A 57,671-nucleotide genomic window follows, 5' to 3' on the forward strand; every position below is an offset into this window, starting at 1 on the left:
CGACGAAGATAAGCATCGTTGGAAAACAAAAGCGATGCATGATGAATACATCGATGCTTGAGGCGGTATTAAAGGCTGGTTTTGGTGCTTAGGTTAAAAGTTAAGCACTCATGCGGTGGCCCTGACTAGATTAGCCACTAAGCCTGCCATAGCGCCTGCCATAGCCGTTAACCAAAAACAGATATGAAATTAGCTTCATAATTCAATTAGGCAAGTCATCCAACCCAATTTACAATCTAGGTTTTCGATCCTACCGTGTTGATAATCCGGTTATTCGGCTTATGACTGTATAGTCATTATCTTTCTTTAATGGTTGTACTTTAACGCTATCGGACAAGCCTACACTTTAAACGCTAAATCAACATAGCAAGTTTATGACTAAGATTTTATCTTTTCTAGAAAATAGGCAACAACGATTTTATCTTTTCTAGAAAATAGGCAACAACAAATAAAACCACAACATATTGATAACATTATGTTTTAAAGATGAAAAAATTACAATTCAATCAGAAAAAAATACCGTTTTACATTATTACTGGCTCATTGAGCGGGTGAAAAAATAAGCCATTTCGCTTGAGATATCATCACCTACACCTTCCCTTACCAAAAACACTAAACATAAGCTGTTGATATTAATTGTTAAATTTAAATATCGATAATTAACTCTCTGTTACTTTTATAAAGTTGGCATCTGTTTTGTATTTAGTTAGATGTATTTACGTAATTAACTAGGAGTACCTTATGAAAAATACGATTCTTACTTTAGCCGGACTTATTTCGTTAGCCTCTTTTAGTACTTATTCTCACGCTGATGACTTCAAGAAAGACGTAGCAGAAAATGGCGTTTATGTCGGCGCTAATTATGGTTACCTAAAAGTCGATGGCGAAGATGACTTTGACGACGACAATGATGTACTCCAGGGCCTAGTAGGTTATCGCTTCAACAAATACTTAGCTCTAGAAGGTAGCTATATTGATTTTGGTAGTTACGGCAACAACTTATCTAGCGCTGAAACAGATGGTTATACCGCTGGTCTAAAAGTGACATTGCCAATTGCTGAGCGAATAGAGTTGTATGCCAAAGGTGGTCAGTTATGGTACTCAACAGATTATGACGTGGTCGGGTTTTCTGGCAATAAAGATGATGAAGGTGTATTTGCCGGTGCTGGTGTCGCGTTTAAAGTAACAGATCGTTTTTTAATTAATGCGGAGTACACTTGGTATGATGCAGAAATTAACTTAGATAATGTCTCTAACGGTTCTGACACAGAAACAGACTTTAAGCAGGCTAGTATCGGTGTTGAATATCGTTTCTAGTGATTCTAGTGATTCTAGTGATTCTAGTGATTAAGTAGAGTGCTTAAATTAACTACTTAATAATAAAATTCAGAAGGGTGTAATGCAAATTGTGTTACACCTTTATTTTATACCTATCATTCTAAGATCCGCATTAAAGCGATTAACCTTCTACCCAAACAAGTTATATGAGCATCGCTCTTGTGTCTGCGATTTACGTCAATAAAACAATTGATGATTTAGGTTGCTTATCTTTAACTCTGTTTATTCACTGCGATGCAAAATTTACATACTGAGCTTGGGGCTCAAAACAACAAGCGCTGTATTTTTATCGCCACGGAGTATTGCGATCCTGCAGCATAAAAAAGTAAGAATCACACGTTGAAATAATCAAAAATCGACTTTAAAACGAGCCACTCGCGCCTCAGTTAACGTACATTGGGTAAGCTGCATAAGTTCCCCCAAGGTGATACCTGGAGTTTGTTTAATTAAGCGGACAAGTTTTGCATCTAATGGCTCTAACTTATCTGCATGGCCAAGAAGCGCGGTCTCAATCTTTTGAATAAGATAACGAAAATTATCATCATTTTGTGCTTTTAACTGTTCAGTAAACGACTGAATATTAACCGCCTCACCGATAACGCCCCAATTCCGAGACCGACGTACACGCTTCAGCTCGCAGTTAAATTGCAGCGCAATGACTTTGGCTTGCTTGGTTTTCTCCCCACCAATTCGATGAATAAGCGATGGAAGTGGGATGGTAATATCTTCAATCATAATATTTTGTGGCAAACCTACTTTGTTGAAATGAGTTCTGGCTAAAACACTTTTATCGGTAAAAACTACTAACTTCAACGTTATCTATAACTTACTAGCATATCTTTAAAATCAACATAGTAATAAAAATCAGAATTATGTAGTAACCAATCTCTTGTCACGATTGATGACGTTTTAGCGTTCGCATTTTAACGCTATAATGCCACTCGAAATAATCACCTGCTATCAATATTAACCGCTTACCAGCGCATTTAGCGCCCTTTCTGTTGAAAGCTAATGTTAAAATATGTTGAATAAAATTAAGTAAAAATACCTCATGAGTCCAGAACGTTTTGCCCGAATAAATCAAATGCTTGATAACCGCCAAGTCGACTTAACGGTTTGCCTTGATAAAGTGCATATGACCAATAATATTGCTGCGGTTCTTCGCTCTGCTGACTGTGTGGGCATACATCAAATTCATGCAGTGTGGCCCGATGATGATATGCGGGTATCGGGTAATACCGCTTCTGGCAGCCAGCAATGGGTTGATACCGTTAAACATTACACTTTTGAAGAAGCTCACCAGGCCTTTAAAAAACAGAAAATGCAGATATTAACCACTACGTTTTCGGACTCTGCGGTTGATTTTCGTGAGATTGATTATACTCAACCCACTGCCATTATAATGGGTAATGAGCGTGACGGCGTCAGCGCAGAAGCCATTGCGGCAGCAGACCAACATATCATTATTCCCATGCGTGGCATGGTGCAATCGCTTAACGTGTCGGTTGCCGCAGCACTAGTGATGTATGAAGCTCAGCGCCAGCGCGAAGTAGCCAAGATGTACGGTACACGTAGACTGGATCACAGCTACTGCCAGACTATGTTATTTGAACAAGGTCATCCGGTTTATGCCAAAGCGTGTCGCCGCAAACAGATCCCCTACCCCGCCATTGATGATCAAGGCCAAATTGTAGCTGACAAAGAGTGGTGGGATAGAATGCGCGCACCAAATCCACAAACGTTGGTGGATTGATGCATCAACTCAGTACATCTACTAATAACTAATAACTAAGAACTAAGAACTAATAATTGAGGCCAGTAATTGAGGCCAGTATTCGGCCTCAATTATTCTGCACCACTGTTTGATAAGTATTCTGAACGACTTGATAGAGTTTTGATTCATTTGAAATAACCGCTGAGTTATAAGAAAACTACGAGGTTTATCAACCTGCCATCTACACTCCCTTGCCTACCATCAAATGATTGAACACTTACAGCTTACTGTCAGCATATTTCATCAAGTTGATGTATGAATCAACATAATAAGCATCCCGGTTATTGGCTAAAAACGTTAATAATTCAGCGTGTGCCTCAGATGACACCGATAAATAATCTCCTCCAACCCCATGAAATATTACGTTTACCAGTAAAGTATCTGCGGGAATATGGCGAATATAATCGATAAGCTCTTTGCCACTTTGGCCTTCTGGATATAATATCAGTGAAAATCGAGAATCTTTCCCTTGCCCTTTCACCGCTGTAAATAACTCATTGAGCTGACTCAGGTATTGTTGGTGACTCAACACATCAGCGCCAATCACCATATCGCCACAAGGCACCGTATAAGTCCGTTCCGATTGACCATCAATGGCCTTTAAAAAAGTATTGGCTACTTTTAGCTCTTCAATCATCTGCGCCACGCTGTAATGATCAAGATCATGATGCGCCTCTACCCAATATTTGTTCGGCAAAGAGGCTCGACAAGGATGATAAACACTGTGATTGCCAAGCTCATGGCCACGGTTAGCTGCTGCACGCCATTCATCTAACCGGACATTCATAACCGGAGAGTTTACTACCACATAAAAAGACGCCTTGAAATTATGTTTATCCAGCGCGGGTATCACATTGTCTAACTGACTATTAAGCGCATCATCATAAGACAGACTAACGGCTAACTTGCTCCCGCCTGGCCAAGTGAACGTATCACCTAGTGTGTTAACCGTACTTGGCGTTTTTGCATAGCTTGATAATGAAAGTAGTAGTGCAGCAAAAAAACAAATTGGTTTAATCATAATAATCTAGTGTCCATAAAGTCACTTGAACTAATTCCTTGTCATTAATCCACATGCGTTTAATCTACATCAGCATGGTTGAGTGTTATGTAATCAAAAGCTCAATCGTCTATTGGACTTGGCCGACGCCATGCATATTAGTCGCTAGTGTTAATCCTATAGGCAATTGCTTTTATGCGGTAGCCGTTTTTTATACAGTATTGAAAGCTATCGTTTATTCAACGCCTCAGGCAACTTCAGCTCAATTGGTGCAGATTCAATGATTGTATAATACTCATAAACTATTTAGGATCAGCACATCTGACTCGCAAACAAGAATTCACTTAATGACCACTGAGCTTTATTTTATCTACGACTCACATTGCCCTTGGAGCTATGCCACCACACCGTTGGTGAATGCATTGCAGCAAGCCTATCCCGAAATGAATGTACATTTACTGCATAGCGCACATTACATTGGCAAAGACAGTGCTGGCGAAGAGCAAATGGAAGCGGCTGCAAAAATGAGTGGACTGAAATTTGGCCGCGATCATATTCGTTACGTAAACAGTCCTAAAAGCTCAATCAAAACCGCAAACTTTATGGCCTGGTTGCAGGGCAAACAAGCTGACAAGCAATTAGATGTGCTCAATGCGCTACAAAGAGCCCATTTCATTGAAGGCAACCCGCTTAGCAACAAGCACGACTTTAATGACATTGTAGAAAAATTTAAGCTGTCACCATCAAATAAAGTGTTTAAAGATGAGCTCAGTATGGACGCAGAATACGTACTGGAAGGCATAGAGGAGATTCAACAAGTCATTGGTACTACCGGCTTTCCCGCTTTAGTCATGACCGTTAATGATAACGCCATTTTTATCGATCACTCACAATACCTGAGCAGCCCTCATGCTGTGGTTGCTGCGGTTGAAAAAGAGATAACAGCGATTAAACTCGCTAAAACTGAAGCATAACGATAACTCGTCACTCGCCAAATACATCATCGATGTGAATGCGCCAGCAGTAAGATCAAAAAAACCACGGCTAATGACCGTGGTTTTTAGTTAACCGCCTCTTTCAACCTTAAAGGTTAAGCAATGCTTTGAACTTGCGATGCGAGTAACCAAATGGCTAATGCAAAAAATATTACACCCATAAATTTATGTTGATATGTGCGGAATTTTTCGTTTTTGAGCAAAGATTTACCCAAACTACCCACTAATGCTACCAACAGCAAATTGAACGTCAATCCCATCACATTCAGCAACAAACCTAGCGCCAGCATTTGTTCACCTGAACTGGCACTCAACTGAGTAGACACAAACTGAGGCAAAAATAACACAAAAAAGATCAACGCTTTAGGATTCAGTAAATTGCTCAGTACCGCACGACGATAGAGTAATTTTGCAACATTACCTTGTTGGGTAATCTCGGGCGCGTCGCTTGTACCACTGCGCATGCAATCCCAACCCATTTTCAATAAATACGCCCCGCCCAATACCCGTAATAGCTCTAACGCCATTGGATTCATTGCCACAAGTGCAGAAACACCCATAGCAGCAAGCAAGGTTAACACCAGTCCAGAGGTAGCATTACCAAAACAGGCATACACACCCACTTTGCGGCCATAACTCAAGCTGGAACTGGCGATCAACAGCATGTCAGGTCCAGGAATTAATAATAACGCGACAACAGTGGTTAAATATAAAGGAAGTAAAGCCAGATCAATCATCATAAATACACAAACAACAGCTATTAAGACGGGAAAATAAGGCGCGGATTCTACAGCTATTCAACATGAATGAAAGTCATGTTGGCCTTCATGCCATGTTTAAGCACTGCGACCATTGGCAGAGATTGTTTACGGAAGAAGTGATGAAATAAGAGGTGAACAAACTTTACCCTCAAACTAGCTATTCTGGTTACTACAGACTAGTTATTTATAATAACAAAATATCAATAAACTATTATATTTCATATATATAGTTAATAATTATTCAGTTAAGTCAATATCAGTTATAGTATGAGAAATGGTAAGGCAATGATTCAAATAGAATAAATTAAAAGGAATTAAATATGACATCTGGCGATTTGGCGATTACCGCTCAAGAACGAACAAATGTGCTTAATGGCAACTTAGAAGCTTTCTGGAGAAGTCGACTAAACAAAAAAGATCCTGTAGCTCGGATTGGATATGCTCTATGGGTAACCGATACCGCAAAATTAAAACATGTTATTCAAAGCGGTGATACTAATTTTTGGAATAACAAAGGGTTTACTTACTGGGAGTTTATGGCTCGTTCGACTGTTGTTAATTTGGCAACCGGACTTGAACGTGGCGGCTTTCGGGGTACATTTTCACAAATGAGAGCGAAAATTAAAGACGTCGGTATTGAAGTAGCAAATCAACATATATCCTTCGTTACACATGACTATGACAATGGCAATATTGGCGAAGTAAAAGGTTTGCTTAGCCTTAAGCAAATGGCTGACTACCATCACATCGCATTTAAATTGTTCAATATCCCTAACCATTTTTATGGTGGTACTTGGCTTAATAATGTTCCTGATGAAGCGGAATTTACATTGTATGGTGAACTTTACTGCCATGACTGTGATTCTGCTGTTGGATATAAAGGAGCTAACCAATGAATCAATTAATCATATTCACTCCACTATTATTAATCGCGGCATGCAGCCCGAGTACCAGTACAATAAAATGGAATAAATACTGTTTACCGAAGGCATATTTAACGCCAGCGTCACTATCTACCGCACCAAGTAACGATTCAAATTTTGATAAAAATACAGGTTATGGACCTTCAATTTTTTTTGAAGGTAAAGAGCTACACAAACATATTTCTTCTTTTAAAGTAACATCACCTAGCCATTCAACAGGTCATATCTATCACCATATTCAAGTTAACCTTTCTAACAATAAAATTATTAAACATGTTTTGAATATTGAAAATTTAAGACGTTCTGATATGGAAAACATCAAATTTGAAGATCAAAGCCCATATCATTGGGTGGCATATGATAAGGCTGGAAGCGATTACCTATATTGGGGGGATTGTATGTTAGATGGTCATGGCGAAACAGATCCGAGTTATCGATGTACACATCAATTCAACATCGGAGACACTGTTGGAACTTATACTATTAAAGATGAAAATATACTTTTACATCAAAAAATTGATGAATTCATACTCAATAAACTTAATACATGGCAATGCCAGTAAACTCATACCAAATTGGGACTAATAATATGTGCTCACTTAAGCACATGAATTAACATAAATCGTTGAACTTGAACTACCTAATACTTCTGAATTCCGTTGTAGTATCAATTTTAATACAAGACCAGACTAAATAGGATCATAAATAAATGGAATTAACAGAAATAATAGGAAGTTATATATTAATTTTTTTTCTAAGTATTGTCTTTTCTTCATCTAAAGATAATGAGGTAGCATACATCTTAGGACCGGCATTATGCTACATACTCCCTTTTTTTACAGGTGATTTTTGGTCTCAGTTACTCGTGAGTATAATAGTTGCATTCCTAACATCTATATCGATAGGACAAGCAAAACTAGCAGGCGATGTAACAGGTACTGGAGCAGTCATGCTTATCTGCATAATAAGTCATTTTGTTTTATTCGTTATCAGTATCGCCGCATATTTCATTTTGACATTTTCAGGCTTCGTGATCGATTAATAACAAGTCCACAATGGCGAGTGTAGCATTGCTAAGAATTAGTATAATCAATTTATATATATTGTTTTCAATATTATTATGGATTTTTTAACTGCAATAAAACATCACATGCGCTGCCATGAGCGAAACTTAATGAGTAATGCTTGATAAGTAAATTTAGCGTTAATTGTTTATCTAAACTCTCACAAAAGCAAAAGGCCAGCGCTGACGGCTAGCCTTTCGTTTTTTGACGCTAAGAGTCAGCTTACTCAGTTCTACTTGTAGAACGCTTCAACCTTGCCTTTTACTGTCATCGTAAGCGGTTGGCCACGACGATCTAATGCTTTATGTGAGGCGACTTTTACCCAACCTTCACTGATGCAATATTCTTCAACATCAGCACGCTCTTTGCCATTAAACAAAATGCCAATCTCGTGTTCGAAAATTGCAGCCACATGGTGTGGGCTACGTGGATTAACGCTAAGGCGATCTGGTAAAGCGGGTTTAGCAGTAGTGTCGTTCATTGTCGTATGCTGTAGTTAATAAAACGTGCGCTATTGTAGGCAATACCGGCCTGATGCTCAATAGCGGCTGTCATAAATGTGAGTCGCACCGAAAAGATACTGTCAGCCAGGGAAGAAGTACTAATAATAAACGCTAAGCATCAGTGTTAGGCTGAGTGTTAAACTAAGTGTCTGTATTTAAAATCCCGTATGATATTTTCAATGCATTTTAATTGCATATGATTTTTAATTGCATATCGGTAGCGTTAGTTTACATTTAGCGTAGTGAGCGAAAGAGTATTGACTGCCACGGGTTCAATCAAAGGGATAATGGGCAAGGGATGATGACGCAAAAACGATCAACTATATGGCATTGGTTTTTAGACGGCAAGATTGCCCCCGCTAACCTTAAAGCCGCAATGTTAGAGGTCTATCCCCATCCAAACGCAAAAAATTGGCAATTATTAATCGCCAATATCTTACTGTATCTCGGAGTGTTGTTATTTGGCGCTGGGGTGATTTTTTTCATGGCCTTCAACTGGGATGCGCTATCACACCTCAATAAATTTGCCATAGTCGAAACCATATTTGCGTTGTTTATTGGCGGATTCTATCTCACTAACCGCGCGCAAAAAAAGCAATATTTACAGCAAAAATCCCAACATGATCAATATCATTTGCAAGCTCAACACAACCAACAGACTTATGGCTGGAGCTTAGCCAATGCAATGTTACTCGGGGCCAGTATTATGCTCGGGGCATTGCTGGCGTTAGTTGGGCAAACCTATCAAACTGGCGCCGATCCATGGCAACTATTCACCATTTGGGCAGTATTAATTTTACCTTTTGCTTACATCGCAGGTTTTGATCTGTTGTGGTTACTGGTAGTGGTATTACTCAACGTCAGCCTAGGGTTATATCTTCAATCCTTTGCTTCTGTATTTAGTTTTCTACTCGAAGACATGCAACAAATTGCTATTTTTGGCTTAGTTAACTTAGCCATTCACCTACTATTTACCCTTGCGAAAAGCTGTCAGTGGCGCGGACAATTACGCTTTAACTGCCCCATGGTAGAAGCAACCAGTTTACTGGCTAGTCTAAGTGCATTTACCTGGCTAATAGTGTGGATCATTTTTGACTTCAGCTATGACTTCGACTCGAGCGAACATATTACCTATTATGCGCTGCTTTACCTCGCCATCCTGACTAGCTTATTTGTTTGGTACCGTTATCGTTCGCCCGCTTTGTATCCGCTCACACTGGTGTTAACCAGCATAAGTACCGCGATTGTTTCGCTACTTTCAAAGGAGCTATTTGATAGCCACGACACCATTGGAGGCTTTTTTCTGATAGCGATGGTGGTCATAGGCTTAACCAGTGGCAGTTTATATTGGTTAAAAAAATTACAAACAGAGTTTGCTCAAACGGCAATGCTTAACAGTGAGGAAGCCGCTCATGAGTAACATTAAATCATACAACGCATTATGGCTGTCACTGCAAAATAAAGGCTGGGTAAATACTGATACCGCACCAGAATCCTTGTTAGCCAGCCCTTGGTATATCATTGCTGCACAAATGCTTGGTGGTTGGGTTGCTGCGCTATTTTTATTAGCGTTTGTGATGCTGGGGCTGTCATCTGCAAGTGATATAACCGAATCGTTTATCGGCTTTGGTGGCGTACTGAGTCTAGGATGCTTAGCGTATTACCGACTGGGTGAGAATCGCCAAGAATTTATTCTACAAATGGTATTTGCATTTAGTTTATGTGGACAAACAATGCTGCTTTTTGGCACCTTCGAAAGCCTAGAATCTAGCAACGAAACACTCATCGCAGTCATTTATGTGGTCACGTTTGTCATACACTGGATAGCCATACCCCACAAAGCCAACCAATTTGTCGCTGCATTAGCCATGGTTCCCAGCTTATTAGCCATCTTAGTGATTAACCATTTATCGCTACTCATATTGCCATTATTGGTGCTGAGTTTAGTGGTTATATGGACTCAGCTTTACCGATGGCCACAACATTATCAACGTATCAGAATGCTAGGTTACGCCGTTGCTATCAGTTTACTACTCGCCAATTTAATGTTGTCAGAAATTAGCGACACCATGGAACTGCCAAACGTACTCATGGCATTAAGCTCTAGCCTCAGTGACTACTTAGCTATCATAATCAGCCTATTATCTGCGCTATGGCTGATTAATCACATTTTTAACCAGCTCCATTCTAATGCCAATAGCGATGCTAATACTGATAGCAATACCGATAGCAATCAATTTGTTACAGTGCGTCCTCGCAACAAGTTGATGGTGATTCTTGCAGCAATATTAATCGGCCTACTTTCTATCGTCATGAGCGGATTAAGCGCCGCACTACTAATGCTACTGCTAGGCTATTTTTATAACGAGCGTAAATTAGTCATCATTTCGGTATGCGCCCTGCTCGCCTTTATCGGCATGTATTATTACTCACTCCACATCGACTTGTTTGATAAATCACTGTGGTTAATGGCCAGCGGCATAGTGCTACTACTGCTCAGATTTGCCATGAGCATAAATACCAACAAGACAGCTGAAGCAGAAATGACAATGAATACCGCGACAACGGCACACAATAAGGAGCAACCATAATGCAATTAAATACTATGGCGGCGCTCAACTCACGCCAACTCAGTAAGCGGTCGCTTTGGGCTATTATCGCGGCAGTATTGATACTTGCTGGTATTAACTACAAGATTTATCAACAAGAACACTTGTTGGCTAATGGCGAAATCATCCTGTTTGAACTGGCTCCCGTCGACCCTCGCTCGTTAATGCAAGGTGATTACATGGCGTTAAATTACGATATTGCGAGAACAGTTAGCCGGTCAGTCGATGAACTATCAAACACGTCAAATGACCATGATGGCTTTTTTATTGTCACACTCGACCAAAATCGTATTGCCCAATTTGACAGTATCTACAACGGTGCCACGCTAACACCAGCACAACGACTGATCCAGTACCGCGTTCGTGACGGCAGAGTCAAACTGGCCAGCAACGCTTTTTTCTTTCAAGAAGGCCGAGCTGAAGAGTTTGAACACGCAAGATATGGCGAGTTTAGAGTTAACCAGGCAGGACAATTGTTACTCAGTAACATGATAAACAAAGATTTTAAGCGGATCTAAGCAGATTACTGAAGAAATAGATTAATAATGAGGTATGTTAAAAGTTAATACAACCTTAATGGAACGAAACAAATTAACCTACATCTTTAAGTGATTCGATCTGACATTGATCAATTGTTTTATTGACGATATCGATTGCTATGTCAGTGGGTAATCGAGCATATTGATCAGAATTTAGTGCCAACGGTGATACTAGTAATGTAATAGTGAATAATTCTTCATCGGTCGCCATTGACCAAAAACCGACTAAAGCCTGACTATTGGGTACACTTGGAAATTCTGCCGTCCAAAAGGTTAATTTGGTATTATTTTGGTTCCAAGAGCCATTTTGAGCATGTATTAACCTAACATCGTAGAAAAGCTCTTCTTCCCATATTATTCCGTATTCGATATGAGCATTTTCCATAACTTCAGATCTGGAGATTTCTTTTGCAGGTTTATTTAGCAATAGGGAGTTATGTTCGGGTCTAATCACACCAACCGTAGCACTTATAATCTGGTTTTTATGTTCAAATTGAAAATCATACTTAATATCTTGACCGTACTTTGATTGATTACTGATAATTTCAGTCTCTGCAATCGCCGTTATCTGGCAAGTCATCGTAGATAGGTTACTAGCATAAGCATTGGCCGAAACCAATGAGACCATAAAATAAATAAATTTATATTTCAAAATATTATGTACCAAAACCTATCCCTTACCGCTCTTCTGAAAGCGACATTGCAAACAACATTACCATGAATAGAGGTATCCCACTCAAGGTGACTATAGCAACTTTGAATATAGAACCAATATTCAGAAAATCTAAAGATATTATCGAAAAGACTGAAATGGAAAAAAGATTCAAACACAAGGTGAAGCAAAAAATAGATTTATCAAAAAAATTAATTTTCAGTTTCAATTTTAATTTCTTTATTATAGAAATAGAATGAACACAAACTAAAAATAAAGAAAATAAATAAGCTATTATCCAAAATATCAATTAAAGATCCTCAACATTCAGTAAACCTCTACGTAAGAGCTCTTTTTTAGCTAACTTCATATCACTATCACTTAGCATTTTCATTGTACTTGCTAGAATCATTACAATGATTGTGCTTCTGCCAACTGCTCTAACAGAGCTTTTTGTAATATTTAAACCTGTTTTTTTAGATAACGACGATACCATAGATTCAGTAACTGCGCCTCCAGAAGCCTCTAGAGCAAAACCGCTTACACCCAATGCCGCCACGGAAAAAATACTACTAGCTAAAAAGCTCACCTCTAGTTTAGGTTCAACGGTGAAGAACCAATGAACTAGATTATTAAATGCCATGAATGCTTTTCAAAATTTTATCTATTTTATTATTTTTGTTTTTCTTTTTATGATGATTCGTCAGGAGCGGATTCAAATAAATCCCATTTTTATCTACTCTTCATGTTTCTCACAATAACGACTTAGCTGAGTCACAACTTGGTTGAAACATAATTCAAGCTCGATGATAGACTCATTCTTGACAATACGCCTCTCCGCAAGTGTTTCAACTTGCTGACAAATATCGGCTAACGTTAATGCCGAAACCGATTTTGATGACGACTTTAAGCCATGGGCTTGAAACGATAAATCGGCGTAGTTTGCGCTAGTCGCATAAACACTGATTAACTTAACTTGCTCACCTGCCGTTTGTAAAAAGGCATTAAACACCATGCAATGCACCGTGGGATCATCACCTAACATCGCATTTAACAATGCTATATCTAATTGATCGAATGAATCAGTCTCAACCTCTGACACTTTATTACCGTCAATATGAGTATTAACCATGGTTGTTGAGTACTCCATTAAAAGCGATTTAAGCTTAGCCAACTCAACCGGTTTAGTTAAAAAATCATTCATACCGGCATCGTAACAAGCATCGATATTGTCTTTAATAATGTTAGCTGTAATCGCAACAATGGCTAAATCTTTAAAGCGGTTATCTGCTCGAATCCTTTTCGCCAGGCCTAAACCATCTAAAATTGGCATTTGAATATCGGTTAACAGTATATCAAAACGTTTATCTTGCAGAGTTTGCCAGGCTTGCTCGCCATTACTCACAAACGTTGAATGTACCCCAAGCAAGGTTAATTGTTGCTTTAACACTAGCTGATTAGTCACTTGATCTTCAGCAACCAGTACTTCTAATATAGGAAAAGTCTCTGCTGAAACGAGTTGTTCGTTGATGTCTGCTATATCAGATTGAGTTGTAAAGTCTGTTTTAGCCAGTATGTCAGTTTTAGTGGATACATCGGCTTGCTTAAAAGTATTAAAAATTAAACTAAAACACGAACCCTTGTTTAGTTCACTTTGTACTCTTATCTCGCCTTGCATTCGCTCAACTAACTCTCGGGTAATAACCAATCCAATACCCGTGCCATTAATGTTGCTCGTTTCGGCACCTAAGCGATCAAATGGCTTAAACAACCGAGAAACGTCATCAGCAGCAAAGCCATAACCGGTATCTGCTACGCTAATTGTGCATTGGTTATTGCTCGATACGCTGCAGCTAATAAAAATATCGCCATGGGGTTTATTATATTTAATGGCATTAGAGAGTAAATTTAACATTACCTGTTTAAAGCGGCGCTCATCGACATAAAAGCACAGCCCTTCGAGTTCATTAAATCCCTCGATATGAATCGTCATCGACTGTGCATTGATAAGTTCACTTACAAACTCAACTGAATCCTCAACAACATGCTTGATTGGCACATAATCAAAACTGAACTGCATGTTACCTGACTCAATCGCCGTTAAATCAAGCACATCATTTATTAATAACAGTAAATGTTCACCAGCCCGATATATGCCCTTGGCATTGTCTTTTTGGACTTTATTAGCAAGATCATCATATTCATATAACTGTGCTAAGCCTAAAATTGCATTTAATGGCGTACGCAATTCGTGGCTCATGCTGGCCATAAAATCTGACTTTGCTTTACTTGCCGACTCTGCCTGTATTCGCAGGGAGTTTAATTTTTGATGATTACTCGAGACCTCGGTTGCCATGTGATTAAACGCATTAATGACACTGCCCACTTCGTTATTTTGGTGCTTATCGACATGGCAATCAAAATCACCTTTTGCCAGCCGTGCAAATGCAAATTCCAATGAGCGCAATGGTTTGGTTATTCTATAATCGACCAACCAAGCTAGCGCCATAAAAAATAAAACTAAAATCATAAATTGAATGTATATCAGCGTGTAATGCAGCTTTGATGATTCATTAATTTCATTGGTAAAGTTAACCACTAGCGTAATGCTTGCTAATGGTTTTTCTAAAAACATAATTTGTTGGCTAAGCAGCATGTCACCGCTTTGGGTTGCCCCGTTCCACACATCAAGCGGATACAATTGGTTACCGGTTGCCGTATCAACTATTTTAATGGCCTTCCAATTAGGCTGAATGTCTAATTGGTTATCTATTTGCTCGTAAAGCTCAGCGTATTGGCGGGTAAGCAAAGGCGTTGTGACAGAGGTTGAGAGTTGTTGTAATGATCGCTGTGCCGTTTTAGACAATCCATCATTAACCCAACGGGCTTGCTCTGGTAGCGCATAAAAAATAAATAAACAGGCAAGTAAAAAACCAAACGCCATTACGGCAATAAAACTCTGTGCCCGTAAACTACGCCAGCCATTAATTTTCAACATAAAATGAACGTAACCCCCATTGAGTTAATTGCTGATATTCAGCTAAAGTCGCAATACTGGGTTTAATAATGGGAATACCTGCAAGCAAGTGCTTGTGCTCTTCGCTTTGGCCTATATCTAAAATAGCTTGTTGCACTTTTTGCTGAATGGCAGGATCAACTCTTGGATGAGCCACAATAGGATGACGGCTTATTTTACGGGTTTTATAAATAATTTTAAGCTTGTCTTGTAGGTTTTGCGGTTGCTGTTTTAACGTGCCTAACACGCCACCGCCAGCCTTAGTAGAGTTTAATGCCACATTTAAATAAACCGAAGAGTGGGTTTGCACATAAACCGGCTTTATTGTTAGCCCATACAACTGCGCTAAATCAGCACGCATTAATAATGACGCGCCCAATGCATTAGGCGCCGGAAAAGCAATTTCGGCACCTTCTAACTGGCTAACATCGTCTATGCCGCTATTTTTATTCACCACTAACACACCTTGCAGTTGGCGCCCTGCATCTTTTATTAACGGCAAATAACCTTGTTTTTCGTTAGCGATGACACTGTGCCAAGGGTTCATGTAAGCAAAATCATACTCGCCATTAGCAAAGGCTTGTTCAAATACAGGTATAGACTCAACAGTGACTAACTTAATCGTCACCCCCGTCTGTTCACTGACCTGATCAAGTAAAGGCTGCCAAATTGCATTCAACTTTTGCGGCTCGTATTGCGGCACAACCCCAAACGTATACTCCTGGGCCAATAACCACGAGCTTTGAATTAAACATAATATTGCCACTACATACTTCATTAGCGCTCCAGAAAATAGCGTGTCATTTTTACTAGCTTAGTTAAATACTGCTCAAGTCACCATAAAAATATTATTTGAATTCAGGTCTATTGCATAATAAATGCTTTGGCTTGCTACTACTTGCCAATAAATATAATGCGATATAAGTCAGCAAATAATCAGTGTGTCCCCCCCACTTATTTATGATCTTCCCTCTTATTTTTATTCTTCATTAGCATCAGCTTTTCAGATTAGAACAATCGTTTTTATTCGCACCTACCATTTAGATACTTTCCTATACTCTGTTTTCGCTTAGTCATTTAAGCCCTGATTTTAATCCTCGAGTACATCAAGTAGATAGTTAATAGCTTGAGTGGTTAATTAGGTTTTGTATTTTAGCGTAACCATACATCTTCACATGAAGCGAAGATGCGTTAACTTTAAGGAAGCTAACAATGAAACATCCATTATTTAATCAGAAAGTACTCGCGGGTTTTGTCAGCATGCTGCTTATATCCGGCTCAGCTTTCGCCAACAATCACGAAAAGTCAGAAATGACCAAGCCCAAAGGAGCGGTTGGGACTGGGATAGCATTAGAAAACCAGGCTAAAACAAATCAATTTTGGTGGCCTGATCAACTCAATCTATCTGCGCTACGAGATCACGATAAGCGATCTAATCCTTATGGCGAAAACTTTGATTACGCCAAGGCATTTAACAGCCTTGACCTTGATAAAGTAAAACTAGACATTAATGCGTTACTGACCACATCTCAAGATTGGTGGCCGTCAGACTATGGCAACTATGGTCCCTTTTTTATCCGCATGACATGGCACAGCGCAGGTACTTATCGCACCCTTGATGGCCGCGGCGGCGCAGGTGGTGGCCAGCAACGTTTTGAACCACTCAACAGTTGGCCCGATAATGCGAGTTTAGACAAAGCACGACGTTTACTCTGGCCAATCAAAATGAAGTATGGAGAAGCCATTTCTTGGTCTGATTTGATCGTGTTAGCGGGTAATGTGTCACTTGAAAATATGGGCTTTAAAACCTACGGTTTTGCCGGTGGACGTAATGATGATTGGGAACCAGACATGGTGTACTGGGGACCAGAAGTTGAAATGCTTGCTAGCGACCGTGAAGATAGTAGCGGCAAGTTACAGCGCCCGCTTGGTGCCACTCACATGGGCTTAATATACGTAAACCCAGAGGGCCCAAAAGGCGTACCAGACCCATTGGGCTCAGCCAAAAATATTCGTGTGGCCTTTGAACGTATGGCGATGAACGATGAAGAAACCCTAGCCCTAATTGCGGGTGGACACACATTTGGTAAAATGCACGGTGCACACAAGCCTAAAGATTGTTTAGGTGCTGAACCTGCTGCAGCGGGTATCGAAGAGCAAGGCCTTGGCTGGAAAAACAAATGCGGTAAAGGCCACTCAGAAGACACTATCACCAGTGGTTTAGAAGGAGCTTGGACTCAAGCCCCAACACAATGGACCTCTTTGTATCTAAGCAATTTACTTACCTTTGAGTGGAAACAAACTCGTAGCCCTGCTGGCGCTATTCAATGGATCCCAACAGACGAGTCTTTGCATAAAGCCGTTCCTGATGCGCATGTTAAAGGCAAGTTTCACGCTCCTGTCATGACAACAGCAGACTTAGCATTAAAGTATGATCCTGAGTATCGAAAAATTGCTGAACGCTTTTTAGCCGACCCAGAAGAATACCGCTTAGCTTTCGCTAAAGCTTGGTACAAACTGACGCACAGAGATATGGGCCCATCACGTAATTTCTTAGGCAAAGAAGTCCCTAAAGAAAGCCTAATTTGGCAAGATCCTATAGATGATAAAACACAATCAAATATAGATGACGATGGCGTGCAAGCACTTAAAGCACAAATTCTAAAGTCTGACTTAACCGTGTCAGAGTTAGTGCGTGTAGCTTGGGCATCTGCGGCAAGTTACCGTCATTCAGACATGCGCGGTGGTGCAAACGGTGCTCGTATTGCACTAGCACCTCAAAAAGATTGGTCAGTAAATAATCCGGCTGAAACCGCTAAAGTGATTAAAACACTAAAAGCGATTCAAGCGGACTACAACGACAGCTTGTTTAGTAAAAGCAAAGTATCACTGGCCGACTTAATCGTTCTAGGGGGCACGGCTGCAATAGAAAAGGCCGCTAAAGATGCAGGTTTCACTGTGTCGGTGCCATTTAATGCCGGTCGTGGTGATGCCACACAAGCAATGACCGATATCAATGCCTTTAGTTTACTTGAGCTAACTTCTGATGGTTTTAGAAATTACTTTGACGCAGAGCAAAGCTACAAGTCGCCGGTGGACATGTTAGTTGATAAAGCAGACCAACTTGACCTATCGGTGCCAGAAATGACCGTTTTAGTGGGTGGATTACGCGCACTTGATGCTAACTACAAAGGGCTAAAACATGGGGTACTCACAAGCACACCGGGCACCTTAAGCAATGACTTTTTCGTCAATTTACTTGATATGTCTACGGTTTGGAAAAAATCGTCAACCGATGGTATTTATGAAGGATTTGATCGTCAGTCAGGTCACAAAAAATGGACTGCCACCTCAGTCGATTTAGTCTTTGGTTCAAACTCGGAGCTGCGTGCAGTGTCTGAAGTGTATGCGTTTGATACATCGAAGCAAAAGTTTGTGAATGACTTTGCTGCAGCCTGGACTAAGGTAATGAACTTAGACCGTTAAGATTAAGCTTCGTGACCAAGCGCAGCAACACTTAACAGCTGAAGCGCAACAGACACAACAGGACTTGAATCTTTAACATTCAAAAGCGAATCAATCGATTCGCTTTTTTTTATCTATAACACTCAAATAACCTTCGCTAAGCACACGACTATCAGATAATCACGTCTCATTCCAAGTGTGTAAGTAGAAGCTTTAGCCAACACGTTGGCTACTAAAAACGGTTAATGTCGAGCTGTACGAAAGTGCATGCAGTCATTTATACGGTGACGTTTCAGACGATATTTATAACTGAATTATTTTGCCACTATTACAGACACAATATGGATACACAGACAAAAAAGGAGCCTGGTTAAGGCTCCTTTTTTTGGGGTAAATGATCGATATCAATAAGCTTTTATTGATAAGCTATTATTAATAGCCTTTTAGCTTAGAAACGGCCAACAACACCAATTGCAGCACCGAAACCGTCTACGTCTGAATCAAGATCTTTAGACAATTCAAATGTTGCAGAAAAAGCGTCAGAGATGCGTAACCAGTAAGCCGTTTTAGCAATGAAAAAATCATCAGAACCGATGTCTGCGTAACCTAAACCCACAGACCATGCTTTAGTCACATACCAGTCAGCGTTTACATTAAAGAGATCGTCAGCATCAGTATGAGTCCACATAGCGCCTAAATCGATACCAGTAGTGCTTTTAAGATCGATAAAGCTGCGAGCTTCAAGACCATAGCTTGAGTCAATATCACTACCATCAACATAGAATGCCGCTACTTTTGAGCTGTCGTTGAAGTAATAACCTACATCAAGTTGGTAAATATCAGTATCAAAAACACCAGCGTCAAAACGCTCTACTTTAGCGCCAACAAACCACTTTGAATCAAAAACATAAGTGCCATCAACAGAGAAAACATCAATGTCAGCATCATCAATCATTGAATAGCTAGCGCCAACATTGGTAGATTGTGCTAAAAAGCCATTTAATGCATATGGGCCTTTTTCTTGTGACACAGAATCGAAATAGAAACGGTAGTTTAGATCCCATTGACCATCACCGAACTCTTCAGTATTAGCAGAGTATTGCAAACCCGCTTCGTGTTGAAATGGTGCATCTTGTGCAGCTACAGCTGGTAGTGCAGCAAAACCTAATACTAGTGCTAATGCAGTAACGTTTTTCATCAATCATTCCTTTATTTGATTATTTTACGCTAGGAGATTCAAGCAGATATAAAGAATGGATAAATCATAAAAAGGGGGTTTATCCATTAACTCAAATGTAGCCTAACCTTACCGTCGGGCTAACGCGCTTTCCTAGCGGCGCATACTCTAAAGTAATGAAATGCTAAAATAAACAACAAACTATAAATAATTGATAATTTTCAATAAAATACATCATACAGAATGTATTGAACACTGCTACTACCTACTTTAGCAATAGATAAAAACGTAACAATATCGTCAACTAAACGTTTATTTAAAATAGGCAGTAAATATTGTCATCAATAACCACGTGGATAATCAAACGAAATTTGAACACAACAGAGGTTTTAGAGGCTGCAACCAGTCGACTCGATAGCCGTATCAATTCAAACCGCGGTGTCTAAATAAAAACAGCTAGTTGCCACTGACATTTCTACACAACGGAAGTAAATTATTTCGGCAAATTTATGGATTTAAAGTTACGACCTATTGCATGGTTCAAACACGTTTAAAGACGACAACAATAGATTTGTTAACTATTTGATTTATGTTGATGATGACTATAGGTTATTGTCATTACATCAATTTTATTTACCTGGAACGTCAATGTCGACTTTGTTTAAGTTCATCAAAGGTGGTTTATTAAGCCTTTTTGTTATTTTTATCATCCTTGTTGCGTTTAATTGGCAAAGCGTTAATCGCTTATACAGCGTAGTCACCTTATTTGATGAATCCCTCGTGGTAAATAATTTCTCCAATATGAAGGATGTCTTTTTTAACAAAAAAATCGTTAAACAAGGCGAGCCTTATGTGTTCGACGTCGCCTTAACGCCTTTGCCTGAATCGTTTAACTATCGAAACAGCTCAACCAATACCGAAGCGTTTCTTAAACGCAGAGCAACAACCGCATTACTGGTGCTTAAAAATGACAAAATAACCTACGAGCAATATTTTCTAGGCACTAAAAGTGATGACAAACGTATCTCGTGGTCAATGGCCAAATCATTTGTGTCGATATTGTTCGGCATGCAGGTGGATGCTGGCAACATTGATATTGAAAAAACCGTCGGCTTTTATCTGCCCGAGCTTGCCAAGTCTGGTTATGGCGACGTCAAAGTAAAACACGTATTGCAAATGTCGTCTGGGGTTAAGTGGAACGAAGACTATCTAGATTTTTATTCTGACATTAACAAAATGGGTCGTGTACTGGCTATTGGCGGCTCGTTAGATCAAATGACCAGTGAACTGGTTAATGAATCAGCCCCAGGCAAAGCATTTCATTATGTCAGCATGGACACCCACGTGATTAGCATGATACTCAGGCGAGTTAGTGGGAAATCATTAATCGAACTTTTACAGCAAAATCTGTGGAACACCATCGGCATGGAAAGCGATGCCTATTGGCTGACTGATTCCCAAGGTAGCGCATTTGCGTTAGGCGGCTTAAATGTTACCACCCGTGACTACGCCCGCTTTGGCCGCTTATTACTCAATAATGGCGCATTTAATGGCAAGCAAATCGTGTCAGCTGCTTGGATAAAAGTCGCCACCACCCCACAAGCAGATTACCTACAACCGCAAGTCGGAAAATTAGGTTATGGCTATCAAATTTGGTTACCGCCAGAAGCACAGCAAGGTGAATTTTTCTGTGTCGGCGTTTACGGGCAATATATTTATGTAAACCAACAACACAATGTGGTGATAGTTAAAAACAGTGCCGATTTAGGCTTTCTTGATGAGCTGAATTCAAAACAAGAAACCATCGAATTTTTCCGTGAGATTGTGGCGTCATTGGAGTAGATGGAGACTCGTTAGACTCTGCCCCACTTTTCGATTGCTCGCTTTTCGATTACTGAGCATCAACCCGAATACCATGCGACGCAAGATGAAAAGTTAGCTTTTTTAGTCTGATAAGTTTAATAGTTAACGTCACATATTTCGTTTTTGAAGCAGCCTCTGCCGATTTAGCTCATCGAGCTGTTCGCTAAGGTTGAGGATTTGTTGTTGCAGCGCTTGATATTGAGTCTGGCTGGACTCATTAACAGGCTTGTCGCCCAACTCTTTCGTTGCCCACATTTTGGTAAGCTGAATGATCAGATGTTCGGCTTGGCTCAGGTTGTCATGCTCAATCTGTTTGATCATCAGTAACCGAAAGCAGTTGAACAGTATGTTGAGCATAAACTCATGGCTGAGCTGCTGCTCTTGTTCCTGAGTCATAGAGTCTTTAAAGCCGATGGCTGCGATTAAATTAGAGACTGTGGTAACTGTGGTTGCCCCAATAAAAAGCGACTGGATCTCAGGCTCTAACATCAGAACCCGCTCAAGCTGTTGCGACAACTTACCTTTATTCCACTGAGCGCCCAGCGCTTTAATGAACGTCATATCAACCCACCCGTTATAAAACCTTGTCTCTTAACGATACTGCCTATTAACGATACAGGCGCGCGGTCATAGGGACCAGATTTAGCCTTTGGATCAGTCGATCTAAATAGGCTTGAGTCAGCATTGCTATGCCGCGATAAAAATCAGTTCTAGCATGTTCATTCATCAGTTCGAGGCAGCGCCCAGACCAAGGAAGAAGGTGTTGCTGCAGCAAAATCATGCAGCTTCGTTCTAGTGGTTCGTTATCTTCAGTTTGATCCCATTGGGTAAACATTTGATCCAATACCGCGAAAAACAGACCGATATGATCGACTGGTTGATTACTATCCAGCTCGAAGCTGATCCCTTGTTCATGATAAAAGGCTTTTAGTGCCATAGTCGACTTATCATTGAGGAGTTGCCTCTCGCTCAAGTAAACCGATCCCCAAGGCACAGCATTGGGCTCGCCCGGTCCATAGAAAAGTTGTGCATAGTCCAGTTTTAAGGTTTGTTGTTTATCTTCAGTCCATTGGCCGAGATAATTGGCCAGCAACTCACGACCACTCGACTCTTTGCTCGATGCGGTAAACGGTGGCCAGCTTTGAGCAACATCATGCTCAATAAATCCTTGGATCAACTCTGGGGTCGGATCATTAAAGAGTACATTGTGAAGAATGCGCGCAATGCCTTGATATTCTAGGAGTTCATTTTCGTTAAGAGATGCCATGCTAACCTCGTTTGTTGAACTAAATGTATCGCCATAAACAGCAAATAGAGGTGCCACTCCACATGAGTGGCACCAATCGGGGGATTAAACTTCTGCGTAGTTCAACACTTCTCCATCAGTGTCACCACTTGGGCGAGAATGACGGTTAGGTGTAATAAGTAAGTTAGGTGTAGTAATACTGCTTTGTGGCAACGGAGCAACCGCGGGCGAGATGGCGCCCGGGTACTTAGCCATCAGCTCTTCCATCGGTCCGAAATCGATAGCTCGCATAGGGCAAGACTCCACACATGAAGGTTGTTTACCTTCGGCCAAACGCTCAAAACAACCATCACACTTGGTCATCACCTTACGATCTTTATCTATCTGCGGCGCATCGTATGGGCAAGCTCTTGCACAACTTTCACAGCCGATACAAAGATCTGCCGCCACATGGACTAAACCATCTTCGCGGCGTTTGTGCATTGCGCCAGTTGGACAAGCCTTAACACAAACAGGCTCCGAGCAGTGGTTACAAGCGATAGACATGTAATAGGCAAATACGTTTTGGCTTACAGTGCCATCACCATGTTCTGTCCATTGTCCCCCACCGTATTCATAAACCCGGCGCCAGTTGATGCCAACGGGGAGGTCTTTACGATCCTTACACGATATCTGACAGGTTTTACAGCCAGTACATTTACTTGCGTCGACATGAAAGCCGTATTGGATATTATTACTCATTGTTAACTCCTATCAGACCTTACGGATTTCAACCAGGTTAGTGTGCTGAGGATTACCTTTCGTTATCGGTGTAGTGCGTTGTGTGGTAAGCACGTTCAAACAACCGCCTTTATCCACATTGCCACCAGGTAGGAACCAAGCGCCCTGCCCCAGTGCTGTTACGCCGACCATAATACGAGGTGTTATCTTAACTTCGACTTCGATGGTGCCGCGATCATTGAAAATGTGGACCTTATCACCAGTGCTAAGTCCGCGCTGATTCGCATCGATTGGGTTCATCCACACAGCATCCTGCACCGCTTCACGCAGCCAAGGGACGTTGTGAAAACTAGAGTGGGCACGGCCCTTAGTGTGATAACCAGTAAGTTGTAATGGATACTTCTTCTTGGTTTCAGTATCTTCATAACCTTCCCAGGTCGGCACGTATTTAGGTAGCGCAGATATTACGTCACCCTCTTTGAGCTTCCAGGTACGCGCTTTTTCCGCTAAGCGTGATGAGTAGATCTCAATCTTTCCAGAGGGTGTGCCGAGTGGATTGGCATCGGGATCGGTACGGAAATCTTCCAGTACGATATAACCCCCGTTCGGCAAATATTTGCGATAGATACCCTGTGTGAGCATCACCTCTTTTGCTGGTAATTCTGGGGTAGCCTCTTTAGATTCGGCATAGAATTGATCCAGCCAATCTTTGCGACTCTTACCTTCGGTAAACTCGGCTTCAACTCCCATGCGTCTTGCTAAGTCGACACAGACCTCATAGATAGGACGGCTCTCGAACATAGGGTCGACACTGCTGCTCATCTGTACCAAGGAGGCGGTATCACCTGCGGCGTAACTTTGGTTAACTAAGTCTTCTGATTCAAGCCATGACACGTCTGGCAATAAAACATCGGCAAACTTAGCACTGGGTGTCATCCAGTTGTCGACCACTAGGATAAATTCACATTTAGTTTCATCCTGGAGTAGCTTCTCTGTTTTACGCACTTCAGAGTGTTGGTTAATTAGGGCATTACCACCGTAGTTGATAATCGCCTTAATATCAGTATCCAACTTACCGTCACCCGCTTCATCAAGGTCGACACCTTGTACTCCATCGGACAGAACGGTCATGTTTTTGCCATCTTCGATGGCCTGAGTAAAGGTAAAGAATGATATCGCTTTCTTCACTGGGTTTGAGCCAGTAGGCATTGATGGCGCGTGTAAAGAAGAGCCCTTACACAAACCACCACAGTTAGTGCCCGGCAGACCCAATTGACCTAACAGGATGGGTAGCATGTAACCCGCACGGGTGTTGTTTTCACCAGCAGCCTGACGGTTTAGCGAGGCGGCAATTTGAATGAAAGGTGCGCGAGCTGCAGCCAGTTCGCGGGCCAATTCGACAATGAGATGAGCTTCGATACCGGTAATAGCAGCAGCCCACTCTGGCGTTTTAGCATTAACACCCGGAGTTAAGTCGCCAACTTTCACGTTATCGAGAATATATGCTTTGTAGCTCTCTTCATATCCAACGCCTTCAGGCATGGTTTTCTCGTCATAACCGACACAGTATTTATCCAGAAAGGCCTGATTAACGGTGTTAGTAGTAATCCACTCATAGGCTAAGGCTTCAAACAGCGCCGCATCGGTACCCGGACGAATTGCCAACCACTGATCTTCTTTACCTACCGCAGAGTCGGTGTAACGTGGATCAATCAAAATAGTCTTAAAGTTATGCTTTTGCTTCTGCACCAAGAAGTCATAGGCTTCGCCCGAACCACTCATGCGGATTTCGGATGGGTTGTAACCAACCATCAGCACTAAGTCTGAGTTTTGCATTTCAGACACACTACTTCCTTGCCAGCCAGGGCCTGCAGAGCCATATGTTTGTCCAGCGGCTTCATAAATTTGTGACCAGCTATAATCGCCATAAGCGTTAAGATAACCGCCCTTAAGGTTCATTAAGCGATACAGGCACTGTTTACCGGAGAAGTGATAACGTGCACCCGAGTTATAGGTGAAGTGAATCGATTCATTACCGTACTGGTCTATAGTGCCTTGCAGTTTTTCGGCGACAAGATCAAGGGCTTCATCCCAGCTAATCCGCTCAAATTGTCCGCTACCACGAGGACCAACACGCTTCATCGGGTATTTCAGACGATCAGGTGCATAAACACGTTTACGCAAAGAGCGTCCTCGTGGGCAAGCGCGCACATCATGATCGCCGTACTTATCTGTGGTGGTAAATTGAGACTCTACCCGGGTAATCACCCCATCGGTAGAAAAAACCTGTACCGGACAGTTAGATCCACAGTTAACCAAACAAGCCGACCAGTTGAGGTTTTCACCGGCAACAGGTGGCGTAGGCGGCACTACTTCAACATCTTTAGAGCTTGAGTTACAGCCTGAAACCGTTGCTACGCAACTTAGTGCGGCACTCATTTTTAAGAAACTTCTGCGTTCCATTATCTTTTCCTCATTGCAGTTATGATTAGCACTGTTTGCATTAGCGCAGCTGGTAGCTAAACGACAACATCACTTGGTGCGCGTTATAGTTATGGTTCAGGCTACCTAAGGTGGTCAGTCCTGGAACTGTATTGACATCAATTTGCGCATAATCGGTGTCGTAATAGCGCTCATACTGGTAAGCCAGCTTTAACGCCATCTCTTCGCTTAATGCGTAGTTCGCATGTAGTTTGAGACTATGGTTGAAAGAGGTGTAATCCCCCTGTGGCGTGGTAACGTCATAGGTGACCAGCGTGTTGCTGGCAGAGTTAGCAAATAAGTAGTCGCCGCCTAGGCTGAGCCTGTCTTCAAGCAGCCCGCTATAGTTGAAACCAGCCCCCAGATTAATAAACTCATCTTCGATATCGGCGAACCAATCAGGGCTTGAGAACCCCTGACTGCCAGCTTGTGCAGCGTCGATCCACTGCTGACCAGCAAAGGCATAGCCAGATAGGTGTGCATTCAGCTGCAGCCCAAGATTGATGTCATAACCGTAGTCTTCAGATTCGGTCAGACCCAGTTGAGTCTCGTTATAATCATCTTTGGCATAGCGGGCGGTCATATCCACACTGAGCCACGACGTTGGGGTGTGATTAAACATGGCTTTGAAGGCAGTGCGCTTTCTATCAGCCAGGTAATATTTGCGAAGCAAAGGATTCGTTTCTGATGACGTCAGTTCGCTAGTTTGATATTCGCTGCCTCCACGGTTATCGAGGCTGGCCTTAAACTTAAGCTTGATGTCATCCAATGCACGGACATTGAGCTTGGCCCATAGGGCGTCATCATTGGTCTGTTCACGGTCACCATAACTGCGCTCCATCTCTTTGCGGTCATAGCCAGCCTGTAAGCGATAGTCACTGCTTAGGCGGTAACTGGCATTAAGCTTGAGGCCGCGGCGTTCGGTGTCTAAAGGGATATTCTGTTTAAATGCCCCCGAGATCCCGTTAACTTCATATTGAGCGAATTCCCATACCGATCCCTTATTGTCACGCTTGCTGTAATCGACACTGCCGCCGAGTCTGAGCGTGTTGCTTAGCAGCGAAGTGACAGACAGCTTGCCGTCTAAGGTATCGACTTCTCCGTCCCAGTTTTGCAGTGGATTACCCGACATTTGAATCAAATTATCATCTTGGGTCATCTTGCCCGATGCCAAGCGACCACTCATAACGGTGCGGTTTAATTGATATTGGCCAGACAAGCTAATTTGATGGGCCTGATTGTCAGGAGCAGGTGCAAAAACGTCATACAGATAAGGAAGACTTAACGCGTCAACATCGTTTTTATACTGGCTCACGAAATAGTTCAGGTTGGTAGTCCAACTATCGCCAGACAATGACAAACCCGCGGTGAGGTTATCTGTGTTGGCATCGACTGGCAGGCCAAAATTAACTGGACGCGGAGTGACAATACTGCTGCCCTGGTAACCGGTTTTATTCTCGTGCTCATAACGCACATAAGCCTGATAAAAGTCTTGGCCATAGCTCAAACCCAAGCCAGCTTTGTTCCTCTGCAACGAGAGATCCTGAATTTGAGTATGTTCACTCGGTGTCAGTACGCCGTCTTTGTACCATAACTGACTGCGTGCATCGCCAGACTGATAACGGGTTAGCTGTTGATAATCGGCAACCAGTTTATAGTGGCCTGACTTTCCCGCTTCAAGATGAGCAAAGCCGTTATCCAAACCTAATTGATGTGCCTGAAACTTGGCTTTATAGCCTGCAGTATTTCGATAATGTAAATCGGCATCCACACTGCCATTAGCCCCGTCATTGTCGGTACCGAACGCATTACCGGAGTGAATGTCATCACTGTCAATATACGCGGCATTGACCCCGATGGTGCCGATATAACCAGCAACTTGAGGGCAACGCTTACACTGAAATACTTGTTGGTTAACGGTACTGGTATTGGCCTTGTTCACGCCAAAGTCAGCCGCCATTGCAGAGCCCGTTATCGCGCCAGATATAGCGAGAAGTGATAACGTGATGAGGTTAAATTTGAATCTCATTTGAGTTACTCCTAATTAGCGCTGCAGCTTGCTGCCGGCTGGGTGATTGGAGCCATGGATCTGGCTATGGCAATTGAGGCAACTCTTACCGCCGCCAAACGCATCACTTCCGCTTTGTTGTACAACACGGCTTGCATGACCATCATCCATATGACATTGCTGACACAGTTGTGGTGCTCTTTGAGTGAGCATGGCTTCGTTAACGCTGCCATGGGGGTTATGACAGTTGGCACAATTTTCTGTCACTGGCGCATGCTCCCATAAAACAGGACCACGTTTTTCGCCATGACAGCTATAACAAGTATCATTCACCGTGGCGTGATTCAGCGCACTTTCACTCATAGAACCGTGTGGGTTATGACAATCGATACAGGTCATTTGATCCCACTTCATCGGGTGAGATGAGCGCTTATTCATGTCAGATTTTTGCTGCGTGTGGCAAGAGGTACAGGTGTCATTAACCGTAAGCTTGTCCATAACCGGATCTTTGTCGGTGTGGATATTATGACAATCGCTGCAGGCCACCTCGTCTAAATTGTGGCTGCTGCTATGCCATGCCATCTGCTTAGGATCGTTATGGCAACCTAGGCAGACACTGTTCTGACTTTGAGCGGAAAGCTTGCTCTCTTTGCCAAAGGCGATCATCGGCTCCTTACCGCCTTTGTTATGCGCACCTAACGGGCCATGACAGGCTTCGCATTGCAGACCCGCCATAGGCGAACCCTGTTGGCTCGGGCTACCGTGCACGCTATCGAATATCGCCATGACCTTGTCATTTTTCTTATGACACATCAGGCAAGAGTCGGCACCTTTGTTAGAGTAATTACCTTGAGCAAATTTCTCCGTCAGTTGCTGTTCTAGTTGTTCACCAGTGAGTTGATTCCAGGGGGCCGCCTGAACTGAGAGAGATAAGCACGCGAAAGCGAATATCCCACAAAGTAACGTAGTGATAATACATTTGTTCATCATCTTGGCCTTACAGTTAATTATTTTATGATTTGTTAATGTTTGTGTTAATTAGTTTGCATTTAAAGTGTAATTTGAATTAACAAAAATACGAACTATTACTTTGGAGGTATTATTAGATCTGTGACTTTTAATTTAAAAATGATTCATTCGGGATCAAGATCTTTATTTAGCGCCATCAATTGCATGTGTTTTTCAATATTGAAAATCGCAAAAACAAAATCGCAATCTAATGATTTAAAAGGAATTAGCTCACAAAGACCTACTAAAAAACATGTTTTTAAATTTGTTAAATATATAAATAAGAATGATTTAAACATAATATAACTTATGAACTTACATCGCCTTTATTCATAACTATTTTTATTAACCCCACAGCCATTAATAACTATTCACAACCTCGTTAATAACTTTAAATATCTTTTCATATTAATTCATAACTTAATTGGCAAACAAACTTACAATCATTATAAATAAATGGTTTCACAACTAACGAATGCCTAATAAAAGACAAAAACAAAAAAGCGACCTTCAGGTCGCTTTTTTGTTTTACATTGATTTATATTTGCTAGGCCGTCAGAGGGAAAATATTCTGGCTGGAGTTATTAATGCCCACTTCATCTGAATACCATAAAGACTAAGAAAATGGTTACTTTTGCGTTAGCAGTAGGCGCTGGCACAGTTTGACAAAATCTGACGATGTCACAATTCCTAGTACCTTATTGTGTTCATCAACCACAGGTAAACAACCCAGTTTATTGTCGATAAAATATTGCACTACAACCGTCAGCGGCTCGTCCAAACCTAGCTTCTGCACTTGGGTATCCATAACCTCGGCAATGGGCGTAAAGCGCTCCTTTCTATCTAACGCCCCTTGGCCATATTTATTGAGCATGGTTAATACAACAGCGATCATCTTTTTATGGGTTAGCATCCCAATGAATTGCCCTGTTGTTTCCGAAATCACCGGCAAATGGCGCACATTGCGAGTTTGCATCAATTGATGAGCATCTTTAAGGCTAGCTTCATTGCTAATGCAAAAAGGATTCGGGGTCATGATATCGCGCACTTCCATGGTATTACTCCTTTTACCGATTTATGCTTAAAGACTAGCCAAATCAAAAATAAATAGCCAGCAATCATGTTAATCGCCGTAGAGGTAAACTAACGTTTAAGGGTCATACGCCCAAACACACTGGCGTCGATAAAGCCTCTGTTTTTGTCACCGTTAACCGGGGTGATCTCATGAGAACCCATAAAATGCTCCCTTACTGGGCTGCCATCATTATCGCAATAGGCAAGCATAAAACCGATCACTTTATTGGGTGCGAGCAGTAATGGCTTATCTTGCTGACCTTCCTTAAAATCATTAGGATACAGCTTAATCGCCACCTCCCAAATCACGTTGTAAGGCGCCTCGCTACTGCGCTGCCAACGACTTTTTAAATGCGACGTATACAAGTGAGCTTGTTTATCTGGGCCATAATCAGCCGCCTGATTGTCTAGGCCAATATGGTACGCAAATGCACTGTGATTAAACTGATGATCGCCGCCTGAGGCATCGCTATCAATAAACACCTCTAAGGTGTCATCATCCCAATAATTCACCGTTGGGTCGACATGGGTATCAAGCAACACATCGTCGGTAATTTCAGCATGCAGATACAAATAGTGCTCATCCCACAGCAGCTTATATTTACCGCTAAAATCACTCGCAGAATCTGGCAACACCCCATCCATTAAATACGGCATAGTCTGCCATTTAGCTTGCTGCCATGCTGCGTCGGCAATCCCATCAATCTTGATAGGCGTTGCAGTATATTCAACATCCATAGCAAACAGTGTCTGGCTACTAAACAGTAATCCCAAAGCGAGTAACGAATATTTCATAAAGCTCATTTCTAGTCGGTTTTATATAGACTCGCTTAATCTGACAGCGAAAACAATCATAAATGTGACCAGCGATTAAACGCTCTGCATCTGAAATAAATCGGCCCAACAATCTGGTCAAAACCCCGCAGGCTAGCGGGTACTTTAAAAGTTTACTCTGACACCACTCTGACACCACTTATAAAATGGCCACAAAAAAAAGCCCTAATCTTTGCAAGATCAGGGCTGATTTATTGAGTGACTACATAAACTCAGAGCCGGTATTAACGCTAAAAATTAACCTGCTTTAGCTTGAATTCGATAAGCATGTAGCAAAGGCTCTGTGTAACCAGATGGCTGAGATTTGCCTTTAAAAATCAGATCGCATGCCGCTTTAAAGGCAATGCCGTCAAAGTTAGGCGCCATATTAGTGTACAACGGATCACCGGCATTTTGAGTATCCACCACAGCGGCCATTTTTTTCAACGCCGCCATCAATTGCGCTTCACTGCATAGGTCATGTTCAAGCCAATTAGCTAAATATTGCGATGAAATTCGTAAGGTTGCTCTGTCTTCCATCAAGCCGACATTATTAATATCAGGCACTTTTGAACAACCCACACCTTGATCAATCCAGCGCACAACATACCCTAAAATACCCTGGGCATTATTTTCTAGTTCAAAAGTAATTTGCTCATTGGTGAGTGTTACCCCTTCAGCAAGTAAAGGAATGGTCAACAAACTGTCAATGCTAGCACGTGGGCGTTGTTTAATTTTTTGCTGAACGTCTGCCACATTAATTTGGTGATAATGAGTCGAATGCAGCACGGCACCATTTGGCGACGGCACCCATGCTGTATTTGCGCCCGCTTTAGGATGAGCCGATTTTTGTTCAAGCATTGCTGCCATTTCATCAGGCATTGGCCACATGCCTTTACCGATTTGAGCGCGACCTTGTAAGCCACATTCAAGCCCAATATCGACATTCCAATCTTCGTAAGCACTAATCCATTTTTGCTGTTTCATCACCGATTTAGGCACAAACGGGCCCGCGAGCATTGAGGTATGCAGCTCATCACCTGTGCGATCAAGAAAGCCAGTATTAATAAACACCACGCGCTCTTTCGCAGCCCTAATGCACTCTTTTAAATTCAGTGTCGTTCTGCGCTCTTCATCCATAATGCCGACCTTAATCGTATTACGCGGCAGCTTGAGCGCATCTTCTATCTTAGTAAACAGGTCACAGGTAAATTGCACTTCTTCAGGGCCATGCATTTTAGGTTTTACAATATTCACCGAACCTTTGCGGCTATTACTACGACCATTATTGTTACCTTTAAGGTCGTGCATCGCAGCAAGCACAGTTATCATGCCATCCAGTATCCCTTCAGGTACTTCGTTGCCATTTTTATCCAGCACAGCATCAATGGTCATCAAGTGACCCACATTACGCACAAATAACAAACTTCTGCCGGGTAAAGTGATTGTTTTTACATCTGCATTCTGGTTGGTACTCTGATTGACATTAGCTGCGGTATAGACGCGATCGTCATTGAGCTCTCTAACGATCTCTTTGCCATTTTTAGTCAGTGAAGCAGATAAATTACCTTGCATCAAACCTAACCAATTACGATAAATTTCAACCTTGTCTTCTGCATCCACTGCGGCGACAGAGTCCTCACAGTCCATAATGGTGGTAACAGCGGCTTCAACCAGTAAGTCTTTAACGCCAGCGCGATCGCTGCCACCAATAACACTGCTTGGATCTATTTGAATTTCGATATGCAGACCATTGTTAACTAACAAAATAGCACTTGGTGCATCAGCACTACCCTGGTAACCCACACATTTATCGGTTTGGGCTAAGGTTGTGGTAGAGCCGTCAGTTAATTGCACCCGTAACACACCCGCGTCGAGATAATAACGGGTCACATCGGCATGGCTGCCTTGCGCTAAGGGCGAAGCTGTATCTAAGTGTTGTTTGGCAAAAGCGATAACTTTGTTGCCTCGTACCGGGTTGTATTGTTTGGTGAGCTCCGCGCCACCCTCTTCAGATATCGCGTCAGTACCATATAGCGCATCATACAGGCTGCCCCAACGAGCATTGGCAGCGTTAAGCGCAAAGCGAGCATTTTTAACCGGCACCACAAGTTGTGGTCCCGCTTGCGCAGCAATTTCATGGTCGACATTTTCAGTGCTAATTTGAAAAGCCTCACCCTCAGGCACCAGGTAACCTATTTCAAATAGAAAAGCTTTATATTTTGCAGGGTCAAAATCTTTGGTGGGATGGTCAATATGCCATTGATCAATTTGCTGTTGTAGTTGTTGTCTTTTTTCTAACAGCTTCACATTAACGGGAGAAAATTCGCTAATAATGTCCTCAAATTTTGCCCAAAAGGTTGCTGAATCAATGCCAGTACCTGGGCAAATGTCACTGTCGACCAATTGCCACAATGCTTGCGCTATGTGTAATCCACCTACTTGAATACGTGCTGTCATTTTATATCCCTACCTTAATTTCTGTGCGTTGACTGTAAACTCAGTACTAAATCATATGCCTTAAATCATTGGCCCTAAATCATTAGCCATAAATCACTAGTCATAACTCATTAGCCATAAATAACTCGCGCAAACTCATTCCACTGTTAACAGCTTACTGTTCATACGCAGTAATACTTTACTCTATATCAAAGCTATCTTATTTATCCAATTTATACTTACTATCACCACTATTCACCAAAGATATGGCAAAATGGTGTTTTTTGGTTAATTTACAACATATACGTAACTAAAAATCACAATAACAGTAAGATTAAACATCACCTCTATTTATATCTTCTGCGGTTTTAGTGATAAGTTGTCGCATCCATTGATGCGCGGGATTATGTTGAAGCAAAGGGCTCCAAGCCATAGTCAAGGCGATGGGTTGAATAATAAAAGGCGGCGGAACAATGCTCACCCGTTCATTATTGATGTGATGACGTGCCATCTTACTTGGTATGGTTGCGATCAAATCTTGTTGCTCAGCCAACAAACAGGCGGTTTGATAATGGCGTGTAAAAACGGTGATCTGGCGTTTCACACCAATTCGCGTTAATGCTTCATCTACCCAGCCCAAACGCTGAACATCATCTGGGTTCATCCCTACCCCAACACCCATCCCTGTTTTACTCACCCACACATGCTTAGCTTTTAAATAACTGTCTAAAGAAAACTTCTTTAAAACAGGATTACCCTTACTAATCAGGCAGCTAAAATCATCACTCCACAATATTTTTTGATGAAATGATTGCGGAATACTGTCAAAACGGTTGATCACCATATCGACTCTTCCTTGTTCTACATCAGGGAAACTGACATCACTTGGGGTCATGATATCTAAAATAATGTTGGGTGCTTGAGTACGAAGCTTAGCAATGAGCGGCGGAATTAATGTCGCTTCAGCATAATCACTTGCCATAACACGGAAGACTTTATCACTTTCCAGTGGATCAAAATTGGCGCGCGGTTGTACGGCTTTTTCCAGCCCAATAATCAGCTCACTGATAATGGGTTGTAATTCATTTGCACGTTCGGTCGGCGTCATGCCCTGGCTCGTGCGAATAAGTAAGGGATCATCAAACAAGTTTCGTAAGCGTTTTAGGCCGTTACTCATTGCAGGCTGGCTGATCCCAAGCTGGTCTGCCGCTTTAGTAACATTTCTTTCACGTAGTAAAACATCTAAATAAACAAGGAGGTTCAAGTCGATACGAGATACATTCATATGGTGAATACCGAAGATAGTAAGTATAAATTAGGTTTATTTAACCAAGTCTAGCTATTATTTTCAACGTAATCAATTGCCGCTAATCTATTTGTTAAGGAATAAACACATGACTCACTACAAAAATAATATCGATGAAGCTGCCACCTTGATTAATTCGGAAGGTAGTGCATGGAATGCCATCAACCCAGAGTCTGTCGCTCGTATGCGTCTACAAAATCGTTTTAAGACTGGGTTAGACATCGCAAAGTACACTGCCAAGATCATGCGTGAAGACATGGACAACTACGACAAGGACTCATCGCAGTACACTCAGTCTTTAGGTTGCTGGCATGGTTTTATCGCCCAACAAAAAATGATTTCGATTAAAAAACACCTTTTAACCACCAAGCGTCGTTACTTATATCTTTCAGGTTGGATGGTAGCTGCACTGCGTAGTGAGTTTGGTCCATTACCTGACCAATCTATGCATGAAAAAACCTCTGTTGCTGCGTTGATTAAAGAGTTATACACCTTCCTACGTCAAGCTGATGCTCGTGAACTAGGTGGTCTTTTCCGCGAATTAGATAGTGCCAAAGAGTCAGATAAAGCCGCGATTCAACACAAAATTGAAAACTTCGAAACCCACGTTGTACCTATTATTGCCGACATTGATGCCGGTTTTGGTAACGAAGAAGCCACTTACTTGATGGCAAAACAGATGATTGAAGCCGGTGCTTGTTGTATTCAATTAGAAAACCAAGTGTCAGACGTAAAACAGTGTGGCCACCAAGACGGTAAAGTCACCGTGCCACATGTTGAATTTTTAGCAAAAATTAATGCGGTTCGTTATGCATTTTTAGAACTCGGTATCGATGACGGCGTAATTGTTGCGCGTACCGATTCATTAGGTGCAGGCTTAACTCAAAAAATTGCTGTCACTAAAGAAGCTGGCGACTTAGGCGATTTATACAATAGCTTCCTTGAAGTTGAAGCCGTTGATGCTGCAAAACTTGAAAATGGTGATGTGGTATTCCAGCAAGGTGGCAAACTGGTCAAACCGGCTCGTCTACCAAATGGCTTATTTAAGTTCCGTGCTGGTACGGGTGAAGAACGTTGTGTACTTGATTGTATTACTTCATTGCAAAATGGCGCTGATTTATTGTGGATTGAAACTGAAAAGCCTCATGTATCTCAAATCGGTGCCATGGTTAACGAAATCCGTAAAGTTGTTCCTAATGCCAAGCTTGTGTATAACAACTCGCCATCGTTTAACTGGACGCTTAACTTCCGTCAGCAAGTATTTGATGCGATGCAAAAAGCAGGACAAGACGTTTCAGCTTACGACCGCCCTCAATTAATGAGTGTTGATTACGATGGCACTGAGCTTGCTATCCAAGCTGATGAAAAAATTCGTACTTTCCAATCTGACTCGGCCCGTGAAGCAGGTATTTTCCATCACCTTATTACACTACCGACTTACCATACTGCAGCATTATCTACCGATAACTTGGCTAAAGAATACTTCGGTGACCAAGGTATGTTGGGTTATGTTGCCAATGTTCAACGTAAGGAAATCCGTCAAGGTATCGCCTGTGTTAAACATCAAAACATGGCTGGTTCAGATATGGGTGATGCACATAAAGAGTACTTCTCTGGTGACCAAGCGCTTAAAGCGTCTGGTAAAGACAACACAATGAACCAGTTCTAAGACCGCTTTTACAGTCTGATTTTATAACTGCTTTTATAAACAGATTTATAGACTGATTTTGTAAACGGCTTGTGTAGAAAGTGACTTACCCAAATAGTGACTAGCTTAAGCGATGTTTTTGAAGTGAACATGACTAACAGCGAAAACTAAACCCAAAAGGCCTGCTTAAAATAAGCAGGCCTTTTTATGTGTCACACTTAGGGTTTGCGGTGACGAAAACGTTAATACTTGAGCTCGTGTTAACATTTTTATTAATTAACCGACCTTGTTCATTGCAACAAACCACATGAAAGAATCATTTTGCTCTATCTAACCCTATTGTTGTAATCTTCATTTGGTCTTCTCCCATTTTGATTGTTTGTAACCACTTCAATCAAGGCACATCGTTGCCGTAGTGGGAGGAGACCATTACATCAGGTTAATTATTGTTTTTCTGAAGAGTTGCTATTTTTTGAGTTAGTACTCTTAGTGTCTGGCGATGAACTATTCGTATTTGTTGGGATGATTTTGTTTTTTGACTGCTCGGTGCTGTTAGAAGTTGATGCTGTACCTTTTAGATCGCTATTTTTATCTATCAATTTAGCTTTATTCTGTTCTGAGCTCACTCCTGTACTTTTTGTCATTACATCTAAATAGCTTAAATTGTTATTACATTTGTTTATCAAGTCAGTGATGTCTGTTAACTCTTTCCCTTTTACGTAGAATAAACGTTTTGCCAATTCGCCAATCTCCCTTTCCATAAAGGCTCGACCTTCGGCAGAGTAATCGTCAAATACTTCGGGCTTTTTCTTATCTAGATACTTTTTTATGACACCTTCTGTAGGAAGAGAACCAAGAATTAAAGCCAGGATTACAAAACCCTCATTTTGACTAATATATGAATTGTCTGGTTTACTTCTAGAAAGCAGTAAACCAAGTAATATCCAAGCAGCATCAGCTATTTCAAGATGGTTGTTATCCTGTTTACTATCCTTTTTCTGAAAAGAAGTGATACGCATAAGATCTTTATAGAAGTGCTCAAACAATGGCATAGCACGTAATTCCATCAAGCCTATACCAAAGTTTTTTGCACCTAGACTACTAATAATCGCTAATATATTAAAAAACACTTCGTCGTTACTGACTATATTGAACAAATCTTTTTGTGTTGCTTGGTCTTGAAAATATCGTGAGGCAAAAGCTTTATCTAAAGCTTCAGCGTTATCAGGCGGCCCTAATACAGAGCGATAAACAGAATCTGCAAAAGCCTCTTCAATCGTTTCTATCAGTATTTCAAGCTTTTCTTCAAGCGTCTTTTGAAGTTGCTCTGCTATGTCTTCAGTTTTTTTTGTTTGCTTTATTATTGACGTAAAAGCATTATTTAGCGTCAGCGTATTATTTACTCTGCTCACTTCCTTGGTATGTAGCAATACCGCGGCACAAGCTCTTTTAGTATTAGTAATAGAGCGAGTTAATTTTGAGTTTAACTCTGAAATACGGTCGACATCTTTTTTCCAAAGGTTAACGTGCTCTCGTATAGAATCATTCTCTTGAATTTTTTTTGCGACACCGGCGATACGAATAGCAACCAATGCACCGGCAAAACCTAACGCCCATCCACCAAGTGCGTCAAACAGACCGGTACTCTCTTGGGTTAAATAAGGCTGTAGGAGCGATGTGGGTAACAGTTGCCACTTTATCGTCAACCAGAAAAAAGTAAAGGTAACAGCACCAAAAAATAGTGTTAGATATATCAATTCACCAACAGGATTAAACAGCGCCCGCTTGAACATATGAAAGGTATCTTTTTTGCGAATGCTCGTCATTATATTCCACCTTTGCCTGTCGAACTTTCACTTTGATCTAGAATAGCCTCAATAGCTTGTTTTTGTTCTTCAGTTATCCCTTGCATCTTATCTTTAAGTGAATCGACCCAACGGGTTGCTTCTCTTTTTTGTTTGTGGTTAGCAATTATCTCTTTGAGTTTTTTCTCGCTTTCATTGGGATCACTTAACATCAAAGAAAATAATTTTTTATAGCTGTCTTCGGTAAATTGTAAAATGAAAGACATAATTCTCTGGACTTGGCTTTTGTGTAAAACACCATCTTGTACAGGAATATCAATAGAAATTCTCAGCTCTCCGTCATCAGGATCGAGTGACATCGATAAAAATTTGTATTCAAATTGAAACCATGCAACTGCTGAGGCAATTAAACTGTATTGGGTTTTATCTAAATCAAATTTGTACAAAAAGGGGGTCATAAAGCGCAATATCCCCTTCTCTGAATAATCCAGCACAACGATTAAGCTAGAATCACCATCACTGTCTAAGTAATGTTCTGTGCTAAAACTTAAGACAAACCGTTGTTTATCTTCTTGGGCATGGTATTTATAATCCTTATCAGCAAAATATTGTTTAAGTACATGCTCTATCGACGGCTTTTCAACTTGTTCTGTTTGAGTGTTTTCTATTGAAGGAACATCATAATTTTCAACAGCTTGGTACGCTTCACCCACAATCTTCATTAATAGAGCATCAGCTGTTTCAGTAATGTTTTCAAATTGTGGTGTAAAATCTTCAATATTGGTCTTGGTTGCATCGTAAACCACGGCAAAACCATCAGAATCAATAATAATAACCAAGCCTGACTCTTCATCATTCGTTTGAATTTTATTTTTATTTTGAACGCGTAAAAGTTTCTCAGCTAATTCAGATAGTGCATTATCGTTATATAAGTTAAAAAATAAGTGGGCTTTACTTTCATCACCAAATAAAGAAATTGACAGTGGGAGCTGTTTTTCATCAGCTTGGCGAGAGATGGTGAAGGGGGATTCTGAGGTAGCAGACCAATCATCATGTTGTTCTGCGATATGAGCTAGAAGATCAGAGTAAGCTTGTTTTAAATTCATAAGTGAATCCTTTAATAATAAAGTTATGTCATTAATGACAACAAAATGGTGTATGCCTTTGAGAAATACTACATGAATAATAAGTATTTCATTTTATTAAAAAAAATAACACTACTAATTTAAAATATATAATTATCCCCGTTATTTACAAAGTTTATCGCCGGATAGCAGGCAGGTACTGCTAAACCCCCTAGTTCGTGATAGCATCAATTATGATTAACATACATAATCAGGAGCCAAACAATTGATAACACTTCTTTTTTTTGCAAAATTCATTTCACTCAACGAAAAGAGTGACAAGATAAATCGTGAACACATTTCATCTGCTTTCCAGTGTCTTATACCTTTTTCAATAGACAATAAACACGAAATATATCAGAAACTTAACAACATCCTATTACCGATAGACACAACGGTTAAGCTGTTAACAGATAAAAACCGAAGTGATTTACGACAAGGGGTAATAAAAGAGATGAAGAAATATCCTGTTATACCTTTTTCTTCACAGGTTTCATCGCTACTTAATAAAATTAAACCCATAGCAGCAAGCGATAGCTGGATAAAGGATATCGTGTTGTTTAGTTTGCCAGATGCTCCTTCTGACTATCGAGATAAACTCAAAACGCTTGAACAACTTAAGCAAACCTTGCAGGCTGAGGTTTATGGCCAAGAGCACGTCATAGAATATTTAATTGATAGTATGGTTAAAGGTTTATGGCAACCTCAACAAAACCGACCACAAGGCTTATTCTTTTTTGCGGGGCCTCCAGCTTGTGGCAAAACCTTCTTAGCTGAGCGTTTTGCTCACCACCTCAAAGATGACTATCAATATAAAATGTTTGATATGACTCAATATACTAATAGTAACGAAAGCTTTGGTTTAGTAGGAGCAAAGAAAACTTACGATGACTCCGCCCCTGGCGATCTCACTACTTTTGTCAAAAATAACCCAAAATCCGTGATAGTGTTTGACGAATTTGAAAAAGCTCACACACAGGTATTATTAGTCTTATTACGGATGTTATCTGCCGGTTTTATTACTGACGAATACACACAAGAAGATATTGATTTTAGGCAAACGATTGTTGTGTTCACTTCTAATTTAGGCAGTGCGGTTTATAACAAGCAAGATTATCTTAGTAGTATTAAAAACAACCCTGAACAAGCGCGTGCGGCGATGATCACACAGTTGCGTAGCGAAATAAAAATTGAGCAGGGTAGAGAAGTAAAAGCTATTCCCGCTGAATTACTGTCTAGATTATCGCAAGGTAGTATTGTTTTATTTAAAACACTTGGCGTGACAGAGCTAACACAGGTAGTAAAAAAACAACTCGCGATTGACCTTAAATACTTCAATGAAAAAAGTCAGATCCAATTTCAACCGGTTAACGAAAATACCGTTAGAGTGTTATTAACAACTTTTGCGCCATTTTTTGATATTCGTGATATTAAAGCTAATATCACTGGAAAAGCACTTGATCCGATAACAGACTTTATTCGATTAAACCCACAAACAGAGTTTAACCAAGTATCTATAGTGCTCGATAATGATATCATTACCTTTTTGGAGAGTGAGACCTGCAAAGCACAAATTCAAGCGTTAAAAATTCGTCACGAAGTTTTATTCTTTGAGTCATCTTGTCATTTAACTGACAAAACCTTAACACTCACCTTTTCTAAACCTAGTCGTGAGCGATTGCTACGCATAGATGATGTTGGTGAAAGTGGGGGGGTTGTGCTGGATATGCCAGAGATCCAATTTGCTGATATTGCCGGTCATGAGACCATTAAAGCGCGACTAAAAGAAACGATTAATATCCTTCGTCATAGTGAAGAGCTCAGCCAAGCTGGCGTTTCACCGCCTAAAGGTATGGTGCTTTTTGGTCCGCCCGGTACCGGAAAAACCACATTAGTTCGCGCATTAGCAAGTGAAGCCGGCTTACCTATGGTTACTTGCTCTGGCAATGAATTGTTATCGGGTAGTTTTATAAAACTTTTATTTCAACGGGTGCGTAAATATGCACCGTGTATTTTATTTATTGACGAAATTGATGCGCTGCCCAAACGAGGTGATGCCGGCCCTAAGGCTGATGCATTGATAAATCAGCTACTTAGCGAAATTGATGGTTTTAATCAAGCCAGTGCACCAGTCTTTATTGTTGCCGCCACCAACCGATTAGAAAAACTTGATGATGCTTTATTGCGCTCAGGAAGACTCGACTTACATGTACATGTACCCTTTTTAGATAAAGATGCCCGTCGTTGGTTTATCAATAAATTTTTACGTTACGACGGCTATGACGATGATATTAACGTGGAATTAATTGTCTCGTTAACGGCCGGTTTTAGTGGTGCTGATCTAGAAAAGGTTCACCGAGAATCCGTATTACGTGCATTGAGCGAAGGGAATCGTAAAATAGATCAAAGTACTTTAGTTGAAGAAGTTAATATTCTGAAATATGGTGCTAAGCGCTCACAGGACTCTTGTGAAAAAACGCTAGCAGAAACCGCTTATCATGAAGCGGGTCATGCGGTTATTTCTAAATTTTTAATGCCAGAACGAATTATTGAGCAAATTAGTGTCGTGCCACGAGAACAATCGATGGGAATGGTGGCATACAGCACAGATCAGCATATAGATTATACCAAGGAATTTTGGTTTTCTCGCACTTGTGTAGCATTAGCAGGTAGAGCAGCTCAGGTTAAGCAATTTGGTGATGAAGGGTTAGATACTGGCGCCAGTAGCGATTTAAAAAATGCCATGTGGTCGGCTTGGTCGGCTATTGCAAAATATGGTATGCATCCAGATAGCTATAATATGGACGTGACCGCATTGCAGGAGTGGGGCGGAGATACATATTTTCAAGCACACACCGAAAAACTGATTCAGCAATGGGTGAACGACGCAACCTTAAAAACATCACAATTAGTAGAGCAGTATTGGCAGCATATTGACTCTGTAGCAAAGGCTTTGCTTGATAAGGAAGTCTTGTCTGAAATTCAATTTATGGACTTGTTAGCTAAATAATTGCCATTATATAAAAAATAGCTTAACAGTTATCATTGTCGGGTGGGTTTATCGAGGCCCATTATTTAAAGCAAAAGTTAAAGCTAAAACACAAACGTAAAGCCTAGAACTCGATCAGATACCTCGGGAGTCAGGGGCTGATTACACTTTTTGACAAGCGCCAAAAATAATCTCTTCCCTGAAATCATCACTCCAACAAGCCCTATTGAATTTCTGATTCTGGCTTGTTTTAGCGGGATGTAGCTTCACTAGATTTAATGCCCAACGCCTTGAATAAGTGGGGTCAGGAATAAGTGGGGGCAGAGTCTGAGGGATCCCCACAAAAGAATGAATAAAAATAATGAGATAGGTTAAAAACTGAGGAACATTCATGGCATTTGGTGATCAAATTTACCGCCAAACAAAAATGACCACGAGTCAATGCCATGAATGCAACAGACCTTTTATCAAAATGCCTCTCACTTGTCACCCGCCCTGTTAACACAAAAGAAGCGCAAAAGATGCACAAAACTCTCCGACAAAGTCTGTTCTCTGCAATTGAAAGCTCAATGAATGGTGGATCTCTTTCTATCACTGTATTTGGCCGAAGCAGTCTGTAAACGAAGTTAGTTGCTGTAGGCCATAAATAAGTACACAGCATAAAGCAAACAAGCTGGATTCCGGCTCAAAAGCATTACCGGAATGAAGTAAATATAATCATAATCGGAATGACGAATATTTACACATGACTGGAATGACGGAAACAAAAAGCGAACCAACCTGTTCGCTTTTTTAATGCTTTAGATATTATATCTGCAGGCTCCATTTTACTTGAGGCCGTTAAAGACTCTTTGCAAGTGAATGCGTGAGCTAGCTATATATGGCGAGCTAGCTCACGCTATAGGTCGCTCCTTGGCATCTGGCCCCACTCATCAGATTTTGACCAGAAGAAGATTTTTCCGAAGTGACAAAACGCTGTGTTATACGTTTATCTTTAAGAGTGAATGGCGAGTGCGTGTTGGGTGCTAATAGCGAAGAATGGATCGCCGCCACGAGCAAATAGCAGTCAGTTAACATGACCAATATATTGATCTTTACCGGAAGACAATTCCATTATGACTACTATATTGGCCTTTTAATAAGTGGATGACTTACTAACGAATACTTTCTGCTACAACTCCGCAATCACATCTTCAGCACTTGCCACCTTGGCATAAGCAAAACTCAACGCCGACATAAACGCGGCATGAACCTGAGCGGCTGGCACCGTCATCCCGTTAAATTCTAAATCCAACGTTGCGCACGCATCATGAGCTACCGCGCATTCGTAACCAAAATCTTCCGCTGCACGGGTTACTGCATCGATGCACATGTGCGTCATAGCACCAACGATCACCAATTTTGTAATGCCCGCATCATCCAATACTTTTTTTAGATCGGTATCACGAAAACTATTGATCTGATGCTTCAATATAATCGCTTCACCAGCTTGTGCAGCAACCGACGAATGAATCTGAGCGCCATCAGAACCTGGCAAAAAGAACGGCGCTTCATCAGTCGGAAATTCATGACGCACATGCACAACCGGTAAACCTTGCTGGCGAAACGCTGCCAACAACTTCGCACCTTGCTCGGCTGCTGCTTCAGTACCGACCAACGGATTTTTAGCACCGCTATACGTTGGGAAATAATCGTTTTGAAAATCGATTAATAATAGGGCTGTCGTATTTTCAGTGTTCATAATTTTGCCTTACTTATATTTTAAAGAGATCGGTTTATTACCATGACGCTATTATTGCTAATCATCACGCAATACACTAAAGTCAAAACGAGCATAAAACAGGCAAAAACAGACAAAAACAGACAAGTTCAGGAAAGAGCGAAAAATGACAGCCAGCGAGATGAAAATACAAATAATTAACTACCCAGGCGCAATGCAAACTGCAACGCTGGGCCTGTATGAAATGTTTTTGCTCGCCAATCGCTTCGCAGAAGAGCACGCGCTCGCAGCCCGCTTCGAAGTAGAAATAACCGACGTCGCAAAATTAGCCACCAAAAAACGTAAAAACAACATCGTCATCTTGCCGCCCAACATCGTCGACGAATACTTTCTTGCGCCCGAAACCGTGCTCAGCCAATGGATATTAAAACAACATAAGCAAGGCGCAGTAATTTGCGCGGTGTGTGCAGGCACCTTCATTTTAGCGGAAACCGGATTACTCAATAACCGCCCAGCAACAACCCACTGGGGACTGGCGGCACAACTCGAAACGCTCTACTCCGAAGTCAACATAAACAGCGAAAAAATCATTATCAACGACGGCGACCTAATTACCGCGGGTGGCTTAATGTCTTGGATGGACTTAGGCCTAGAGCTGGTAGCGCAGTTTTTTAACCCCGCGATCATGCGCCAATTAGGCAAGCACTTAATTATCGACACCGCACCGCGAGAGCAGCGTTACTACCAAAGCTTCAACCCAAGATTCGATCATGGTGACGACGTAATACATAAAATTCAAACACACATACAAGCGAAGTTTCATACGCGCCTAACCGTGGCATCGCTGGCAGAAAAGAGTCATCTATCGGAACGCACTTTTGCACGCCACTTTATACAAGCAACAGGGTTTAACACGAATGAATACCTACAGCGCCTTAGAATCCAAAAAGCGTGTGAGTTATTAGAATCAACCAAGAAAACCTTTGAAGTGATTGCTTATGACGTGGGTTATGAGGACGTGAGCGCGTGTCGTAAAGCGTTTGTGAAGATAATTGGCTTAACGCCGAAGGAGTTTCGGAGGCGGTTTGTGTGAATGTTGTCCGGGCTGTGTTTCGGGTTGTTCGGCAATAAATGGGGGCTGAGTTGGACCCCATTTATCAAGGTTTAATCAAAGATCCACAAGCATGATATTAAATCAGTGGGGATCCCTCAGACTCAGCTCCCACTTCTCTTTATACGTCAGTGGTAAGAGAACTTTTCAATTGAGTATCGAATGTGCCACCTAATGCTTTACAGTCAATATCATTTGGTGAATCCCATGTCACAGCCGTGCCACGTACAACAGGTCTGATAAATTGCCATGGCCAAAAACCGAAACGATGGCCACCGTTGTAGTCAATGATTGCATCAGCACCTAAGGATTGTGCTTGTTTCACTATTATTGGCAGGACGCTATTAATATTTCCATACCCATTTTTTGCATACTTTAACTGAGTAATAACGGTGTATTTTATATCTGATGAAGGCACTCCTGATATCAGGCAGATAGGATTGCTGTGGGATGTAGATTGATTGGCAACGATACTTGTGTTCGAAGCACATGATGTCAGCAGTACCAGACCGGTTAAAAGTATTAGCTTATGCATTAATTGAAATCCTTTCATTTAATTTAATTTGAAGCGCGCTAGTCTATCTGTTTTTCGTATGAATGACATCATAGACAGAGGTCAATAAAATAAGTGGGGCAGAGTCTGAGGGAGCTCACTTATCTCAGTTAACGAATAAATGTGGAGTCTGACCTCGTTTATATTATACTTCGAGTATTCAATAGAATAGGGAAAATTCATGAATAAAATACTCGTCCTTGCAGCCTTACTTTTTTCACTACCTACATTATCATCTGAGCTGCCGATAAAGCTTTCAGGCACAATCCAAATATCAGTAAATAACGGTACGATTGATGCTAACTTTCAACTTGAAAACATTCCAAAACTAAAAAATTATCTAATTCTTCTAAATTCAGGCTTTAATATTCAATATTTACGAAATCAGGAAGACACGACTAATTATACCTTCGACAAAATTTACTCCAACGGTTTAAGCGACAGTTTTGGTTATTTTATTCCTGACAGTACAGGTGAAGGTAAGCTTTTACCGTCAACGATACAATTCAAATACACTGGAAAATTCCCCGTAATCAGTAGCATGGACAAAGCTAGTGATCGTGGTGATTGGAAAGGCAACATTGCCTTTAATGGTAAATCAATCCGTACCGATGACTTTCAAACGGCGTGGTATCCCATTTTATATGACATTGAAAAAGATAAACAATATCGAGAACTCGCTTATAAAATCGATGTAACTTGTCTAGATTGCAAATCAATTTATGTCAATGGAAATAAACCTATTTCAGGGACTCGAGCTGTATTCAAAAAAGATCAAGCATCACCACTTACCTTGTTTGCTGGCGATTTTGAATTTTCAGATAAGAATGGTAGTTATTACTTAAATTCCAGTCTTACAGAAATACAGATGAGCAAATTAGGAGAGCTAACAGCCTCTTTTGAACAATATTATCAAGATAAATTATCGATTCCATATGGTGAAAATGTTGTCTATATCCATACAACACCTACATCAAAAAAAGATTCGTGGCTTTTTGTATCATATCCTTCAATTGTAGCCATTAACCATGATAAAGGCGGTTTAAGTAGCCTATTAGATGAAAAATTTAAACCTTTCATTGCTCATGAATTAGCACATTATTATTTTGGGGATTATCGGACATTCAACTCTGAGTTAGGCGATATGTTTCATGAGTCTTTTTCTGAGTATCTTGCTTTAAAATTAACAAGACAACTCATTGATGATAAAACTTATTTTAAAAATATAAATCAAAAACTTGTTCAAGTTGAAGGTAAAACGTTTACCGCAATCAAAAATATCGACAATACAGCCGATTATGGAAATAGAAACCTATACGTATACACCTATGTACCTGTTATTTGGCTAGCAATTGAAAAAGAAATCGGTGAAGAAAAAATGTGGCAATGGCTCCATAAAATGCTAACAGTCAAAACAGAACAAACCGATTACACATTTATGATTAAAACGTTAGCCAGCGTTATAGAAAATGAGCAGCTAGATTTTATAGAGAAAACTTACCTATCACATAAAAACGCTGTTAATAACGCAAAAGCAGCACTTCAATAAATCATAATTAGGTACCATAAACTTACTTTTCCCAACAAAAAAGTTCGATTCCAGCTAAAAAACATTACCGGAAAGACAAACATAAAAAAGCGACCTTCCGGTCGCTTTTTAATTCTAAAACTTCAAATGAAGCTAACTATTCCATAATTGCGTCGCTGGCGAAGCTAGTACAAGGCGAACCGAAGGCTCTAGCGCGGAGTTGACTGGTGTCAATGAGCACTGGAGCCGAGGTTCAACGCCGTAATAGCGAGACTAAGCAGCAATTATTCGTAGTCTGATAGAGGGACGCAGCTACACATAAGATTACGATCCCCATACACATCATCAATACGATTAACCGTTGGCCAAAACTTATTCGCCTTAACCGCAGCCGTTGGGAACACGGCAATTTCACGGCTGTAAGGACGTGAATCAAACTCTGGGTCCATAATATCCGCTAGGGTGTGAGGTGCATTATGCAGTGGATTATTGTCCACTGGCCACTCGCCTGCTTCTACTTTGGTAATTTCACCGCGAATAGAAATCATCGCTTCGATGAAACGGTCTAGCTCAACCTTAGACTCAGATTCAGTTGGCTCAATCATCAACGTACCCGCTACCGGGAAGCTCATGGTTGGTGAATGGAAACCATAATCGTTTAGACGCTTAGCGATATCCATTTCAGTTACGCCAGAGGTTTCTTTTAATGGGCGTAAATCGATAATACATTCATGGGCTACACGGTCGTTACGGCCAGTAAATAATACTGGGTAATGAGGCAGTAGCTTTTTCATTATGTAGTTAGCGTTTAATAGCGCTGTTTGGGTTGATTGCTTAACCCCTTTAGTGCCCAACAACTTAATGTACATCCAGCTGATTGGCAAAATGCTGGCGCTACCATAAGGTGCGGCCGATACGGCGCCATTATGGTCGCTTTCGCGGCCTGGCTTAATCACTGTATGGCCTGCTACAAATGGCGCAAGGTGTGATTTAACACCAATTGGGCCCATACCAGGACCACCGCCGCCGTGCGGGATAGCAAAGGTTTTGTGTAAGTTAAGGTGCGATACGTCTGCGCCGATAAAGCCTGGTGATGTTAAACCAACCTGTGCGTTCATGTTCGCGCCGTCTAAGTACACTTGACCGCCATATTGATGGACGATTTCGCATACTTCGCGGATTGATTCTTCGTACACACCGTGAGTCGATGGGTACGTGATCATGATGCATGAAAGGCTGTCGGCAAGTTCTGCTGCTTTAGTGCGTAAGTCTTCTAAATCAACGTTTCCTTGCTTGTCGCACGCAGTAACCACTACCTTCATACCGGCAAGTTGTGCCGATGCTGGGTTAGTGCCGTGAGCTGATTGTGGGATTAAGCAAATGTTACGGTGCGCGTCGCCGCGAGACTCGTGGTATTTCTTAATCGCTAATAAGCCAGCGTACTCGCCTTGCGCACCTGAGTTTGGTTGAATACACACAGAATCGTAACCGGTGATTTTAACTAAAAACTCAGACAGTTCGTTAATTAACTGGGTGTAACCTTGTGCCTGATCTAGCGGGCAGAATGGGTGCATGTTAGCAAATTCTGGCCAGCTTACTGGTAGCATTTCCACTGCTGCGTTGAGTTTCATGGTGCATGAACCTAACGAGATCATTGAGTGGTTTAAGGCTAAATCTTTGTTTTCGAGACGCTTGATGTAACGCATCATCTCGGTTTCGCTTTGGTAGCGATTAAACGTTGGATGAGTTAATACCGCATCTTGACGTACTAGCGCTTCTGGAATTGACTGGCTGCCATTAGCAACGATGTCGGCATCAAGTGCTGCAACATCTAAACCGTGGCCTGCGCCTAGGATAACGTCAAACAAGTCTGCGATGTCTGTACGGATAGTGGTTTCATCTAAGCTGATACCAAACACGCCGTCTGCATCTATACGTAAGTTCACTTGCGCAGCTATGGCGCGGGCATTAATGGCGGCAACGTCGGCACCTTTAACACTGATGGTGTCGAACCAAGTGGTGTTAGCTAAGGTTAAGCCTTTTGCTGTTAAGCCTGCCGCTAAAATGTCGGCTAAACGGTTAATGCGTGATGCGATGGTTTTTAAGCCTTGTGGGCCGTGGAATACCGCATAAAACGACGCCATGTTGGCTAATAAAATTTGCGCGGTACAAATGTTTGAGTTGGCTTTTTCGCGGCGAATATGTTGCTCGCGCGTTTGCATGGCCATACGTAATGCGCTGTTGCCGCGGGTGTCTTTTGACACACCAATAATACGGCCTGGCATTGAACGTTTGTGTTCGTCACGGGCAACAAAGAATGCTGCGTGTGGTCCGCCGTATCCCATTGGTACGCCAAAACGTTGCGCGCTACCAAATACGACATCTGCGCCCATGGCGCCCGGTGATTTAAGTAACATTAACGACATGATGTCGGCTGCTACTGTAACAATAACTTTGTTGTCACGGAGCGTGGCAAATAGCTCAGTGTAATCGGTAATTTGGCCAATACGGTTGGTGTACTGGAACAAGGCACCAAATAACTCGTAATTTACCGCTTCACTTGCTGGGCCAACGACTACTTCAAAACCAAAACATTCAGCGCGGGTTTTAACGACGTCTAATGTTTGTGGGAATACGTCGTCGGCAACAAAGAAGATGTTGGCTTTTTTAGCTTTAGACACGCGCTTGGCAAGTGCCATGGCTTCTGCCGCTGCGGTCGCTTCGTCCAGCAATGAGGCTGATGCAAGGTCAAGACCGGTTAGGTCCATTGACACTTGTTGGAAGTTTAAGATTGCTTCTAAACGGCCCTGGGCGATTTCTGGCTGATATGGAGTATAAGCAGTGTACCAACCTGGATTTTCGAACACGTTACGCAAAATAACATTTGGCACTTGCACGCCGTAGTAACCCATACCGATATAGCTTTTAAATACTTTGTTTTTGTCTGCTATGTTGCGGATATAGGCGATACCTTCGGCTTCGCCACACGAGTCACCGATGGTGAGGTCTTGTGGTAAACGGATTTTGCCAGGAACGGTTTGCGCGGTTAAGTCTTCTAACGACTCTGCACCAATGAAGTTGAGCATTTCTTGTTGCTGCTCAGCACTTGGGCCAATGTGGCGTGTTAAAAATAACTCGTGTTGTTCTAGTTGTGTCAGGGTTTGCTTGGTCATGTTAAACCTTGTTCCAAATCGACCAGTTATGGCGGTAGGGCACAGAACTGGATTAGGGTGAAAATGGGTAATACGTGAATAACCTGTTTAGGGTTTATTATGTTGCGCGCTCGTCATTGTTTTTAGCTGCACATAACAAAGAAGCTCCCGAGGGAGCTTCCTGCGTCATTGGCGCTTATTCTTGGTCAATCACTTCTTGGTAACCGTCTGCATCTAATAATGCATCAACTTCTGATTCATCAGAAGGCATAACACGGAAGAACCAACCGTCACCAAATGCGTCGCTGTTAACACGCTCTGGCGAATCTTCTAAAGATTCGTTTACGGCAATCACTTCACCAGAAATAGGTGCATAGATGTCTGATGCCGCTTTAACTGATTCAGCCACTGCGCAGTCTTCACCGGCTGTGACTGTGTCGCCAACTTCTGGCAATTCTACGAATACCATGTCGCCTAATAGCTCTTGAGCATGCTCAGTGATACCTACTGTGTAGCTACCGTCTGATTCTTTACGGATCCATTCGTGTGAAGATGCATATTTCAAGTCTGCTGGAATAGTGCTCATTATCGTTGTTCCTTAATCTGATGTTCTAATACTTAACAAATAAATTCTTTTTAGGTAAAGCACAACTCATTTTATTGAGTCGTTAGAAAGCTTGCTTACCGTTACGTACAAAACTTGGAGCGATGACTTTTACGTTAACACGCTTTTTACGCATTTCAACTTCAGCTACAGCACCAATACCATTAGGCACACGGGCCATGGCAATAGAATAGCCTAATGTTGGCGAAAACGAACCGCTAGTGATCACACCTTGATGCTCAACACCGTTTGCGTCGGTAAAAAATACTGCCATATCGTGGCGTAATACGCCCTTTTCTTCCATGACTAAGCCGACTAATTTGTCTGTGCCAGCCACTTTAATGGCGGTAAGTGCATCACGGCCAATAAAGTCACGTTCGCTTGGCTCCCACGCAACTGTCCAGCCCATGTTAGCGGCTAATGGATTAATTGACTCGTCCATGTCTTGACCGTATAGGTTCATGCCCGCTTCTAAGCGTAATGTGTCACGTGCACCTAAACCACATGGCTTAACGCCTGCATCTAGTAGTGCTTGCCATAAGGCTTCGGCTTCGGCTTCTGGAACAATAATTTCGTAGCCAGCTTCGCCGGTGTAACCGGTTGTAGCAATAAATAAGCTGGCTGATTGCACACCAAAGAATGGCTTCATGCCTTCAACGGCAGCATTTTGCTCGGTGCTAAATACTGTAGCCGCTTTGGCTTTAGCATTAGGACCTTGCACGGCAATCATCGCAAGCTCTGGACGTTCAGTCACAACAACATCAAATGCTGCGGCTTGTTTGTTGATCCAGGCGAGGTCTTTGTCGCGAGTAGCGGAGTTAACCACCACGCGGTAATGGGTGTCGGTTAAGTAGTAGGTAATAAGGTCGTCGATGATGCCAGCGTTTTCGTCTAGCATTCCGCCGTAAAGGGCTTTACCAGGTACGGTAAGTTTGGCGACATCGTTAGCAAGTAACTTACGTAAGAAGGCACAAGCATCGCTGCCGGTAACGTCAACTACGGTCATGTGCGACACGTCGAACATGCCTGCGTCTTGACGTACTGCGTGATGTTCTTCGATTTGAGAGCCGTAGTTAATCGGCATTTCCCAACCGTGGAAATCAACCATTTTGGCTTTAGATTCTAAATGCTTGTTAAAAAGTACAGTCTTGCTAGCCATTATTATCCCTTTTTTGGGCCTTTAATTAGGTCTTAATCTAATGTAGGTATTTGATAAAATGTGAACAAAATTATACTCCGCAGACCTAATTTGTATACAAAAAATTTTTCTAATCCGAGTCCGGTCGCATTAGTTTAGCTAATCTATTGTTGTAATTTTTTTACATAATCTTTTACAATAAAAACGCCGATTTAGCTGTGTAGACTGATATTAAACAAGTTTCTACATTAGCTATTATGAAATTGGCTCACGACAAAGTTTAGGTAATGTCATTTTGTTACCCATAGCCTGTTTGATGAACACTGTTTTCAGCCCAGCGACATTATCAACTAGGGTTAGGCCTATGTCGCGCATGGCTTTTTTAAGCGGATTGCTGCCGGCAAACAGTCTTTTAAAGCCTTCCATGGTGGCAATCATCTCCATAGCCTCTGCTTTACGCCAACGTTCAAGGGCTCGTAAGTGGCTATATTCGCCTAAATCTTTGCCTTGCTCATGCAGTTCGGTAAAGGTTTCGATGATACTGGCGGCGTCTAAAAAGCCTAAGTTAACCCCTTGGCCAGCTAACGGATGAATAGTGTGAGCTGCATCACCTGCCAGTACTAATCGATGGCGGGCAAAGTGGCGCGCATAGCGCATACGTAGCGGAAATGATTGACGCTCGCTGATCACCTGGCACATGCCTAAACGGCCATCTAGCGCGGCAGTTAACGCTTTGCCAAATTCTATATCGTCTAATGCTAACAATTGTTCGGCTTGGTCGGGCGGTACCGACCAGACGATGGAACATAAATTGTCGTCATACAATGGCAACATGGCTAATGGACCACCGGGTAAAAAGGCTTGTCTGGCGGTGGCGTCGTGAGCGAGTTCGGTGCGCACGGTCGCGACAATAGCATGGTGGCCGTAGTCCCAAAATGTTAGCGGAATACTGCATTGTTGGCGCACCCAAGAGTTGGCTCCGTCGGCGGCAACCACTACGGCGGCACTGACATTGTCGCCATTGGCTAGGGTTAGCCAAGCTTCGCGCTCGCCAAAGGCTACGCGCTCAAGACGTTGGTTTTCAATATAGGTAATGTTGCTTATTTCGCTGGCACGTTTGGCAAGGGCATAACTGATGGCATCGTTTTCTATGATCGAGCCTAAATAGGCTTCGCTGATGCTGTGAGCGTCGAACTCAATTTTGCCTAGGCCGTCTTTGTCCCACACCGACATTTTTTGGTAAGGGCTAACACGACTGTCGTCGAGGTATTGCCACGCGCCGAGGTTTTCAAGTAATTGCTGACTGGCTTTGTTAATCGCACTAACGCGTAATTTAGGATCGCCACTGACCGCTTGGGTTGTGCCAGCATCGATAACCACCACATTAAGGTCGGCATTGGCTAAACCGATTGCGGTTGCAAGCCCAACCATACCACCGCCGACGATGGCAACATCATAAGTTTTAGTTGAAAACATGGTCAATCCTTACCTTAAAATGAGTTAACGCCAGCCCATGGCGGTTTGCACTACGGGGCGTTTTAACGGCGGTAGCCAAGACAATAAACGCAAACCGATATTGCGTCCGGCAACTAACGGCCAATATTGATTGGAAAAGCCACGCACTAAAAATTCGATGTTGTTGAGTGTGCTGTCGCGATCGGCTTGGCGAGCGGCTAAATATTGATGCACGATAGCGCTGCTGCCGAGGTCGACTTCGGTTGCGGTGTTGCTGCTAAAGGCGTGTTCAAGCACCTTGAGTAGCCCGACTACATCACGTAAACCTAGGTTAAAGCCTTGTCCAGCGATAGGGTGTAGCGTTTGCGCGGCGTTACCGATAAATATACAACGATGGTAAATCGGCCTTGGCATGTACGATAACGAGAGTGGATAACTGACCCGCTGCCCCACATCGATAAAGCGGCCGACACGATGGCCAAATGCTTGTTGCAATTCCACTAAAAACTCAGCTTTATCTGCATTTTTTAATGCATCAGCTTTGGCTGGCGGTAATGCCCATACCAGTGAATATCGCGCTTGAGTGGAAGGTGTTGATGGCACTGACGTCATCGGTAACAGTGCTAATGGGCCGGTTTGGGTAAAGCGCTCATAAGCCCAGTGTTGATGCGGTTGGTCGGTAATGACATTGGCAACGACCGCCGTTTGATCAAAATTAACTTGCTCAGTAGGCTGCTGTAAATGTTGACGCACAACCGAGTTAGCGCCATCTGCGGCCACCAGCAACTGACAATGCAGCTGAGTGCCATTATCTAATGTTAATAAGTGACCGTCTGTTTGGGCTTGTAAATCAGTGACTTTGGCAGGACAAAACACGCTGACAGATGATTTAGCCAGTTCGTCGAATAACACGTTACCCACTCGAGCTAATTCAACCACCTGCCCTAATGCATCTAAGCCTAATGGTTTAGCGTTGAGTTCGGTCATGCCAAAGTGGCCGCGATCAGACACATGAATATTTTCGATCGCGGTGCCAAGATGCTGCAACTTAGGCCAAATGCCTAAACGAGTCAGTTCGAAAATAGAACCGTGCGCAATGGCGATAGAGCGGGCATCAAAACCGGGGTGATTGTTGTTGGCAACATGGGCTTCGATGAGTGCAATACGCAGCGGGCGCGCTAAAGTGGCAGATGATAACGTAGCAGATAGTGTGGCAGATAACTTAGCTAACCCTAGGGCTAACGTGGCACCTGCCATGGCGCCACCCACTATGGCAATATCAACGACGAGTGGCTCGGTAGAAGTGTGTGCTGTGGTCATACGCTGCGTTGCTGCCTATACCAAAATGTTAGTGAAAAGTAGAATGCTCATCGGTGTCATTCAAAGGCATGTCTAAGCCAAACTCTGAATAACATAAAATAGCTGACATTCTGACAAACTCTTGCAGTTCTTCGTAGGCAACTTCTGATTCTTCGTCATCACCGACATCAAATTCTACTTGAGCGATATCGGCAAGGTCTTTAATTACCTCACGCACATCGGTTGACGCTTTGTTTAGCTCTGGTTGAATAATGGCAATGCCCGTTAAAAAACTTTGGGTCCATAAGGCTAACGCTTCAACGCGATCGCTCAGCGGCGCTTCTTCTTCTGGTAATAAAAGAGTAAAGCCAAATTCGAAATCGACTAAGCGGGTCACGGTGTCTTGATACAAATCGCTGATCAGCTGTTGTAAGTTTGGTTCTAGCGGTTGACCGTCGTTCATTAACTCAACTAACGGCTTGAGCCAGGCTAAATTTTCTTGCTTTACACCACCACAAATAATCCCAACAAGCGCCCCGTGCACTTCTACTGGATGCTGGCCGACTTCAGCGTAATCTAAGGCCTGTTTTAGTTTTTCGATACATAATGAAGGTGGGATTGCCATGGTAAATTCCTAAAAGCGCTATATCTGCTTCAATGCTAGCAGAGTTACTATGATGCTCCAAATGCTAGTGTGTATTGTGCCCAAATAATGCCTAGACTGAAGCGGATTTGTTCACACAAACAGCAAATAGTTAAAAAGGGATGCTGTTGCCTTGCTCTTTTAAATTCAGCCCTATATAGTTCGCGAACTGACTAAGGATCTGAGGCAACATTATGAGTAACAGTGCTGTTGACATTACCCTATTAGGGCGCACCTACTCTATCGCATGTCCAAAAGGACGCGAAGATGCATTGCGGACTGTTGCCAGAGAAGTTGAAAACCAACTGACAACCTTAAAGTCGCGTACTAATAATTTAAGCCGTGAAGAGTTAGCCATTATGGCGGCGCTGAACATTGGCAATGAATTGTATGAAGAAAAACAAAAAAACAAACAATATATGGCGCAAATGGATGAGCGTATTTCTTTGTTACAGTCAACGTTGGAAACATCGTTGGTTGAACGAAGCCGCTAGGAAGGCTAAACTAAGATTTCAGAACTAAGCATTGCTTAATTCTACCCTGTTTTGCTCCCTGGGATATTTGCTCGTTGGTTAAGTCCCTGTGCCGATAATTACAAACCCAGGGTGAATGCTTTCGTTAACATTGTGCATGCTCGGATTATACCGAGAAGCCTTAGGAGATGAACATTTACCCGCCTTGAACCTACGGTTCAAGGGCTGCGCCGGCAGCGGTATTTTGGGGAGCATTCTAATTTTATGTCAATCACACGCTTTATGGCTAACAAGGACAATCGTCCTGTTACGTCAACCTCTTCGGCACGCATCAGCTATTTTGCCACGCCAACCGAACTCGAAGACCCCGTATTTGAAAGTGTCGACATGAGTCGCGATAATATTCGTCGCCATGTAAGACAAGAACGTAATAGCCTCAGCGCTGAAGAACAAAATCAATTAGCCTTAATTGCCAGCCGTCATATGTTAGCTGAAATTCAGGCGCAGTCGGCTCAGCATGTTGCCTTGTATGTCACTCACGATGGTGAACTTGCTACTCAAAAACTGATTGAAGCGTTATGGGATGTCGACATTAATCTCTATTTGCCGCGTATTCATCCGTTTAGTAAGGGCAATTTGTTGTTTGTGCGCTACGATCGCGACTCGGTGATGGTTAACAACCAATATGGTATCAGCGAGCCACAGCTCAATGTGCAGCATGTCATTACCGTTGATAAGCTCGATATGATCATTACTCCGCTAGTCGCCTTTGATGAACACGGCAATCGCATGGGCATGGGCGGCGGATATTATGACCGCACCTTGGCACAAGTGGTCGATAACAAGCCGTTAGCCGTAGGCTTTGCCCACGACTGTCAGCAAGTCAGCCAAGTGCCTACTGATTTTTGGGATATCCCTTTGCCCGTGATTATTACCCCAACGAGAAAATTGGCTATTTAAAATAGCTTAATACTATTAAGGTCGTGGCGCTTCGCCCACACCAGACCAAGAAGGGGAAAACGGCTTCCCCCTCTTGGATCACCCCGGCAGCTCCGGCAAAGTGTTCGTCCTCATAGCATAATAAAAATCACCTAACGACTCAGATGGTACATCTGATGTGAATGGACTGACGAATGTCGTGATGACATGGATGTCAAAAAACGACCATGTACCCCCGAGCCTGTTACATATCTGCAAGACAGGAGTCTACATGCCTTGAAACACAGGGATGTGTGATAAAGGCCATGATGTCACTACGGCATTTTCATCACGCTATTTCGGACACTTTGGACGGAGACACGTTGATACTGCTGATTCCTCTTACATACCAACTAGACTTTGTAGAAGGTCAAAATCAAACATAACAGAATGGAAAAAGCCCCATCAATAAACGCTATTGATGGGGCTTTTTAGTTAACTGATTAGACTAAAAATGGACTTACACAATTGCTTTCTCTAATGCTTGGCTGACATCGGCAATGATGTCGTCGATGTGCTCAATTCCCACCGATATGCGTACTAGATCTTCTGATACACCGGCTTTGGCTAATTCGGCACTGTCTAACTGGCGATGGGTGGTACTGGCGGGATGACAAGCTAACGATTTAGCGTCACCAATATTGACCAAACGTAGCACCATTTGCAGCGCATCAATA

47 protein-coding genes, 1 other RNA gene and 1 pseudogene (1 of these 49 running past the window's edge) are annotated in these 57,671 nt (G+C 42.0%); 18 read left to right on the top strand and 31 right to left on the bottom strand.

Annotated elements, in window-relative coordinates:
• Positions 1–741: 741 nt before the first annotated feature.
• Positions 742–1,317, top strand: a complete 576-nt coding sequence (locus H5125_RS14290) for a porin family protein (protein WP_011636217.1) — start codon at positions 742–744, stop codon at positions 1,315–1,317.
• A 369-nt stretch (positions 1,318–1,686) separates the two neighbouring features.
• Here H5125_RS14290 and H5125_RS14295 read toward each other — a convergent pair whose 3' ends face one another.
• Positions 1,687–2,073, bottom strand: coding sequence for a ribosome recycling factor family protein (locus H5125_RS14295; RefSeq protein WP_182744586.1), 387 nt, complete (start codon positions 2,071–2,073; stop codon positions 1,687–1,689).
• Positions 2,074–2,389: 316 nt separating this feature from the next.
• Here H5125_RS14295 and trmH point away from each other — a divergent pair, with 316 nt between their 5' ends.
• Positions 2,390–3,091 carry a tRNA (guanosine(18)-2'-O)-methyltransferase TrmH gene (trmH, locus tag H5125_RS14300; protein WP_182744565.1) on the top strand — a complete coding sequence of 234 codons (702 nt, stop codon included), beginning with the start codon at positions 2,390–2,392 and terminating at the stop codon, positions 3,089–3,091.
• Positions 3,092–3,329: 238 nt separating this feature from the next.
• On the opposite strand, the gene H5125_RS14305 is transcribed toward trmH, so the two are convergent.
• On the bottom strand, positions 3,330–4,133 hold the full coding sequence (locus H5125_RS14305) for a polysaccharide deacetylase family protein (protein WP_182744566.1): 804 nt from the start codon (positions 4,131–4,133) through the stop codon (positions 3,330–3,332).
• Positions 4,134–4,459: 326 nt separating this feature from the next.
• Between H5125_RS14305 and H5125_RS14310 the strand changes: the two genes are divergently transcribed.
• Positions 4,460–5,086 carry a protein-disulfide isomerase gene (locus H5125_RS14310; protein ID WP_162022372.1) on the top strand — a complete coding sequence of 209 codons (627 nt, stop codon included), beginning with the start codon at positions 4,460–4,462 and terminating at the stop codon, positions 5,084–5,086.
• A gap of 116 nt (positions 5,087–5,202) precedes the next feature.
• Here the strand turns inward: H5125_RS14310 and H5125_RS14315 are convergent, their stop codons facing one another.
• On the bottom strand, positions 5,203–5,847 hold the full coding sequence (locus tag H5125_RS14315) for a LysE family translocator (RefSeq protein WP_101086012.1): 645 nt from the start codon (positions 5,845–5,847) through the stop codon (positions 5,203–5,205).
• 341 nt (positions 5,848–6,188) lie between these two features.
• Between H5125_RS14315 and H5125_RS14320 the strand changes: the two genes are divergently transcribed.
• The 3 genes from H5125_RS14320 (at position 6,189) to H5125_RS14330 (ending at position 7,833) form a co-directional block, all read left to right on the top strand.
• On the top strand, positions 6,189–6,764 hold the full coding sequence (locus H5125_RS14320) for a hypothetical protein (protein WP_220487361.1): 576 nt from the start codon (positions 6,189–6,191) through the stop codon (positions 6,762–6,764).
• The gene (locus H5125_RS14325; protein WP_182744567.1) at positions 6,761–7,354 is read left to right on the top strand and encodes a hypothetical protein; all 594 of its coding nucleotides are present in this window, start codon (positions 6,761–6,763) and stop codon (positions 7,352–7,354) included. The genes H5125_RS14320 and H5125_RS14325 overlap by 4 nt, the downstream gene beginning before the upstream one ends.
• Before the next feature lie 146 nt (positions 7,355–7,500).
• Positions 7,501–7,833 carry a hypothetical protein gene (locus tag H5125_RS14330; protein ID WP_123776478.1) on the top strand — a complete coding sequence of 111 codons (333 nt, stop codon included), beginning with the start codon at positions 7,501–7,503 and terminating at the stop codon, positions 7,831–7,833.
• 254 nt (positions 7,834–8,087) lie between these two features.
• On the opposite strand, the gene H5125_RS14335 is transcribed toward H5125_RS14330, so the two are convergent.
• Positions 8,088–8,336: a DUF3297 family protein gene (locus H5125_RS14335; protein WP_011638562.1), complete on the bottom strand. Its 249-nt coding sequence runs from the start codon at positions 8,334–8,336 to the stop codon at positions 8,088–8,090.
• Between the two features lie 320 nt (positions 8,337–8,656).
• Here H5125_RS14335 and H5125_RS14340 point away from each other — a divergent pair, with 320 nt between their 5' ends.
• The 3 genes from H5125_RS14340 to H5125_RS14350 are packed head-to-tail and all read left to right on the top strand — an operon-like array spanning position 8,657 to position 11,485.
• A complete protein-coding gene (locus H5125_RS14340; RefSeq protein ID WP_182744568.1) occupies positions 8,657–9,778 on the top strand; it encodes a DUF2157 domain-containing protein in 1,122 nt (373 codons plus the stop codon).
• Positions 9,771–10,949 carry a DUF4401 domain-containing protein gene (locus tag H5125_RS14345; RefSeq protein ID WP_182744569.1) on the top strand — a complete coding sequence of 393 codons (1,179 nt, stop codon included), beginning with the start codon at positions 9,771–9,773 and terminating at the stop codon, positions 10,947–10,949. Before H5125_RS14340 ends, H5125_RS14345 begins: the two co-directional genes overlap by 8 nt.
• Positions 10,949–11,485 (top strand): GDYXXLXY domain-containing protein, encoded by a 537-nt coding sequence (locus H5125_RS14350; protein WP_259395467.1) that lies wholly within the window; start codon positions 10,949–10,951, stop codon positions 11,483–11,485. The genes H5125_RS14345 and H5125_RS14350 overlap by 1 nt, the downstream gene beginning before the upstream one ends.
• Positions 11,486–11,558: 73 nt before the next feature.
• Here H5125_RS14350 and H5125_RS14355 read toward each other — a convergent pair whose 3' ends face one another.
• The 4 genes from H5125_RS14355 to H5125_RS14370 form a co-directional block, all read right to left on the bottom strand.
• Complete coding sequence (locus H5125_RS14355; RefSeq protein WP_162022368.1) at positions 11,559–12,173, bottom strand: hypothetical protein; 615 nt, start codon at positions 12,171–12,173, stop codon at positions 11,559–11,561.
• 295 nt (positions 12,174–12,468) lie between these two features.
• Positions 12,469–12,801, bottom strand: coding sequence for a hypothetical protein (locus H5125_RS14360; protein WP_182744570.1), 333 nt, complete (start codon positions 12,799–12,801; stop codon positions 12,469–12,471).
• 93 nt (positions 12,802–12,894) lie between these two features.
• The gene (locus H5125_RS14365; RefSeq protein WP_182744571.1) at positions 12,895–15,156 is read right to left on the bottom strand and encodes an ATP-binding protein; all 2,262 of its coding nucleotides are present in this window, start codon (positions 15,154–15,156) and stop codon (positions 12,895–12,897) included.
• A complete protein-coding gene (locus tag H5125_RS14370; RefSeq protein WP_101086016.1) occupies positions 15,143–15,952 on the bottom strand; it encodes a phosphate/phosphite/phosphonate ABC transporter substrate-binding protein in 810 nt (269 codons plus the stop codon). The genes H5125_RS14365 and H5125_RS14370 overlap by 14 nt, the downstream gene beginning before the upstream one ends.
• A gap of 434 nt (positions 15,953–16,386) precedes the next feature.
• On the opposite strand from H5125_RS14370, the gene katG reads away from it, so the two are divergent.
• Complete coding sequence (gene katG / locus H5125_RS14375; RefSeq protein WP_101086017.1) at positions 16,387–18,660, top strand: catalase/peroxidase HPI; 2,274 nt, start codon at positions 16,387–16,389, stop codon at positions 18,658–18,660.
• Between the two features lie 427 nt (positions 18,661–19,087).
• Here katG and H5125_RS14380 read toward each other — a convergent pair whose 3' ends face one another.
• Positions 19,088–19,837 carry a putative porin gene (locus H5125_RS14380; protein WP_101086018.1) on the bottom strand — a complete coding sequence of 250 codons (750 nt, stop codon included), beginning with the start codon at positions 19,835–19,837 and terminating at the stop codon, positions 19,088–19,090.
• A 627-nt stretch (positions 19,838–20,464) separates the two neighbouring features.
• On the opposite strand from H5125_RS14380, the gene H5125_RS14385 reads away from it, so the two are divergent.
• Positions 20,465–21,658, top strand: coding sequence for a serine hydrolase (locus tag H5125_RS14385; RefSeq protein WP_101086312.1), 1,194 nt, complete (start codon positions 20,465–20,467; stop codon positions 21,656–21,658).
• Between the two features lie 129 nt (positions 21,659–21,787).
• On the opposite strand, the gene H5125_RS14390 is transcribed toward H5125_RS14385, so the two are convergent.
• The 10 genes from H5125_RS14390 to H5125_RS14435 all read right to left on the bottom strand — a co-directional run bounded on the left by H5125_RS14390 (position 21,788) and on the right by H5125_RS14435 (position 34,753).
• Positions 21,788–22,240, bottom strand: coding sequence for a hypothetical protein (locus tag H5125_RS14390; protein WP_101086019.1), 453 nt, complete (start codon positions 22,238–22,240; stop codon positions 21,788–21,790).
• A gap of 46 nt (positions 22,241–22,286) precedes the next feature.
• On the bottom strand, positions 22,287–22,946 hold the full coding sequence (locus H5125_RS14395) for a molecular chaperone (protein ID WP_101086020.1): 660 nt from the start codon (positions 22,944–22,946) through the stop codon (positions 22,287–22,289).
• An 84-nt stretch (positions 22,947–23,030) separates the two neighbouring features.
• Entirely contained in the window at positions 23,031–23,666 is a 636-nt protein-coding gene (locus H5125_RS14400) for a DMSO/selenate family reductase complex B subunit (RefSeq protein ID WP_011638570.1), read from the bottom strand.
• A 12-nt stretch (positions 23,667–23,678) separates the two neighbouring features.
• Entirely contained in the window at positions 23,679–26,108 is a 2,430-nt protein-coding gene (locus H5125_RS14405) for a DMSO/selenate family reductase complex A subunit (protein WP_101086021.1), read from the bottom strand.
• A gap of 40 nt (positions 26,109–26,148) precedes the next feature.
• Complete coding sequence (locus H5125_RS14410) at positions 26,149–28,155, bottom strand: MtrB/PioB family decaheme-associated outer membrane protein (protein ID WP_101086022.1); 2,007 nt, start codon at positions 28,153–28,155, stop codon at positions 26,149–26,151.
• Between the two features lie 15 nt (positions 28,156–28,170).
• Positions 28,171–29,124: a DmsE family decaheme c-type cytochrome gene (locus H5125_RS14415; protein WP_101086023.1), complete on the bottom strand. Its 954-nt coding sequence runs from the start codon at positions 29,122–29,124 to the stop codon at positions 28,171–28,173.
• Between the two features lie 646 nt (positions 29,125–29,770).
• On the bottom strand, positions 29,771–30,196 hold the full coding sequence (locus H5125_RS14420) for an HPP family protein (RefSeq protein ID WP_011638578.1): 426 nt from the start codon (positions 30,194–30,196) through the stop codon (positions 29,771–29,773).
• A gap of 89 nt (positions 30,197–30,285) precedes the next feature.
• The gene (locus H5125_RS14425) at positions 30,286–31,011 is read right to left on the bottom strand and encodes a CBM9 family sugar-binding protein (protein WP_101086024.1); all 726 of its coding nucleotides are present in this window, start codon (positions 31,009–31,011) and stop codon (positions 30,286–30,288) included.
• Positions 31,012–31,287: 276 nt separating this feature from the next.
• Positions 31,288–33,489 carry a malate synthase G gene (locus H5125_RS14430; protein ID WP_182744572.1) on the bottom strand — a complete coding sequence of 734 codons (2,202 nt, stop codon included), beginning with the start codon at positions 33,487–33,489 and terminating at the stop codon, positions 31,288–31,290.
• A 313-nt stretch (positions 33,490–33,802) separates the two neighbouring features.
• The gene (locus H5125_RS14435) at positions 33,803–34,753 is read right to left on the bottom strand and encodes a LysR family transcriptional regulator (protein WP_182744573.1); all 951 of its coding nucleotides are present in this window, start codon (positions 34,751–34,753) and stop codon (positions 33,803–33,805) included.
• Between the two features lie 109 nt (positions 34,754–34,862).
• Here H5125_RS14435 and H5125_RS14440 point away from each other — a divergent pair, with 109 nt between their 5' ends.
• Positions 34,863–36,443, top strand: a complete 1,581-nt coding sequence (locus H5125_RS14440) for an isocitrate lyase (RefSeq protein WP_182744574.1) — start codon at positions 34,863–34,865, stop codon at positions 36,441–36,443.
• A 422-nt stretch (positions 36,444–36,865) separates the two neighbouring features.
• Here H5125_RS14440 and H5125_RS14445 read toward each other — a convergent pair whose 3' ends face one another.
• Together H5125_RS14445 and H5125_RS14450 are read right to left on the bottom strand one after the other, a co-directional pair.
• Positions 36,866–38,248 carry a hypothetical protein gene (locus tag H5125_RS14445; protein ID WP_182744575.1) on the bottom strand — a complete coding sequence of 461 codons (1,383 nt, stop codon included), beginning with the start codon at positions 38,246–38,248 and terminating at the stop codon, positions 36,866–36,868.
• Positions 38,248–39,333, bottom strand: a complete 1,086-nt coding sequence (locus tag H5125_RS14450; RefSeq protein WP_182744576.1) for a hypothetical protein — start codon at positions 39,331–39,333, stop codon at positions 38,248–38,250. The genes H5125_RS14445 and H5125_RS14450 overlap by 1 nt, the downstream gene beginning before the upstream one ends.
• Before the next feature lie 472 nt (positions 39,334–39,805).
• On the opposite strand from H5125_RS14450, the gene H5125_RS14455 reads away from it, so the two are divergent.
• Positions 39,806–42,361, top strand: a complete 2,556-nt coding sequence (locus H5125_RS14455; protein ID WP_182744577.1) for an AAA family ATPase — start codon at positions 39,806–39,808, stop codon at positions 42,359–42,361.
• Between the two features lie 141 nt (positions 42,362–42,502).
• Here the strand turns inward: H5125_RS14455 and H5125_RS14460 are convergent.
• Together H5125_RS14460 and H5125_RS14465 are read right to left on the bottom strand one after the other, a co-directional pair.
• A pseudogene (locus H5125_RS14460) lies at positions 42,503–42,631 on the bottom strand (ISAs1 family transposase); the annotation flags it as partial.
• 880 nt (positions 42,632–43,511) lie between these two features.
• Positions 43,512–44,081: a cysteine hydrolase family protein gene (locus H5125_RS14465; RefSeq protein WP_182744578.1), complete on the bottom strand. Its 570-nt coding sequence runs from the start codon at positions 44,079–44,081 to the stop codon at positions 43,512–43,514.
• Between the two features lie 145 nt (positions 44,082–44,226).
• Here H5125_RS14465 and H5125_RS14470 point away from each other — a divergent pair, with 145 nt between their 5' ends.
• Positions 44,227–45,153 (top strand): GlxA family transcriptional regulator, encoded by a 927-nt coding sequence (locus tag H5125_RS14470; RefSeq protein ID WP_220487362.1) that lies wholly within the window; start codon positions 44,227–44,229, stop codon positions 45,151–45,153.
• Positions 45,154–45,292: 139 nt separating this feature from the next.
• On the opposite strand, the gene H5125_RS14475 is transcribed toward H5125_RS14470, so the two are convergent.
• Entirely contained in the window at positions 45,293–45,706 is a 414-nt protein-coding gene (locus tag H5125_RS14475) for a hypothetical protein (RefSeq protein WP_182744579.1), read from the bottom strand.
• 199 nt (positions 45,707–45,905) lie between these two features.
• On the opposite strand from H5125_RS14475, the gene H5125_RS14480 reads away from it, so the two are divergent.
• The gene (locus tag H5125_RS14480) at positions 45,906–47,273 is read left to right on the top strand and encodes a hypothetical protein (RefSeq protein WP_182744580.1); all 1,368 of its coding nucleotides are present in this window, start codon (positions 45,906–45,908) and stop codon (positions 47,271–47,273) included.
• Positions 47,274–47,536: 263 nt separating this feature from the next.
• Here the strand turns inward: H5125_RS14480 and gcvP are convergent, their stop codons facing one another.
• The 6 genes from gcvP to H5125_RS14510 all read right to left on the bottom strand — a co-directional run bounded on the left by gcvP (position 47,537) and on the right by H5125_RS14510 (position 55,525).
• Positions 47,537–50,425: an aminomethyl-transferring glycine dehydrogenase gene (gene gcvP / locus H5125_RS14485; RefSeq protein WP_182744581.1), complete on the bottom strand. Its 2,889-nt coding sequence runs from the start codon at positions 50,423–50,425 to the stop codon at positions 47,537–47,539.
• A gap of 175 nt (positions 50,426–50,600) precedes the next feature.
• On the bottom strand, positions 50,601–50,990 hold the full coding sequence (gene gcvH, locus H5125_RS14490) for a glycine cleavage system protein GcvH (RefSeq protein ID WP_101086035.1): 390 nt from the start codon (positions 50,988–50,990) through the stop codon (positions 50,601–50,603).
• An 82-nt stretch (positions 50,991–51,072) separates the two neighbouring features.
• Positions 51,073–52,167: a glycine cleavage system aminomethyltransferase GcvT gene (gene gcvT / locus H5125_RS14495; RefSeq protein WP_182744582.1), complete on the bottom strand. Its 1,095-nt coding sequence runs from the start codon at positions 52,165–52,167 to the stop codon at positions 51,073–51,075.
• 234 nt (positions 52,168–52,401) lie between these two features.
• Complete coding sequence (locus tag H5125_RS14500; RefSeq protein WP_162022348.1) at positions 52,402–53,622, bottom strand: FAD-dependent oxidoreductase; 1,221 nt, start codon at positions 53,620–53,622, stop codon at positions 52,402–52,404.
• A gap of 24 nt (positions 53,623–53,646) precedes the next feature.
• The gene (gene ubiH / locus H5125_RS14505; RefSeq protein ID WP_182744583.1) at positions 53,647–54,921 is read right to left on the bottom strand and encodes a 2-octaprenyl-6-methoxyphenyl hydroxylase; all 1,275 of its coding nucleotides are present in this window, start codon (positions 54,919–54,921) and stop codon (positions 53,647–53,649) included.
• 28 nt (positions 54,922–54,949) lie between these two features.
• The gene (locus H5125_RS14510) at positions 54,950–55,525 is read right to left on the bottom strand and encodes a UPF0149 family protein (protein ID WP_101086039.1); all 576 of its coding nucleotides are present in this window, start codon (positions 55,523–55,525) and stop codon (positions 54,950–54,952) included.
• Positions 55,526–55,737: 212 nt separating this feature from the next.
• On the opposite strand from H5125_RS14510, the gene H5125_RS14515 reads away from it, so the two are divergent.
• From H5125_RS14515 to H5125_RS14525, 3 genes are all read left to right on the top strand, one after another.
• A complete protein-coding gene (locus H5125_RS14515; protein WP_101086040.1) occupies positions 55,738–56,037 on the top strand; it encodes a cell division protein ZapA in 300 nt (99 codons plus the stop codon).
• A gap of 52 nt (positions 56,038–56,089) precedes the next feature.
• Positions 56,090–56,271, top strand: a non-coding RNA gene (ssrS, locus tag H5125_RS14520) — 6S RNA.
• Positions 56,272–56,280: 9 nt separating this feature from the next.
• Positions 56,281–56,976 (top strand): 5-formyltetrahydrofolate cyclo-ligase, encoded by a 696-nt coding sequence (locus tag H5125_RS14525; RefSeq protein WP_162022343.1) that lies wholly within the window; start codon positions 56,281–56,283, stop codon positions 56,974–56,976.
• Between the two features lie 478 nt (positions 56,977–57,454).
• Here the strand turns inward: H5125_RS14525 and H5125_RS14530 are convergent, their stop codons facing one another.
• Positions 57,455–57,671, bottom strand: the 3' end of a protein-coding gene (locus H5125_RS14530; RefSeq protein ID WP_162024276.1) for an O-acetylhomoserine aminocarboxypropyltransferase/cysteine synthase family protein. The gene runs 1,076 nt beyond the window's last position; the window shows 217 of its 1,293 coding nt (coding positions 1,077–1,293); its start codon lies beyond the right edge, outside the window; it ends in the stop codon at positions 57,455–57,457.

Source organism: Shewanella sp. SR44-4, from assembly GCF_014163715.1.
GTDB lineage: Bacteria > Pseudomonadota > Gammaproteobacteria > Enterobacterales > Shewanellaceae > Shewanella.

Coding starts and splice junctions, on each gene's coding strand:
- H5125_RS14290 (WP_011636217.1), top strand. CDS start 742: ATGAAAAATACGATTCTTACTTTAGCCGGACTTATTTCGTTAGCCTCT.
- H5125_RS14295 (WP_182744586.1), bottom strand. CDS start 2,073: ATGATTGAAGATATTACCATCCCACTTCCATCGCTTATTCATCGAATT.
- trmH (WP_182744565.1), top strand. CDS start 2,390: ATGAGTCCAGAACGTTTTGCCCGAATAAATCAAATGCTTGATAACCGC.
- H5125_RS14305 (WP_182744566.1), bottom strand. CDS start 4,133: ATGATTAAACCAATTTGTTTTTTTGCTGCACTACTACTTTCATTATCA.
- H5125_RS14310 (WP_162022372.1), top strand. CDS start 4,460: ATGACCACTGAGCTTTATTTTATCTACGACTCACATTGCCCTTGGAGC.
- H5125_RS14315 (WP_101086012.1), bottom strand. CDS start 5,847: ATGATGATTGATCTGGCTTTACTTCCTTTATATTTAACCACTGTTGTC.
- H5125_RS14320 (WP_220487361.1), top strand. CDS start 6,189: ATGACATCTGGCGATTTGGCGATTACCGCTCAAGAACGAACAAATGTG.
- H5125_RS14325 (WP_182744567.1), top strand. CDS start 6,761: ATGAATCAATTAATCATATTCACTCCACTATTATTAATCGCGGCATGC.
- H5125_RS14330 (WP_123776478.1), top strand. CDS start 7,501: ATGGAATTAACAGAAATAATAGGAAGTTATATATTAATTTTTTTTCTA.
- H5125_RS14335 (WP_011638562.1), bottom strand. CDS start 8,336: ATGAACGACACTACTGCTAAACCCGCTTTACCAGATCGCCTTAGCGTT.
- H5125_RS14340 (WP_182744568.1), top strand. CDS start 8,657: ATGATGACGCAAAAACGATCAACTATATGGCATTGGTTTTTAGACGGC.
- H5125_RS14345 (WP_182744569.1), top strand. CDS start 9,771: ATGAGTAACATTAAATCATACAACGCATTATGGCTGTCACTGCAAAAT.
- H5125_RS14350 (WP_259395467.1), top strand. CDS start 10,949: ATGCAATTAAATACTATGGCGGCGCTCAACTCACGCCAACTCAGTAAG.
- H5125_RS14360 (WP_182744570.1), bottom strand. CDS start 12,801: ATGGCATTTAATAATCTAGTTCATTGGTTCTTCACCGTTGAACCTAAA.
- H5125_RS14365 (WP_182744571.1), bottom strand. CDS start 15,156: ATGTTGAAAATTAATGGCTGGCGTAGTTTACGGGCACAGAGTTTTATT.
- H5125_RS14370 (WP_101086016.1), bottom strand. CDS start 15,952: ATGAAGTATGTAGTGGCAATATTATGTTTAATTCAAAGCTCGTGGTTA.
- katG (WP_101086017.1), top strand. CDS start 16,387: ATGAAACATCCATTATTTAATCAGAAAGTACTCGCGGGTTTTGTCAGC.
- H5125_RS14380 (WP_101086018.1), bottom strand. CDS start 19,837: ATGAAAAACGTTACTGCATTAGCACTAGTATTAGGTTTTGCTGCACTA.
- H5125_RS14385 (WP_101086312.1), top strand. CDS start 20,465: ATGTCGACTTTGTTTAAGTTCATCAAAGGTGGTTTATTAAGCCTTTTT.
- H5125_RS14390 (WP_101086019.1), bottom strand. CDS start 22,240: ATGACGTTCATTAAAGCGCTGGGCGCTCAGTGGAATAAAGGTAAGTTG.
- H5125_RS14395 (WP_101086020.1), bottom strand. CDS start 22,946: ATGGCATCTCTTAACGAAAATGAACTCCTAGAATATCAAGGCATTGCG.
- H5125_RS14400 (WP_011638570.1), bottom strand. CDS start 23,666: ATGAGTAATAATATCCAATACGGCTTTCATGTCGACGCAAGTAAATGT.
- H5125_RS14405 (WP_101086021.1), bottom strand. CDS start 26,108: ATGGAACGCAGAAGTTTCTTAAAAATGAGTGCCGCACTAAGTTGCGTA.
- H5125_RS14410 (WP_101086022.1), bottom strand. CDS start 28,155: ATGAGATTCAAATTTAACCTCATCACGTTATCACTTCTCGCTATATCT.
- H5125_RS14415 (WP_101086023.1), bottom strand. CDS start 29,124: ATGATGAACAAATGTATTATCACTACGTTACTTTGTGGGATATTCGCT.
- H5125_RS14420 (WP_011638578.1), bottom strand. CDS start 30,196: ATGGAAGTGCGCGATATCATGACCCCGAATCCTTTTTGCATTAGCAAT.
- H5125_RS14425 (WP_101086024.1), bottom strand. CDS start 31,011: ATGAAATATTCGTTACTCGCTTTGGGATTACTGTTTAGTAGCCAGACA.
- H5125_RS14430 (WP_182744572.1), bottom strand. CDS start 33,489: ATGACAGCACGTATTCAAGTAGGTGGATTACACATAGCGCAAGCATTG.
- H5125_RS14435 (WP_182744573.1), bottom strand. CDS start 34,753: ATGAATGTATCTCGTATCGACTTGAACCTCCTTGTTTATTTAGATGTT.
- H5125_RS14440 (WP_182744574.1), top strand. CDS start 34,863: ATGACTCACTACAAAAATAATATCGATGAAGCTGCCACCTTGATTAAT.
- H5125_RS14445 (WP_182744575.1), bottom strand. CDS start 38,248: ATGACGAGCATTCGCAAAAAAGATACCTTTCATATGTTCAAGCGGGCG.
- H5125_RS14450 (WP_182744576.1), bottom strand. CDS start 39,333: ATGAATTTAAAACAAGCTTACTCTGATCTTCTAGCTCATATCGCAGAA.
- H5125_RS14455 (WP_182744577.1), top strand. CDS start 39,806: ATGAAGAAATATCCTGTTATACCTTTTTCTTCACAGGTTTCATCGCTA.
- H5125_RS14465 (WP_182744578.1), bottom strand. CDS start 44,081: ATGAACACTGAAAATACGACAGCCCTATTATTAATCGATTTTCAAAAC.
- H5125_RS14470 (WP_220487362.1), top strand. CDS start 44,227: ATGACAGCCAGCGAGATGAAAATACAAATAATTAACTACCCAGGCGCA.
- H5125_RS14475 (WP_182744579.1), bottom strand. CDS start 45,706: ATGCATAAGCTAATACTTTTAACCGGTCTGGTACTGCTGACATCATGT.
- H5125_RS14480 (WP_182744580.1), top strand. CDS start 45,906: ATGAATAAAATACTCGTCCTTGCAGCCTTACTTTTTTCACTACCTACA.
- gcvP (WP_182744581.1), bottom strand. CDS start 50,425: ATGACCAAGCAAACCCTGACACAACTAGAACAACACGAGTTATTTTTA.
- gcvH (WP_101086035.1), bottom strand. CDS start 50,990: ATGAGCACTATTCCAGCAGACTTGAAATATGCATCTTCACACGAATGG.
- gcvT (WP_182744582.1), bottom strand. CDS start 52,167: ATGGCTAGCAAGACTGTACTTTTTAACAAGCATTTAGAATCTAAAGCC.
- H5125_RS14500 (WP_162022348.1), bottom strand. CDS start 53,622: ATGTTTTCAACTAAAACTTATGATGTTGCCATCGTCGGCGGTGGTATG.
- ubiH (WP_182744583.1), bottom strand. CDS start 54,921: ATGACCACAGCACACACTTCTACCGAGCCACTCGTCGTTGATATTGCC.
- H5125_RS14510 (WP_101086039.1), bottom strand. CDS start 55,525: ATGGCAATCCCACCTTCATTATGTATCGAAAAACTAAAACAGGCCTTA.
- H5125_RS14515 (WP_101086040.1), top strand. CDS start 55,738: ATGAGTAACAGTGCTGTTGACATTACCCTATTAGGGCGCACCTACTCT.
- H5125_RS14525 (WP_162022343.1), top strand. CDS start 56,281: ATGTCAATCACACGCTTTATGGCTAACAAGGACAATCGTCCTGTTACG.